Source organism: Bacillus sp. NH11B (genome assembly GCF_001884205.1).
GTDB lineage: Bacteria > Bacillota > Bacilli > Bacillales > Bacillaceae_G > Bacillus_A > Bacillus_A proteolyticus.
The window spans coordinates 115,343-171,611 of sequence record NZ_MAOG01000019.1; the positions used below are offsets into that span (position 1 = coordinate 115,343).

59 protein-coding genes, 1 pseudogene and 2 other annotated features are annotated in these 56,269 nt (G+C 36.0%); of the genes and pseudogenes, 20 read left to right on the forward strand and 40 right to left on the reverse strand.

The genetic code is table 11. The features are described 5' to 3' along the window. Window positions 1–54: 54 nt before the first annotated feature. Genes BAU27_RS04975 through BAU27_RS04995 form a run of 5 tightly spaced genes read right to left on the reverse strand, consistent with a single transcriptional unit; the run spans window position 55 to window position 4,461 of the window. On the reverse strand, window positions 55–819 hold the full coding sequence (locus BAU27_RS04975) for a glycosyltransferase family A protein (protein ID WP_071770256.1): 765 nt from the start codon (window positions 817–819) through the stop codon (window positions 55–57). A 13-nt stretch (window positions 820–832) separates the two neighbouring features. After that, window positions 833–1,756, reverse strand: coding sequence for a glycosyltransferase family 2 protein (locus tag BAU27_RS04980; RefSeq protein ID WP_071770257.1), 924 nt, complete (start codon window positions 1,754–1,756; stop codon window positions 833–835). 45 nt (window positions 1,757–1,801) lie between these two features. Next, window positions 1,802–2,713: a glycosyltransferase family 2 protein gene (locus tag BAU27_RS04985; protein WP_071770258.1), complete on the reverse strand. Its 912-nt coding sequence runs from the start codon at window positions 2,711–2,713 to the stop codon at window positions 1,802–1,804. 11 nt (window positions 2,714–2,724) lie between these two features. Then, window positions 2,725–3,297, reverse strand: a complete 573-nt coding sequence (locus tag BAU27_RS04990) for a GNAT family N-acetyltransferase (RefSeq protein ID WP_071770259.1) — start codon at window positions 3,295–3,297, stop codon at window positions 2,725–2,727. A gap of 3 nt (window positions 3,298–3,300) precedes the next feature. Next, entirely contained in the window at window positions 3,301–4,461 is a 1,161-nt protein-coding gene (locus tag BAU27_RS04995; protein ID WP_254797936.1) for a DegT/DnrJ/EryC1/StrS family aminotransferase, read from the reverse strand. Window positions 4,462–5,005: 544 nt separating this feature from the next. Between BAU27_RS04995 and BAU27_RS05000 the strand changes: the two genes are divergently transcribed. Next, on the forward strand, window positions 5,006–5,761 hold the full coding sequence (locus BAU27_RS05000; RefSeq protein ID WP_071770260.1) for a sulfotransferase family 2 domain-containing protein: 756 nt from the start codon (window positions 5,006–5,008) through the stop codon (window positions 5,759–5,761). A 637-nt stretch (window positions 5,762–6,398) separates the two neighbouring features. Here the strand turns inward: BAU27_RS05000 and BAU27_RS05005 are convergent. The 5 genes from BAU27_RS05005 to BAU27_RS05025 form a co-directional block, all read right to left on the reverse strand. Further along, complete coding sequence (locus BAU27_RS05005) at window positions 6,399–6,944, reverse strand: hypothetical protein (RefSeq protein WP_071744704.1); 546 nt, start codon at window positions 6,942–6,944, stop codon at window positions 6,399–6,401. 38 nt (window positions 6,945–6,982) lie between these two features. Further along, window positions 6,983–7,345 carry a hypothetical protein gene (locus BAU27_RS05010; protein ID WP_071744703.1) on the reverse strand — a complete coding sequence of 121 codons (363 nt, stop codon included), beginning with the start codon at window positions 7,343–7,345 and terminating at the stop codon, window positions 6,983–6,985. 134 nt (window positions 7,346–7,479) lie between these two features. Continuing rightward, complete coding sequence (locus tag BAU27_RS05015) at window positions 7,480–7,662, reverse strand: DUF3976 domain-containing protein (protein WP_001178300.1); 183 nt, start codon at window positions 7,660–7,662, stop codon at window positions 7,480–7,482. 28 nt (window positions 7,663–7,690) lie between these two features. Then, window positions 7,691–8,068, reverse strand: a complete 378-nt coding sequence (locus tag BAU27_RS05020; RefSeq protein WP_071744702.1) for a permease — start codon at window positions 8,066–8,068, stop codon at window positions 7,691–7,693. Between the two features lie 2 nt (window positions 8,069–8,070). After that, window positions 8,071–8,280: a helix-turn-helix transcriptional regulator gene (locus BAU27_RS05025; protein ID WP_071744701.1), complete on the reverse strand. Its 210-nt coding sequence runs from the start codon at window positions 8,278–8,280 to the stop codon at window positions 8,071–8,073. An 825-nt stretch (window positions 8,281–9,105) separates the two neighbouring features. On the opposite strand from BAU27_RS05025, the gene odhA reads away from it, so the two are divergent. The 6 genes from odhA (at window position 9,106) to BAU27_RS05055 (ending at window position 19,608) form a co-directional block, all read left to right on the forward strand. Beyond that, window positions 9,106–11,973, forward strand: coding sequence for a 2-oxoglutarate dehydrogenase E1 component (odhA, locus tag BAU27_RS05030; RefSeq protein ID WP_071770261.1), 2,868 nt, complete (start codon window positions 9,106–9,108; stop codon window positions 11,971–11,973). A gap of 128 nt (window positions 11,974–12,101) precedes the next feature. Then, window positions 12,102–13,358: a 2-oxoglutarate dehydrogenase complex dihydrolipoyllysine-residue succinyltransferase gene (odhB, locus tag BAU27_RS05035; RefSeq protein WP_071770262.1), complete on the forward strand. Its 1,257-nt coding sequence runs from the start codon at window positions 12,102–12,104 to the stop codon at window positions 13,356–13,358. A gap of 125 nt (window positions 13,359–13,483) precedes the next feature. After that, a complete protein-coding gene (locus BAU27_RS05040) occupies window positions 13,484–15,403 on the forward strand; it encodes a putative thiazole-containing bacteriocin maturation protein (protein WP_071770263.1) in 1,920 nt (639 codons plus the stop codon). Further along, window positions 15,400–17,349 carry a TOMM precursor leader peptide-binding protein gene (locus tag BAU27_RS05045; RefSeq protein WP_071770264.1) on the forward strand — a complete coding sequence of 650 codons (1,950 nt, stop codon included), beginning with the start codon at window positions 15,400–15,402 and terminating at the stop codon, window positions 17,347–17,349. Before BAU27_RS05040 ends, BAU27_RS05045 begins: the two co-directional genes overlap by 4 nt. A 16-nt stretch (window positions 17,350–17,365) precedes the next feature. Beyond that, window positions 17,366–18,925 carry a SagB family peptide dehydrogenase gene (locus BAU27_RS05050; protein WP_071770265.1) on the forward strand — a complete coding sequence of 520 codons (1,560 nt, stop codon included), beginning with the start codon at window positions 17,366–17,368 and terminating at the stop codon, window positions 18,923–18,925. Between the two features lie 92 nt (window positions 18,926–19,017). Continuing rightward, window positions 19,018–19,608 (forward strand): class I SAM-dependent methyltransferase, encoded by a 591-nt coding sequence (locus tag BAU27_RS05055; RefSeq protein WP_071770266.1) that lies wholly within the window; start codon window positions 19,018–19,020, stop codon window positions 19,606–19,608. Between the two features lie 31 nt (window positions 19,609–19,639). On the opposite strand, the gene BAU27_RS05060 is transcribed toward BAU27_RS05055, so the two are convergent. The 3 genes from BAU27_RS05060 to BAU27_RS05070 all read right to left on the reverse strand — a co-directional run bounded on the left by BAU27_RS05060 (window position 19,640) and on the right by BAU27_RS05070 (window position 22,275). Next, window positions 19,640–20,050: a DUF3908 family protein gene (locus BAU27_RS05060; protein WP_071770267.1), complete on the reverse strand. Its 411-nt coding sequence runs from the start codon at window positions 20,048–20,050 to the stop codon at window positions 19,640–19,642. A 301-nt stretch (window positions 20,051–20,351) separates the two neighbouring features. After that, window positions 20,352–20,840, reverse strand: coding sequence for a GNAT family N-acetyltransferase (locus tag BAU27_RS05065; protein WP_071770268.1), 489 nt, complete (start codon window positions 20,838–20,840; stop codon window positions 20,352–20,354). A gap of 100 nt (window positions 20,841–20,940) precedes the next feature. Continuing rightward, entirely contained in the window at window positions 20,941–22,275 is a 1,335-nt protein-coding gene (locus BAU27_RS05070; protein ID WP_071770269.1) for an FAD-dependent oxidoreductase, read from the reverse strand. Between the two features lie 197 nt (window positions 22,276–22,472). Here BAU27_RS05070 and BAU27_RS05075 point away from each other — a divergent pair, with 197 nt between their 5' ends. Beyond that, window positions 22,473–22,895, forward strand: a complete 423-nt coding sequence (locus BAU27_RS05075; RefSeq protein WP_071770270.1) for a hypothetical protein — start codon at window positions 22,473–22,475, stop codon at window positions 22,893–22,895. A gap of 46 nt (window positions 22,896–22,941) precedes the next feature. On the opposite strand, the gene BAU27_RS05080 is transcribed toward BAU27_RS05075, so the two are convergent. Then, window positions 22,942–24,177, reverse strand: coding sequence for a TcaA 3rd/4th domain-containing protein (locus tag BAU27_RS05080; RefSeq protein WP_071770271.1), 1,236 nt, complete (start codon window positions 24,175–24,177; stop codon window positions 22,942–22,944). A gap of 19 nt (window positions 24,178–24,196) precedes the next feature. Next, on the reverse strand, window positions 24,197–24,982 hold the full coding sequence (locus BAU27_RS05085; RefSeq protein WP_071770272.1) for a zinc ribbon domain-containing protein: 786 nt from the start codon (window positions 24,980–24,982) through the stop codon (window positions 24,197–24,199). A gap of 195 nt (window positions 24,983–25,177) precedes the next feature. Here BAU27_RS05085 and BAU27_RS05090 point away from each other — a divergent pair, with 195 nt between their 5' ends. Beyond that, entirely contained in the window at window positions 25,178–26,011 is an 834-nt protein-coding gene (locus BAU27_RS05090) for a hypothetical protein (protein WP_071744689.1), read from the forward strand. Window positions 26,012–26,025: 14 nt separating this feature from the next. Here BAU27_RS05090 and BAU27_RS05095 read toward each other — a convergent pair whose 3' ends face one another. From BAU27_RS05095 to trpE, 10 genes are all read right to left on the reverse strand, one after another. Then, entirely contained in the window at window positions 26,026–26,709 is a 684-nt protein-coding gene (locus BAU27_RS05095; RefSeq protein WP_071770273.1) for a DUF2278 family protein, read from the reverse strand. Between the two features lie 91 nt (window positions 26,710–26,800). Continuing rightward, window positions 26,801–28,300 carry an L-lactate permease gene (locus tag BAU27_RS05100; RefSeq protein WP_071770274.1) on the reverse strand — a complete coding sequence of 500 codons (1,500 nt, stop codon included), beginning with the start codon at window positions 28,298–28,300 and terminating at the stop codon, window positions 26,801–26,803. A 114-nt stretch (window positions 28,301–28,414) separates the two neighbouring features. Continuing rightward, complete coding sequence (locus BAU27_RS05105; RefSeq protein ID WP_071744686.1) at window positions 28,415–28,774, reverse strand: DUF4029 domain-containing protein; 360 nt, start codon at window positions 28,772–28,774, stop codon at window positions 28,415–28,417. Between the two features lie 74 nt (window positions 28,775–28,848). Beyond that, window positions 28,849–29,625, reverse strand: a complete 777-nt coding sequence (trpA, locus tag BAU27_RS05110; protein ID WP_071770275.1) for a tryptophan synthase subunit alpha — start codon at window positions 29,623–29,625, stop codon at window positions 28,849–28,851. Between the two features lie 3 nt (window positions 29,626–29,628). Beyond that, window positions 29,629–30,822, reverse strand: a complete 1,194-nt coding sequence (gene trpB, locus BAU27_RS05115) for a tryptophan synthase subunit beta (RefSeq protein WP_071770276.1) — start codon at window positions 30,820–30,822, stop codon at window positions 29,629–29,631. After that, window positions 30,819–31,433, reverse strand: coding sequence for a phosphoribosylanthranilate isomerase (locus tag BAU27_RS05120; RefSeq protein WP_071770277.1), 615 nt, complete (start codon window positions 31,431–31,433; stop codon window positions 30,819–30,821). Before BAU27_RS05120 ends, trpB begins: the two co-directional genes overlap by 4 nt. Then, the gene (gene trpC, locus BAU27_RS05125) at window positions 31,430–32,191 is read right to left on the reverse strand and encodes an indole-3-glycerol phosphate synthase TrpC (protein WP_071770278.1); all 762 of its coding nucleotides are present in this window, start codon (window positions 32,189–32,191) and stop codon (window positions 31,430–31,432) included. Before trpC ends, BAU27_RS05120 begins: the two co-directional genes overlap by 4 nt. Before the next feature lies 1 nt (window position 32,192). Next, on the reverse strand, window positions 32,193–33,218 hold the full coding sequence (gene trpD, locus BAU27_RS05130) for an anthranilate phosphoribosyltransferase (RefSeq protein ID WP_071770279.1): 1,026 nt from the start codon (window positions 33,216–33,218) through the stop codon (window positions 32,193–32,195). Beyond that, entirely contained in the window at window positions 33,215–33,802 is a 588-nt protein-coding gene (locus BAU27_RS05135; RefSeq protein WP_071770280.1) for an anthranilate synthase component II, read from the reverse strand. Before BAU27_RS05135 ends, trpD begins: the two co-directional genes overlap by 4 nt. After that, window positions 33,799–35,217: an anthranilate synthase component I gene (trpE, locus tag BAU27_RS05140; RefSeq protein ID WP_071770281.1), complete on the reverse strand. Its 1,419-nt coding sequence runs from the start codon at window positions 35,215–35,217 to the stop codon at window positions 33,799–33,801. Before trpE ends, BAU27_RS05135 begins: the two co-directional genes overlap by 4 nt. A 52-nt stretch (window positions 35,218–35,269) precedes the next feature. Beyond that, window positions 35,270–35,514, reverse strand: a binding site (T-box leader). Window positions 35,515–35,556: 42 nt separating this feature from the next. Beyond that, window positions 35,557–35,795: a binding site (T-box leader), on the reverse strand. A 306-nt stretch (window positions 35,796–36,101) separates the two neighbouring features. Between trpE and putP the strand changes: the two genes are divergently transcribed. Together putP and BAU27_RS05155 are read left to right on the forward strand one after the other, a co-directional pair. Then, window positions 36,102–37,580: a sodium/proline symporter PutP gene (gene putP / locus BAU27_RS05150; protein ID WP_071770282.1), complete on the forward strand. Its 1,479-nt coding sequence runs from the start codon at window positions 36,102–36,104 to the stop codon at window positions 37,578–37,580. Between the two features lie 163 nt (window positions 37,581–37,743). Then, on the forward strand, window positions 37,744–38,142 hold the full coding sequence (locus BAU27_RS05155) for an Ig-like domain-containing protein (protein ID WP_071770283.1): 399 nt from the start codon (window positions 37,744–37,746) through the stop codon (window positions 38,140–38,142). 24 nt (window positions 38,143–38,166) lie between these two features. Here the strand turns inward: BAU27_RS05155 and BAU27_RS05160 are convergent. Then, a pseudogene (locus tag BAU27_RS05160) lies at window positions 38,167–38,563 on the reverse strand (PH domain-containing protein). 87 nt (window positions 38,564–38,650) lie between these two features. On the opposite strand from BAU27_RS05160, the gene BAU27_RS05165 reads away from it, so the two are divergent. Beyond that, entirely contained in the window at window positions 38,651–39,322 is a 672-nt protein-coding gene (locus BAU27_RS05165; RefSeq protein WP_071770284.1) for a DUF4386 domain-containing protein, read from the forward strand. Here the strand turns inward: BAU27_RS05165 and BAU27_RS05170 are convergent. After that, the gene (locus tag BAU27_RS05170) at window positions 39,312–39,887 is read right to left on the reverse strand and encodes a Crp/Fnr family transcriptional regulator (RefSeq protein WP_071744674.1); all 576 of its coding nucleotides are present in this window, start codon (window positions 39,885–39,887) and stop codon (window positions 39,312–39,314) included. The genes BAU27_RS05165 and BAU27_RS05170 overlap by 11 nt on opposite strands. 180 nt (window positions 39,888–40,067) lie before the next feature. Beyond that, window positions 40,068–40,979, reverse strand: coding sequence for a DMT family transporter (locus BAU27_RS05175; protein ID WP_071744673.1), 912 nt, complete (start codon window positions 40,977–40,979; stop codon window positions 40,068–40,070). 200 nt (window positions 40,980–41,179) lie between these two features. On the opposite strand from BAU27_RS05175, the gene BAU27_RS05180 reads away from it, so the two are divergent. The 6 genes from BAU27_RS05180 (at window position 41,180) to exsF (ending at window position 46,533) form a co-directional block, all read left to right on the forward strand. Continuing rightward, entirely contained in the window at window positions 41,180–41,911 is a 732-nt protein-coding gene (locus tag BAU27_RS05180) for an alpha/beta hydrolase (RefSeq protein ID WP_001076836.1), read from the forward strand. A 93-nt stretch (window positions 41,912–42,004) separates the two neighbouring features. Then, window positions 42,005–42,523: a YjcG family protein gene (locus BAU27_RS05185; protein WP_000765866.1), complete on the forward strand. Its 519-nt coding sequence runs from the start codon at window positions 42,005–42,007 to the stop codon at window positions 42,521–42,523. Between the two features lies 1 nt (window position 42,524). Then, window positions 42,525–42,947, forward strand: coding sequence for a GNAT family N-acetyltransferase (locus BAU27_RS05190; protein ID WP_071744671.1), 423 nt, complete (start codon window positions 42,525–42,527; stop codon window positions 42,945–42,947). A gap of 235 nt (window positions 42,948–43,182) precedes the next feature. Further along, on the forward strand, window positions 43,183–45,249 hold the full coding sequence (locus BAU27_RS05195) for an ATP-dependent helicase (RefSeq protein ID WP_071770285.1): 2,067 nt from the start codon (window positions 43,183–43,185) through the stop codon (window positions 45,247–45,249). A gap of 142 nt (window positions 45,250–45,391) precedes the next feature. Next, on the forward strand, window positions 45,392–45,862 hold the full coding sequence (locus BAU27_RS05200) for a CotY/CotZ family spore coat protein (protein ID WP_071770286.1): 471 nt from the start codon (window positions 45,392–45,394) through the stop codon (window positions 45,860–45,862). A gap of 167 nt (window positions 45,863–46,029) precedes the next feature. Next, window positions 46,030–46,533: an exosporium protein ExsF gene (gene exsF / locus BAU27_RS05205; protein ID WP_071770287.1), complete on the forward strand. Its 504-nt coding sequence runs from the start codon at window positions 46,030–46,032 to the stop codon at window positions 46,531–46,533. A 77-nt stretch (window positions 46,534–46,610) separates the two neighbouring features. On the opposite strand, the gene BAU27_RS05210 is transcribed toward exsF, so the two are convergent. Together BAU27_RS05210 and BAU27_RS05215 are read right to left on the reverse strand one after the other, a co-directional pair. Then, window positions 46,611–46,796: a cytochrome C oxidase subunit III gene (locus BAU27_RS05210; RefSeq protein ID WP_071770297.1), complete on the reverse strand. Its 186-nt coding sequence runs from the start codon at window positions 46,794–46,796 to the stop codon at window positions 46,611–46,613. Between the two features lie 101 nt (window positions 46,797–46,897). After that, on the reverse strand, window positions 46,898–47,257 hold the full coding sequence (locus BAU27_RS05215) for a DUF1360 domain-containing protein (protein WP_071744666.1): 360 nt from the start codon (window positions 47,255–47,257) through the stop codon (window positions 46,898–46,900). 125 nt (window positions 47,258–47,382) lie between these two features. Here BAU27_RS05215 and exsY point away from each other — a divergent pair, with 125 nt between their 5' ends. Continuing rightward, entirely contained in the window at window positions 47,383–47,841 is a 459-nt protein-coding gene (exsY, locus tag BAU27_RS05220; RefSeq protein WP_071770288.1) for an exosporium assembly protein ExsY, read from the forward strand. Window positions 47,842–47,897: 56 nt separating this feature from the next. On the opposite strand, the gene BAU27_RS05225 is transcribed toward exsY, so the two are convergent. The 10 genes from BAU27_RS05225 to BAU27_RS05270 all read right to left on the reverse strand — a co-directional run bounded on the left by BAU27_RS05225 (window position 47,898) and on the right by BAU27_RS05270 (window position 55,927). Further along, window positions 47,898–48,431: a CotO family spore coat protein gene (locus tag BAU27_RS05225; protein ID WP_083595874.1), complete on the reverse strand. Its 534-nt coding sequence runs from the start codon at window positions 48,429–48,431 to the stop codon at window positions 47,898–47,900. Between the two features lie 141 nt (window positions 48,432–48,572). Beyond that, entirely contained in the window at window positions 48,573–49,343 is a 771-nt protein-coding gene (fabI, locus tag BAU27_RS05230) for an enoyl-ACP reductase FabI (RefSeq protein ID WP_000421885.1), read from the reverse strand. 108 nt (window positions 49,344–49,451) lie between these two features. Then, the gene (rfbD, locus tag BAU27_RS05235) at window positions 49,452–50,306 is read right to left on the reverse strand and encodes a dTDP-4-dehydrorhamnose reductase (protein WP_071770290.1); all 855 of its coding nucleotides are present in this window, start codon (window positions 50,304–50,306) and stop codon (window positions 49,452–49,454) included. A 17-nt stretch (window positions 50,307–50,323) separates the two neighbouring features. Then, the gene (rfbB, locus tag BAU27_RS05240) at window positions 50,324–51,295 is read right to left on the reverse strand and encodes a dTDP-glucose 4,6-dehydratase (protein ID WP_071770291.1); all 972 of its coding nucleotides are present in this window, start codon (window positions 51,293–51,295) and stop codon (window positions 50,324–50,326) included. A 15-nt stretch (window positions 51,296–51,310) separates the two neighbouring features. Next, a complete protein-coding gene (gene rfbC / locus BAU27_RS05245; protein WP_071770292.1) occupies window positions 51,311–51,856 on the reverse strand; it encodes a dTDP-4-dehydrorhamnose 3,5-epimerase in 546 nt (181 codons plus the stop codon). 8 nt (window positions 51,857–51,864) lie between these two features. After that, complete coding sequence (locus BAU27_RS05250; RefSeq protein ID WP_071770293.1) at window positions 51,865–52,602, reverse strand: sugar phosphate nucleotidyltransferase; 738 nt, start codon at window positions 52,600–52,602, stop codon at window positions 51,865–51,867. A 14-nt stretch (window positions 52,603–52,616) separates the two neighbouring features. After that, entirely contained in the window at window positions 52,617–53,297 is a 681-nt protein-coding gene (locus tag BAU27_RS05255; RefSeq protein ID WP_071744659.1) for a glycosyltransferase family protein, read from the reverse strand. A 13-nt stretch (window positions 53,298–53,310) separates the two neighbouring features. Then, entirely contained in the window at window positions 53,311–53,997 is a 687-nt protein-coding gene (locus BAU27_RS05260) for a glycosyltransferase family protein (protein WP_071744658.1), read from the reverse strand. Beyond that, complete coding sequence (locus tag BAU27_RS05265) at window positions 53,994–54,683, reverse strand: class I SAM-dependent methyltransferase (RefSeq protein ID WP_071770294.1); 690 nt, start codon at window positions 54,681–54,683, stop codon at window positions 53,994–53,996. Before BAU27_RS05265 ends, BAU27_RS05260 begins: the two co-directional genes overlap by 4 nt. A gap of 146 nt (window positions 54,684–54,829) precedes the next feature. After that, window positions 54,830–55,927, reverse strand: a complete 1,098-nt coding sequence (locus BAU27_RS05270) for a glycosyltransferase (RefSeq protein ID WP_071770298.1) — start codon at window positions 55,925–55,927, stop codon at window positions 54,830–54,832. Between the two features lie 165 nt (window positions 55,928–56,092). Here BAU27_RS05270 and BAU27_RS05275 point away from each other — a divergent pair. Beyond that, on the forward strand, window positions 56,093–56,269 hold a 177-nt coding region (locus BAU27_RS05275), incomplete at its 3' end, for an exosporium leader peptide-containing protein (protein ID WP_139254605.1).

Sequence of the window (56,269 nt, forward strand, 5' to 3'; positions counted from 1 at the left end):
TTATACATACATAAACAGTACCATTTTTCTTTTGGATCCTCTTTGCATCATAACCTATTTTAAATAACCTAACTGCTTTGCGAACAAAAGCAATTTCTCCCATTCATTTTCTCGTGCTATATCCACATCTGCTATAGTCTGCTCTTGGAACTCCCTTTCAAAACTCAATTCATCTGATATATATATAACCGACCCTTTTGTTAAGACGGACAACCACGTTGCTATTGTATATTCAAGAGAAAACGGTTGATCCTTAAGATACCCAAAAGGTTCACTTAATCCTTCTTTTTTTAATAAAGGAGCTGATAGTCCACCAATCCAATTTTGCCTTTGTAATATTGCATTTCCGCATTCTACGCCACTTACTTTTATATCATTTAAAAAATACTTATTCACACTTGAGTTTTGGATCAATTGTTCATTTTTATCAATTTGTAGCTGTGAAGAAGTAACTAATTGAATCGTATTCAATAAGTCAGATAAAAAATACTCCATCATCTTTTCTACCTTTGTCGGATAGAACGAGTCTTTTTCAAGTAAAAAATTAATATACTGGCCCTTTGAATCTTCTATTAAACTTTGTAGTAATTGTAAAGTTGTCATTTGGTTATCATTTTTTATATAAATTATCTTATTATAATGCAGTAAAAACTCCTTTTCTATCATTGTCTGTATTTCATTTGTTGAAGTGTTATCTCTAACAATAATTTCAACGTTATCATATGTTTGAAATAACGCACTAATCAATGCAGTTTTTAAATATGCAGTTTTTTCAGTTACAGGGATCAAAATACTAACTAATGGTGAATGTGTAAACATTCTCTTCTCTCCCCTATATAGTTTTGGATAACTCCTTAATGCGCTTTATTAAGCACATCGCATAAAATTTTAAAGTGCGTTTTTTCGCTTCATCATACTCATTAGAAAACGCCTCATAAATACATAGAATATATTTAAGACATCCTTTCGCACTTCCCATTAATTGCTTTGGATCCCCTAAAAACCCTCGGCGTGGAGCAAAAAATATCATATGAAACCAGTCATGCGCAGAATAAAATTTCATATTTATATTTTTCCCGATATTGTCTTCATGCATTCGTAAATAACTAAGTGTATCAGGGATATATAGTACACTCCCTTGAGCTGATAATGTTAACCAAGAAGCCATATCAACTGCAGAATGATACTGATGTCCATGAAATGTGCCAAATGCTCCTTGTAAATCTTTTTTCCTAAACAATGGTGTAGTAGGTTCTCCTATCCAATTACTATCTATAATCATAGAAGTTCCAGCTTCTATTCCATCTATAGTAGTAGGAGATACATATCTTTTCCTTGTAAACTCGAAATCCGGAATAAAATTTCCTTTTCCATCTATCGGTTGCCTATAAGATGTTATTAGTTTTATTTTCTGTTCATGATCTTGCAAATAATAGCGCATCATCTCACTAATTTTCTGAGGGTGAAAAAGATCATCGTCCATTAAAAAATTAACATATTCACCTCTCGCACGTAGAAAAGCAGATTGAAAATTTCGTATACCACCTAAATTTTCATTATTTTTATAGTAACGAATATGCGGGAAAGAATTTGCTAAAGGAGCCGTTATTAAATACGTTTCATCATTCGTACTATCGTCGCAAATAATAATTTCAATATTCTGATAATCCTGAGCGAGTACACTCTTTAAAGCTTCCTTAAAGTAATTTGGGCGATTATATGTTGGGATTAAAACACTAACCAATGGTAAAGGCAATATTTCACACCCCTTTCTACACTTATAAATAACATATCGTAATATTTATTTTCGGAATATTTGTCGAAAAAGGAGGGCATAATAATTTATCTCCCGATTTTGGTCCTCATTAAAATTGACCTGTCTTTTAACCAGCCATAGGAATTTATAAATGTTTTTAATAGCTTTTTTATATTCACATTCTTCCTCTAAATAAGAATATTTTTTCGCATGATATATAAGATGCATTAAATCTTGTAATGCATTTAAGATCATATGAGGAGATTTACTAATATTATTTGCATGTAAACGTAAACTACTTAATGGTTCTGGTATATATAATAACTTTCCTTTTGACAATAAATTGAGCCATGCTACTAAATCGACGCCAGAGCGATATAATCTTCCAGAAAAAACACCGAATGGTTCTGTTAAATCTTTCTTTCGGAATAAAGGGGTAGTGGGCTCTCCTATCCAATTAAACTCTGAAATTATACTGTTACCAGCTTGCTTCCCATCTAAAGCAGTAATTTGTTGAAACTTCTTTTGATTATGGATTGTATCTGGAATGCTATTCCCATTCTCATCAATAAATGACCGATACGAAGTAATTAATGTAATTTCATGTGCATAATCTTCTAAAAAATATGCTAGCATCATTTCAATCTTATTTGGAGCAAATACATCATCATCCATTAGAAAGTTTATGTATTCTCCATTGCTTTTTTCAAATGCATGAATAAAATTGTGAGCACCACCAATCGTATTCGAGTTCTTATAATAAAAAATATTCTGATATTCACCCAAGTACGGCTGTATACACTTATATGTTTCATCATTTGTACTATCATCTGTAACAATAATTTCAATATTTTTATATGTTTGCTTTATGACACTTTCCAACGCAATCTGAAAGTATTTTGGGCGATTATATGTTGGTATTAAGACACTCACTAGGGGCATTTGATTTCTCGACATGATATACTCCCTCATTCAATTTCTTTTTTTTCTCTTTTGAAGAGCATTTCAAACCCTATTAAATTTTTATTTACTTGAAAAAATTCTTCTTTCCCAACATTCATATAAAGAATATCATTCGTTCTAGTTTCCTCTTTAAAACCAATCTGATTATATATTTGAATCGCTTTTTGATTATGAGCCAATACACTTAAATGTAAAGAGTTTAGTTTTAATACCTCAAAACCATAAATACATGTCAAAATCGTGGCCTGTTTTCCAAATCCTCTACCCTTCATATTTTTTTGTGGAATCATTAACCGACCAAATTCCGCCATCTTTTTGTCTAAATCAATATGGTATAGAGCTGTTGTACCAATGGATTCCTTATGTTGCGTTTTCAGTACTATAATAAACATAATATCATCGCTTTTCTTTTGGTAACGTTTATACCACTCTTCTTGTTCTTGAGAGTCAATAGTACTATTTTGGTGGAAATATTTTCTCGTATCCTCTTGATTTCTCCATATTCTAATTTGTTCTATATCATTTTTTTGAATTTCTCTTAAGCATAAAACATTATTTTCTATTAAACTAACAGACATTCACTAATTTCCTCCCTTCATGTAATTAATAACTTGCTCACAAATATAACCAATGTCTATTTTGGTTAAATGTAAATGAAGAGGAAGAGAAATGATTTCTCCTGCCATTTTATGGGCTACTGGACAAGAATTTTCACCATAAGAATACAAAGAATATTCAGTATTATCCCGATAATGAACCCCTGGATATATATTTACCTGATTTAATGCCAGTAATAATTCATTACGATTTTTCACACGTATTATATATAAATGTCGAGAACTTTCACATCCTCTTGGAAGAGGAATTCTATTAATATAGGCACTGTGTTTAGCAAATTCTTCATCATACCACTCAGCTAATTGCCTACGATACGCATTATCTCGATCTAAATATCTCAATTGCACTAACCCTATAGCTGCCATAATAGAGTTCCCATGATATTTATAACCTAAATGGTCTACTTCATATAACCACTTGTAAGCTCCAGTGTCTCCCATACGCTCATAGGTTGTTTTATCAATCCCTAGCCATGTAAGTTTTCTAACTAAATTATCACATTCATTCTCTCGAAAACATATCATTCCTGAATCAGCTGTGGGTAAATTTTTTACCGCTTGAAATGAATAAACAACCGCGTCCGCATCCGCACCTGGAATTTTACCGTGCAGCCTTGTACCTGCCATATGTGCTGCATCAAGAATTAAACGTAAATTATATTTTTTACACAATTGGACAATCTCTTCATATTGTCCTGTACTTCCCCCAATACCTACAAACATAATCGCTCTTGTTTTATCTGTAATTTTTTTTTCTACGCTTTTAGGATCCAGGCAAAGATGATTATCCACATCTGCAAATACAATCTTCATTTTCTCATAGGCAATTGCATGATTTGTAGAAACAAAAGTTAATGGTGTAGAGATGACTTCATCATCATCTTGCCAATTATTTAATAGTTTTAATACTTTAACAGCCAAATGAAGACCCGCAGTTGCCGAATTTACAAAATGTGCATGCGAAAAACCAGTGTACTTTTTCCACGCACTTTCTAATTCTATTGTTTTATATCCAAATCCCGTCCATCCTTTTTCTAAACATTCTCGAATCTCTTCCAAACATTCTGCGACTTCAAACCGTGGCACAAATAATTGTATAGACATTTCTTCCTCCTTGTTAAACATTTTCCATCTCCCTCCTAATTGTATTTAAGGGAGAAATATTTTATGCTCCATATTATTTATTATCACTACTTTTTCATGTGTTTTAATCTAAGTTCTACAGGATTCGCCCAAAAGGAAAATAACGAAAAATAATCTACAAAACTAAATTTAATATGTAATGTTGTAAATCAAAAAACAAATGTACCTATAATAAATAGTGATTTTTCCTAAACTAACGTGAATGTTCGAGGCTACTAAATCGCTCTTCAATTTTACTACGCTCTTTTAGCAGTTATTGTCCCAAGCATGCACGTACATAAATTTCCTTTTTCTGTTACAGATGAAGAAACTCACCAAAATTAAATCAGCCCCTTTTATTTTGTATATTTTTCCCGTAATCAAACCGTTTAACAATACGTGCTATTCGAATCCCCTCTTTATCACACAGCTTTACTCAAATATTTTTCATACTTACAATTTGTGTATACTAGGTATTCACCGCCCCTCATACCTCTAATTGGTGCATATCATATTAGTATTAAATTTATATACGGGGGGTTGACTTTTGACTTCGAATAACGAATTAATTATTTTTATTCATATTGCTAAAACTGGTGGTACAACATTAAGAGATATTTTAGACACACAGTATGGTGCTCATTCATTATTTATGTATGCACATAAAACCATTGGGCCTCTTAATAATAAGGAGCAAATAATAAACCTGCTTAAAGATCATATATATAGCGCTAAAGCTATTAGTGGTCATTATAGTTTCGGTATGAAATATGATGAAATAGAGGGGCAACTATTACCTCAAATAAATCATTCAAGAAATATCACTTATATTTCTATGTTAAGAAAACCTGTGGATAGAATATTTTCTCAATACCATCATTACAAACGAAATAATTGGATAAATTCTGAATTAACGTTTGAACAATTTATTAAACATAAACTCTATGTTTGTAATCATCAAACTCTATGTTTATCTGGAACAGATATCCCAAATTTAAATATTGCGAAAAAAAACATAATAGATCATTTTGTTTTAGTCGGAATTACAGATATGTATAAAGAATCTTTGTTTTTAATGAAAAACCATTTTAATTGGAAAGATTTAAAATACAATAAATTAAATAGTTTTATAGCCCCCTCCATAATAAAATCAATACCTAATGAATTAATAATACAGATAAATAATGATAATAATTTAGATTTAGAATTATACGAATTCGCAAAGGATTTATTAAATAAAAAGATTAAATCATTAAGCGAATCCCAAAGAAACGAATTACATCATTTTTCACCCTTTATATAAAATGTAGAATATAACAAACTCATTAACACTCCAAAAAGAATGTCTAAGATAATTAACCTTTTTAGGAAAATACGAGTACAGTAAACTATCTCTAGAAAAATTTAATACACTTGTATAATTAGTCCATTTTAGAAACAATTAATTTCTTTTACACATTTGATTTACTTATATAAACAGCTTAATTGGTATGCTTTTCAAATCGCACTTCCCACAACACAAACCCTTAGTTATTAGTGAACAAAACATCTTTTCGCACTCCATCACCTTTATATTATATATCCGGTTATTAATTCCCTAGAGCTATTCTTAAAGGTTATATGTTTTTCCATACCTCTTTGACTGCTCACTATTACTTATAGAAACTAGTGATTTGAGCGAAACACTACGTACTTACTAATTACAAAAAAACGAAAAGACACTCTCTAAAGTGTCTTTTCGTTTCGAGTCACTTCCTACCAAACATCTTATCCAAAAATTTCACATTCGCAAACAATAATTCTTTTAAGTTATCGTCAGCATACAATAGTATAAAACTTACATTACAAATGTTTTTTAATATAACATTTATACGATCCATTTTCCATTCTTCTCCAAAAGATAAAGAGCCTTGTAGTATTCCTACCAGGCCCTTTATCTTTCAATCCGAATCCGTAGCACAGATTAACCACATTTTATGCTCCTTACTATCTAATACCATCCAAGTTGTATCCCACGCAATACCGTAAAACCAATCTGTCCAAGGACGGTAGCTTTCGAATGCTTTAATATCCTCATATCGATCTTGGAACATGTATTGACATAAATTAACCGCTAATTGCTTGGCGACAACTGGTCGTTCTTGAAATTCTACATATGCTCCGCCGCACAAAATTTGAGTGGCAATACTACCATCAAGCATGACTGCCTGACGCTCTTTAAAACGACACTTATATTTTTCTGATGTATGTATTTTTAACGCTTCTAAGTTATTGATTATATCTAAAGAGTTAAAGATTCTTCTGAAAAAACGCTTGTGTCCATCTTCTCCACGCGGTATTTCTTTGAAAAAATTTTCGTTATTTACTTTAAAACAGCTTATAACCGCACCGCCATTTAGGTTTTGTTCTTTGAATGTATGTATTAATTGCTCAATAGATGGGTCATTCGTTTCTATTTTTTCAAACGTTCCTACTTTCCATCTCATAACGCCACTACTCTCTATTACAAATTTGTTTCTTCATTTTATAGTACTTGTTTTAACATCAGCCTTGCTATTCTATATTCTTCACTATTAGGTTCTTTTACGAGTATCGGCCGCCTTTCATCCTCTTCTTCTAAAATCATTTCAAATATTTCTGTTTTCTCTTGTAATATGTTGGATTCCCTATTTTTAGTAGGTTGTTTGCTTGTTTCAATTTTCTTTGTCACTTCGCCAAGCTTTTGTCCGACTGCTTCTGCTTTGACAGGTTCATTCGTAACGTAGTATTCCTGGCCCTCCCATACTAACATAGGTGGCACTTGTTCTCGTTTGTTACATATTATGTAAGTAACACTAGCTATAAGTAGTAGACATACCGCTATAAAGAAGATAGCTTTTTTATTCATATACTATTCTCCTTACCTATCATTTTATTGGATTATATAATACAGAGAATAGATGGTAAATGGGTTTTATGGTAATTTTTGTTTTATTTTCAAAAAAGAAAAACCTTACAAAAGTAAGGTTCCATTTTTAAATTCTATAGTGACTGATTTATTAAAACGATCATTACGATAATCGCTATAAACATAACAACTAAACAGCCGATCATTTTATAAAAGCCTCTTTTCGTTAACGTCCCACCTTGAACGTCTTTACGAATAAATAAGAATACGGCTAAAAATAATACAAGCCCAATGCCAAAAGCATACATCATTTGCATATATTAATCTTCCTTTCTCTCTTCCATCTTAATATCTTTTTGATAAAACAACAAATGAGATAAAAACTGTACTCATCGTAAGTGCCATAAGTATGTTCAGTAGTTCAACCGCAGATAGTGTAATTACTTTTAAGTTTAAGCCAATCGAGAAAAGAAGATAGTATGCTGTTAGCGCAAAAAAGCTGAAGAACATTCCCTTGTAACGAATGAGTTTCATTCGCTCGTCTTTTTCTTTAAATTGCGGGTGCAAGTAGCTTAGGCAGAAACACATAATCATCATTGCAAGCACGGTATAAGTTGGAATTGGCGGTGCAGAATGCGTCATTATACCTGCTAATATCATAAATCCACTCATAAACAGAAAAATAATTCCCATAATAACAAAGTACTTTTGTGAATAGTTCATCTTTACTCCTCCCCTTCTTTTCCCTCATAAATGAACACATATTCTATCGTTGTTTGAAATGTTTTCGCTATTTCAAATGCTAACGGAAGTGATGGATCATATTTCCCTTTTTCAATTGAAATGATGGTTTGTCTGGAAACTCCAAGTTTCTCAGCCAATTTTTCTTGAGATAGTCCGAATTTTTTTCGGTATTCGACCATTTTATTTTCCAAGGAAATTTCTCCCTCCTTCCTTATACCGAGTATATATGTAAAGGAAACTTTACGTCAAGTATCCTTTACATATATTCCGATTATTTTTCATTCTATTTATATAGAAGAAACTTTTTCAACTTAATCCTGTCTATTTTGAAATGAAACATGGAACAATGTATATATCCTTTACTATATCTCCTCCCCACTTTTGTGAAAATTTAATATCTCCATATTTGTTTTATCCTTTTAAACTATTTCATTCTTCTCCTTATTAGATGAAATGCGCTATTGTTTTTACGTTGTTTTTCGCCATATTTATAGAAACTAACGGTTTATGAAGCATTTTTTATGTTTAGCCACTTTTTTTGTAGAAATCCTTCATTTTCCTTTCGATATTTAACACTATCGAAATAAAGTTTACGCTAAATTCATAATTTTTTATTTTTTATACTATATTCCGTTATATTGTTGTATAATATCAATGAAAGCGCTTATTATTTCAATATACATAATTCAAACTAATATTTATCGAAACATTCTAACAATTTTACTTATATTTAAATGCAACAATTATAGTTGTTAATGTAGGTATACCAAATATATCCACCCCATTTTTCTGTAAAATTACTTTATAACATGAAAGATTAACTTGGGTGATAAGTTATTGTGAATGTTTTTTTACAAAACAGATAAGTAATAGTGTTTGGTATTATGTAAATTATTGTAATAACATAAGAGTAAAGAAAACAATTACATTAATTTTTAGTTCATCAATTATTGAAAAAGAGCAAAATGCACCTTTTGTATAGGAAAAGGATTATATGCATTGGGAGGTTTAAACAAATGACGAGGAAGAATACAACGACAAACCCTTGGGCCAAGTTCCATGGTCCGAACCTTGGTTATGTTATTGAACAGTATGATCTTTACGTAACTGGAGCAGGTTCTGTTGATCCGGAATTACAAGAGCTTTTTGAAATTTTTGGAGCTCCTTCGTTTCAAGATGATGTCGTAACAGGGGACAACACAGCAACACATTTTTCTCCTCAAAACACAGGGAACATTGAAAAGATTCTTAAAGTCGTTCAAATTGTTGAACAGATTCGTTCTTTCGGGCATACGTTGGCTCACATCAATCCGATGGAAGATGCTGCAAATGGACAATCTCTTCTTGAAAAAGCAATGAACGAACTGAGCGATGCTGATTTGAAAGCGATTCCAGCTAAAACAGTATGGCAAGATGCACCAGAGGGTATTCACACTGCATTTGATGTAATTCATAGATTAAAAGACGTTTATACAAACTCTTTAGCTTATGAATTCTCACATATACAAGATAGTGAAGAACGCGTATGGTTGCATCAAATGGTGGAATCAAATTCATTGCGTCAACCATTATCAAATAAAAAACGAACTGCTCTTTTAAAACGTTTAACTGCTGTTGAAGGTTTCGAGCAATTCTTGCATAAAACATTCGTTGGTCAAAAACGTTTCTCAATAGAGGGCGTTGATATGCTTGTACCTGTACTAGATGAAATTGTTTCAGAAGGTGCTAAAGGCGGCGTTGAAGATGTCATGATTGGTATGGCTCACCGTGGTCGTCTAAGCGTACTCGCTCACGTACTAGAAAAACCATATGGTCACATGTTTGCTGAGTTCAAACATGCAAAAATAGAAGGCGCAGTGGCAAATGCTGGCTGGACTGGCGACGTGAAATACCATTTAGGTAGAGAGCAAGTCGTTGGTAATGAAGAAGTTAGCACTCGCGTTACATTAGCAAATAACCCGAGTCATCTTGAGTTCGTTAACCCTGTTGTTGAAGGTTTCGCACGTGCAGCTCAAGAGAATCGTAAAAAATCTGGTCTTCCAGAACAAGATACTTCAAAATCATTCGTAATTTTAGTTCATGGTGATGCTGCATTCCCTGGTCAAGGTGTTGTGTCTGAAACACTCAACTTAAGCAGATTAAATGCATACCAAACTGGCGGAACGATTCATGTTATCGCTAATAATGCAGTCGGCTTTACGACTGATAGCTATGATTCTCGTTCTACTAAATATTCAAGCGACCTTGCAAAAGGTTTCGATATTCCGATTGTTCACGTAAACGCTGATGATCCGGAAGCTTGTCTTGCTGCTGCTAACCTTGCGATCCAATATCGTACGTTGTTCAAAAAAGACTTCTTAATCGATTTAATCGGTTACCGCCGATATGGTCATAACGAAATGGATGATCCAGCAGTTACGCAACCACAAGTGTACAAAAAAATTAAAAATCACCCAACTGTAAGAGCAATTTATGCAGATCAATTACAAGCTGATGGTGTTCTAAATGCAGATGAGGTTGAAACAGTTACACAGTTTATACAAGAGCAATTAAAATCTGACTATGCACAAGTACCACCAGCTGATACGAGCGATGCAACAATTCACGTTAAAGTGCCAGATGTTGTTGCACAAGGCATTCAGCCAATCGATACTGGTGTTGAGATTGACTCACTTCGTGCAATTAATGCAGGCTTATTATCTTGGCCTGAAGGATTTAACGTATATCCGAAAGTGAAGAAAATTCTTGAGCGCCGTAAAGATGCTCTTGAAGAGAACGGTAAAATCGAATGGGCACTTGCTGAATCGTTAGCATTCGCTTCTATTTTGCAAGAAGGTACGCCAATTCGTTTAACTGGTCAAGATTCACAGCGTGGTACATTCGCGCACCGTCATATCGTATTACACGATACTGATACAAACGAAACATATTCACCATTACACCGTTTACCGAACATTAACGCATCATTCTCTGTTCATAACAGTCCGTTATCAGAGGCTGCTGTTGTTGGTTATGAATATGGTTATAACGTATTTGCTCCAGAAACTCTTGTTATGTGGGAAGCACAATATGGTGACTTCTCAAATACTGCGCAAGCATTATTTGATCAATATGTTTCAGCAGGAAGAGCAAAATGGGGTCAAAAATCAGGTTTAGTCCTTCTATTACCACACGGTTATGAAGGTCAAGGACCAGAGCACTCTAGTGCACGTCCAGAGCGTTTCTTACAGTTAGCTGCTGAAAACAACTGGACAGTTGCCAACTTAACGAGCGCGGCTCAATACTTCCATATCTTACGTCGTCAAGCATCTATCTTAGGAACAGAAGCTGTTCGACCATTAGTACTTATGACGCCGAAGAGCTTATTACGTCACCCACTTACGCTTTCAACTGCTAGTCAGTTAAGCGAAGGACGTTTCCAACCTGCTTTAGAGCAAGAAAACCTTGGCATGAAACCAAACAAAGTAAAACGCCTTGTTTTAAGCACAGGTAAAATGGCGATTGACTTAGCAGCAGAAATCGAGTCTGGTAAACATGAATACAACTTAGATGAAGTTCATGTCGTTCGTATTGAACAGTTGTATCCATTCCCTGCTGAGAAAGTTCAATCTATTATTAAACGCTTTAAAAACTTAGAAGAAATCATTTGGGTTCAAGAAGAACCTCGTAATATGGGGGCATGGCATTACATGGCTCCAATTCTGTTCGAACTAGCTGGAGATAAAGCGAAAACAGGTTACATTGGACGCCCAGATCGTTCTAGCCCATCTGGTGGCGATCCATTCGCTCACAAAGCTGAGCAAGAACTAATTGTTGCACACGCTTTAGATGTGAAGTACAACTTCCGTCAAGATAAACAAGAAATTGAAGTTTTCAGCAACTGAAAGTAACAACGAATTTCATTAGCTCAACTTGGGCAGAATATCTGCCCAAGTCGAGCTAATACATGGAGATTACCGAAGATTAAAGAAGAAAAACACACCGTTAGGCAAATAAGGGGAGGACATTTAAAATGATCGAAATTAAAGTACCTGAGCTTGCAGAATCTATTACAGAAGGAACTATTTCACAATGGCTTATCAACGTAGGCGACAAAGTTGAGAAAGGTGGCAGCGTTGTTGAGCTTGAAACTGATAAAGTCAATGTAGAAATCATTGCAGAAGATTCAGGTATTGTATCGAAGTTACTAGGCGAACCTGGGGATACAGTTGAAGTTGGCGCAACTATCGCAATTTTAGATGCAAACGGAGCACCAGTTGCAGTAAGTACACCTGCACCACCTGCTGAGCAACCAAAACAAGAAACTACTGAAGCACCGAAAGTAGAAGCTCCAAGTGCTGAACAAAATAAAGCGTTACAAGGTTTACCAAATACAAATCGTCCTATCGCATCACCAGCTGCTCGCAAAATGGCTCGTGAATTAGGAATCGACTTAAACGACGTACGCAGCACAGATCCACTTGGGCGTGTGAGACCACATGATGTACAAGCTCACGCTGCAGCGCCAAAAGAAGCACCAGCTGCTCCAAAACAAAGTCCGGCTCCAGTTGCAAAAACTGAATTCGAAAAACCAGTTGAGCGTGTGAAAATGTCCCGCCGCCGTCAAACAATTGCAAAACGTCTTGTAGAAGTTCAACAAACGTCTGCAATGTTAACAACATTTAACGAAGTTGATATGAGTGCGATCATGGAATTACGTAAAGAACGCAAAGATGCTTTCGAGAAAAAACATGATGTGCGTCTTGGCTTTATGTCATTCTTCACAAAAGCAGTTGTTGCAGCATTAAAACAATTCCCATTATTAAATGCTGAAATTCAAGGCGATGAGCTTATCATTAAAAAATTCTATGATATCGGTATTGCAGTAGCAGCTCCAGATGGATTAGTTGTTCCAGTTGTACGTGATGCTAACCAATTAAACTTCGCTGAAATTGAAAGCGAGATTCGTAATTTAGGTCTAAAAGCACGTGATAACAAACTTTCATTAAAAGAGCTACAAGGTGGTACATTTACAATTACAAACGGTGGTGTATTCGGTTCTCTAATGTCTACGCCAATCCTAAATAGCCCACAAGTAGGTATTCTAGGAATGCATAAAATCCAAGTACGTCCAGTTGCGATTGATAACGAGCGTATGGAAAACCGTCCGATGATGTACCTTGCACTATCTTACGATCACCGTATTGTTGATGGTAAAGAGGCAGTTAGCTTCCTTGTTGCTGTTAAAGATATGCTTGAAGATCCAAAATCATTATTATTAGAAGGTTGATAGACTATTAGTCTATTAAAGGCTGTAGAATGAATCATTCTACAGCCTTTTTTTATTGCGTTCATACGGGACAAATTGCATTACATATACTAATAATGTATGCCTAGAACGTAAGGAGGATTAAAATGAATAACCTTCCAGCTCATGCAAAACTGAAAGCAAATAAAGATACTTTCTTCCTCCCCGATTCAAACGGGGGTGTCTATTTTCGAAATAACGCCAGTTCATTCCGCATGGACGGTGATGGGATTTATAACTGGATTGAAAAATTAATGCCTATGTTTAACGGTAATTATTCTTTAGCAGAAATAACCGACGGTCTCCCTCTCCCCTATCAAAATCGTGTATTTGAAATTGGAGATATTTTATATGAAAATGGTTTCGCCCGTGATGTAAGTCAAGATGCTCCTCATGAATTAAACAGTACATTACTCGACAGGTACGCTTCTCAAATTGAATTTTTAGAAGTCGATTCACATTCAGGTGCTTTAAGATTCGAGACGTACCGTGCGGCAAATGTCCTTATAATTGGTTCTGGGGATATGCTTACTTCCTTAGTTTCTTCTTTACTAGAGTCCGGATTACCTAAATTTCATTACCTTGTCACAGATTATGCGGAAACAAATTACGACCGAATTCATGAGCTAGTAGAACGTGCATATGAACTTGATGACAATGTACTTATTCAAGAAATAGATACTACAATGGATCGTCCTTTACATGAAGTATTCGAGCCTTTCGACTGGATTTTATACGTTTCTCAAAATGGAGATATTGAAAGTTTAAGAGCAATACATGCTATTTGTAGAGATGAGGGGAAAAATTTCATACCAGCCATTTGCTTATCAAGAATCGGTTTAGCTGGCCCCGTCGTAATAGCAGATCGTGAAGAATGCTGGGAATCCGCATGGCATCGTCTACACGAAACTACTTTGCAAAATGAAAATCCGCCCGAGCCTTTCTCACCAATCACATCTGCAGTGTTAGCAAATATTATCGTTTTTGAATTGTTTAAACATGTCGCTGACGATTTACACCGGCAGTATAATCCTCAATTCTTTTTATTAAACTTAGAAACACTTGAAGGAAAGTGGCACCCTTTTATAAAGCATCTTCTCGCAACCGATGAAATCTTTACAATTGATACGGTGCAAAATCTTCAAGAAAACCTTTCCCATCGTTCTGGACAATATACTTCAACTGAACTTTTTCGTTTTTTTGATACATTAACTTCTAAAGAAGCTGGCATATTCCACATGTGGGATGAACAGGATTTGCACCAACTACCTTTATCACAATGCTATATTCAAGTTGCAGATCCATTATCAGACGGACCTACTTCTCCCCTTCCTGCTATAACTTGTGGTGGTTTAACTCATAATGAAGCACGCCGCGAAGCCGGTTTAACAGGAGTTGAAACGTATGTAGCTGAAATGATTCATCGTCTTATCCCCGAACATACTGATATCGGTATTGGTGCTGGGGAAACGATGACAGAAGGTGTATACCGTGCACTGCAAAAACATTTAAATAATAAGTTGCGGGAACGCCAATCACATATGCTAGAAGAGGTTACAGAGCTTGATTTAACCGAAATTCATGATAAACATTGTAGGTTTTACTATGATGCTCTCTCTACAATTCATGACATACCTAAAGTGGGAATGAGTGAGGAGTTACTTGGTTTTCCTGTCATTTGGATCGGTATAAATGATAGATGGTACGGTTCGGCAAATATTAATATAACATTGGCGTTAAGAAACGCTCTGCAACAAGCACTCCTTCATATTCAAAATGAAGAGATTCCTTATAAAGCTAATATTTTGCCGGAATCATCCGTTGTTTTATATAGTACGGATTCTGTTAGAGTAGCAATACAAGAAGAGGAAGAAATTCCAGGCGTACAGTCTTTACAAGTTTCCTTACAAAATTTAGCAGGAAATAATTTTTATCCATTCGTTTTCGATTTAGCCATTGAATCATTTTTAAGAGACAACTTAGACGGTGTATACGGGGTATTAATTGCAAAGGAGGACGGTCTATGACTCAAAATATATTGCTTATAGGAGATGGCCTACTTGCAGACTATGTACATGATCAATTATGCAAACAGTATTCCATCATTCGCCAACATACAATTACAGAAGAAATCCCTGAAAATATTCACCTCGCTCTCGTATTACATGACGGCTCTCCTTCTACTATTCATCATGATGCTGAGCTGACATTTCGTTCGAACCACATTCCGTGGCTTCGTGCATTTACTTCATTTGGTGAAGGTGTTATTGGTCCTTTCATTCCTCCTCTTGCAACGGGATGTACCCATTGTGCCGATGGACGACGCTTTATCGCTGGATTTGATCAAAAAGAAATGTGGGAACTACAGCGGAAATATGCGTTAAAAGCGGATAACGAGACGAGGCGTGATGTACGTGCGACTCAAAATGGGATGTTACAAATGTGTCAGCTCATTCATGCTGAAACGGAAAAAATATTAGCTCACGGACATTCTTCTTTAGAAAATGAACTCATTTTACTAAACTTACAGACCCTGCAATGTACACGGCATTCTTTCCTTCCAGACCCTCTCTGTCCTGTATGTAGTAATTTACCTGATGATACTGCGGATGCGGCAGAGATTTCTTTACAACCGAGCTTAAAAACAAGTACTGAAACATATCGCTGTCGTTCTATTCATGAGCTAAACACATTTTTAACGAGAGACTATTTAGATTACCGAACTGGTATTTTGAATGGAAAAATGCAGCATTCTTTATTGCCATTTGCTGACGTCATTATAAACATGCCGTTACTATTCGGAAATGAAGGTGTTGCAGGCCGAACTCATTCATTTGTACTGAGTGAGGCAACTGCTATTTTAGAAGGTTTAGAACGATATTGCGGTATGTCACCTCGCGGGAAAAAGACAAATGTGCATGGTAGTTTTCATGATTTAAAGGATCATGCACTGAATCCCCTCACACTCGGTGTGCATACAAATGAACATTATAATCGTGATAGTTTTCCGTTTAAACCATTTGATCCTGATTATGAACAAAACTGGGTATGGGGATATTCTTTATCACAAAAACGGCCACTTTTAGTTCCAGAATCAATCGCCTATTATAGCCTTGGTCATAGAGATGCTTTCGTGTATGAAACATCAAATGGATGTGCGATTGGTGGTAGTTTAGAAGAGGCCATTTTTCATGGCATATTAGAAATCGTAGAGCGCGATGCTTTTTTACTCACATGGTATGCAGAATTACCTCTTCCTCGTCTTGATCTTAGTTCAGCAAATGATACTGAATTACAATTAATGATTGAGCGCTTGCGTACGATTACTGGATATGAATTACACGTTTTCAACGCAACGATGGAACACGGTATTCCGAGCATTTGGGTGATTGCGAAAAACACGAGGCAAGATGGGATGAATCTCGTCTGTGCTGGTGGTGCTCATATGGAACCCATTCGAGCAATCAAAACTGCGATTCATGAAATAGCTGGCATGTTACTTATATCAGATGATGATTTGGATCAAAACAAAGAAAAATATGAAGACTGTTTACGTGATCCTTATCTCGTTACGCAAATGGGTGATCATAGTATGCTGTACGGATTGAAAGAAGCGGAAGAACGTCTTCACTTCCTTTTACGTGAAGATGCTCCGGTGCAAACGTTTCAAGAAATGAGGGCATTACAATCATTTGATATGGATTTAACATCTGATCTTCATCAACTTTTAAACAGGTTACATCAATCTGGACTTGAAGTAATCGTTGTAGATCAAACCGTTCCTCTCATAGAAAAGAACGGATTACATTGTGTAAAAGTATTAATTCCAGGCATGCTTCCAATGACATTCGGACATCATCTCACTCGGGTTACAGGACTGGATAGAGTGTATACTGTACCAATGACACTTGGATATATGGCTGAGCCTTTAACGAATGAACAACTAAATCCACATCCACACCCGTTTCCATAGTAAAGGAGGGGATTTCATGCAGCTGGATGCTTTTTTACATCATCTCCATTTCTCTATTGATGAAATTATGCCGAATCATGAGGTAGACTGGGACGACGCACCACTTCCTTATAAATTATATCGAAATTTACCAGTCATCCCTCTCTCTTTAGAAATCCCATTAACTTTGCGGAACTCTTCTACTAAACCTAACTTAGAGGAAATCGGGCATTATCTTTGGTACTCATTTGGTTTAACACAATTATGTCAACCTACTACTAGCCTAGAAAATAATAAAATAACGACTCTATTTCGAAGATTCATCCCTTCTGGGGGTGCTTTATATCCAAATGAATTATATATGTATTTAAAAATTGATCATTATCCAGACGGCATTTACCATTATGACGCCGCGCATCACCGTCTTATCTTACTTCGCGAGGGAAATTTCGATTCTTATCTTACAGAAGCACTCGGCAATCGTTGTAACATACATTCTTGTTTTGGCACAGTATTCGTATCCACTATGTTTTGGAAAAATTTCTTTAAATACAATAATTTTTCATACCGGCTTCAAGGGTTAGATAGTGGTGTTCTAATCGGGCATCTACTTGAATGTGCAAAACAATTCGGTTACACAAATGGAGTATATTTTCAGTTTCTAGACCGAGCAATGAATCATTTACTTGGACTGTCTGAAGGCGAGGAAAATGTGTATGGTGTTATTCCTCTAAGTACAGAACCGCATAAAGATTGGTTTCATAATGATTACCGTGAAAATACAACTGTTACTTCTCATGACTTGTTGCAGCAAATCCCGCCGTTAACACATGAGCATTTCGTTCGCTCAAAGCATGTAGATGAATATCCGATGATAACAAAAGTTAACGCAGCTTCTATGATTGAATCGACAGAACACTTCCAAACATTAACTCAAGAAAATCGACAGCAATACAGTGCACACGCTGTACAGCTACCTAAAGTGGAACGTTTATCCTATGATTTCTTACATCTTTGTAAAAAGCGATATTCACCTGATGCTGACTTTACTTTAACAAAATGGGATACTCGTTCACTTGCTACTTTATTACAAGAAGCGAGCCTCGCATTCCCTTATTACAACGATCTTGATGGTCAGTATGTAAATGAAAATGCGCGCGTTTCCTTATATGGATGTTTTTATAACGTAAAAGATATAGAAAACGGCGCTTATTCTTATAACAGTAAATCGCATTCCATACAGCCAATACGATATGGAGATCTTCGTTATTCCCTTCAATCAAGTATGACGTTGGATAACGTAAACCTTTTTCAAGTACCGCTTTGTCTACATGTAGTCGGAAATAAAGATTACTATACACATACATTAGGCTATAGAGGATATCGTATTCACCAAATGGAAGCTGGTATACTCGTTCATAGACTTGTTTTAGCTGCGACCGCTATGGGAATGGGTGGTCATCCTTTACTTAGTTTTGATACAAATTCATGCGATCAATTGTACGGGATTGATACTGGAAATGAAACGTCTCTCATTCAAATTCCAGTTGGGGCATATCGGGCGCGTAATTGGTTAAAAGGGTATTTGTATAATTAGAAGCACGCCGGTTGATGGCGTGCTTTTTTTAGAGGAGTTAAATTATTAAAAGCGAAATGAGTATATATTCTTACATAAAAGGAGCGTTTAAATTGGGCATTTTACAACGTTTAATCAAACAAGCGAAAAATCCTCGTGGGACAATCGGTTCCTCAATGCTTTGTATTATGAATTCTGCACATACGAGACTAACAAATTGGGCTTTACAAAAAATACATATACGTGAAGATGCAGTTATTTTAGATATTGGTTGTGGGGGTGGTAAAACAATACATACGCTTTCTAGACTAACTCCGTTTGGGAAAATATATGGAATTGATTACTCCGATCAAGCTGTGAAAAATTCTATACATACGAATATGAAAGATGTACAAACACAAAAAGTAACTGTTCAAAAAGCAAGCGTCTCTTCTATTCCACATCATGCGAATTGCTTCGATCTCATTACCGCCTTTCAAACCCACTACTTCTGGCCTGACGTTAAACACGATATAAAAGAAGTATTTCGCATATTAAAACCGAATGGATCCTTTTTATTAGTGGCCGAAACTTTCAAAGTTCAATATCATATGGATGAATTTAAAACGACAGAATCATTAGTAAATCTCTTTTATAAAACAGGGTTTACAAGTGTGAAATATTATGAAGAAAGAGGTTGCCTTTGTGTAATAGGAAATAAGTAAAAAAGCAGGCCCTTCAAGGCCTGCTTTTTTACTAAATTAATTTAAAGATACTCTTAATTTGTCTTGCAAATAACCAGTTTTTCGTACCGTAGTTATCATTTAAGCTATCTAAATCAATTGATTTTCCGTTAGCAAACTTTAATTCTAACGTTGTATTTTTGTCATTTGTTTTCAAGCTACTATTTGTAATATCATCGTACTTTAACTTTTCAATTTCAACATATTCTTCTTTCTCTTGTCCGATAACGACATGGTCTTGGAAGAAGAAAAATACTTCTACTTTCTTACCGAAACAAAATACATTTTTCGTATAAATTAATGTCGCATTATCAAGTCCAACACATACTTCTTTCATCTCTTCCACAACGTGTCCAAAGTCTTCTTCTTGTCTTGCGTTTGATTCAGCAATCCATTCTTCGATTGTTTTCATGTTAATTGCCATACTGCGCCCCCTGGTTCGTTCATTGCTTTGTTTAAAAAATAAATACTATATGACAATATAAGCGATAAGTACTATGTTTTCAAGGTCGAACGGTATATTCAAAATAAAGCGAAACTTTAATCAGTGGGGGTTTTGTTCATCCTCCACTGATTATTAGCCCTCACCAATCAGGCGTTTACGGGCAGCCCGACTCCCACCTAACTTCTTTGCTCCAGCTGAATTTTGGGGTGGGAGTCTTACTGCCCACAAATAGCGGGATAAAGTTGAATTTCAAAGTAATATACTAGGGGCACCTATTTTATTATATTTTAAACGTTTGAACGAGACATTCTTCATCATCAATTATTTGTTTTCGTGCATCAAATTCAATGTTTAGCTCCCTATATACTTTCTTCCAAAACGTAACAGCTGGTACATTTTTTATAAGTTCAATAACAAAATATTTACCCCTTTTCTCTTCTAATAAACTTTCAATCGCCTTTTTTCCGATTCCTTTTCCTTTGTATTGATTCAATATGAAAATGTCATTAATACCGAAGTCGTTTTCCTTCTTCAAAAATGGACGTTCCAGTAATAATAAGAATCCTACAATACTCTGATCAACTTTTATAAAATACGGATTGATTCCGTCATTTTCCCAAAACATGTGCAAATCTTCGTATTCAAAAAATCCGTTCGCTCCAATCGTTATGTTAGTAGTAAACTTAGACAGGTCATGAAGATATAATGCGTACAAATTACGTAATATTTCCCGTTCTGATTCTTGAACTTTTTGAAGTGCTACAATCATTTTTAATGATCCCCTTCCCTATATGTAACTATTTCCCAATCCTCTTTATTCGACAAAAATGATCCTTCCCCTTCACAAAAAAATAGCACTTAAAAAAGTGCTATTCCGCTCGCCTTGCTGCTTGTTGAATTGGATCCCAAACGCTATTATATGGTGGTGCGTAACTTAAGTCGACATCTTCTAAATCGTGAATGCTCATTTTATTGAAAAGTGCCATCGCGATCACATCAATACGTTTATCTACACCTTCTTCTCCAATTACTTGCCCGCCCAGTAATTGTTTCGTATCGGAATGATATAGTAATTTCAAATAAAGCGGTTTGGCATTTGGATAATACCCTGCCATATTTGTTGAATCTATCTTCACTGTTTTATACGGAATGTTTAATCCGCTCGCTTCTTTTTCATTTAAGCCCGTTCTCGCTAAGGTAAGATCCATAAATTTAATAATTCCCGTGCCGAGAGTACCTTTAAATGCTCTTCGTTTATCAACCATATTGAGTCCGGCAAGTCGCCCTTGTTTATTTGCAGTCGTTCCAATTGGAATATGATCCTGAATCTCTTTTATAACGTGATAATGCGTTGCACAATCTCCTGCTGCATATACATCTTTTACGTTCGTTTGCATATAAGCATTTACTTCAATTGCACCCTTATAATTCTTACGTATATTCGTTCCTTCAAGAAAATCAGTATTCGGCTGTACACCGACAGATACTAAAACGAGATCGGCCTTATACGTACCTTTATCTGTTTCAATTTTTTCTACTCTCTCTTTTCCTTTAAACGCTTTTACATTTTCATTTGTTAAAATTTCAATATTATGTTTGTCTGCTTCTTTATGTATATATTCCGCCATATCCGCATCATAAATCGTGCCAATATGGTCATTTCGCTCAATCATTCTTACTTTCTTGCCAAGTTCTACAAATGTTTCTGCCATTTCTAGACCAATTGCACCGCCGCCAATAATGGTTACATCTTCAACTTTATTCGTTTCTAGCGTTTTTAATATGCGCTCTGCATCTGGAATTGTTTTTAAAAGATGAACACCTTGTAAATCTTTCCCCTCCCAATTCGGCATTACAGGACGTACACCAGTCGCGATTAATAATCGGTCATATGAAAATTCAAAGACATCTTTCGTCTTCGTATGCACTGCGTACACAATTTTGTTATCCGTATCCACTTTCGTTACTTCATGACGCACTTTCGCATCTATTCCATACTTATCACGAAACGTCTTCACATTGCGAGCAATTAATTTTTCAGTTGAAGCAATAGCACCGCTAATTACATAAGGTAGTCCGCACTGAGCGTATGAATAGATTTCACCTTTTTCCAAAGTAACAACCTTTGCAGTTTCATCGTTTCTAACAATTTGCATTGCTGCACTCATACCAGCTGCATCTCCGCCAATAATGACATAGTTCACTTTATCACTCCTTTTTTTACATACTCTTTACGATTTCCATATTTTATAGAAATAACACCCACTTCTATTGTAAAGAATGTGCATTTCATCTACAAATTTGCTGCACAAACCTATACCTTACTAGGTAACCGTCGTGTCTTATAAACAAGAAATTTAATATGCTATAACAGTAACTATTGAAAGTAGGTGAAACATACATGTGCGCCGGCCTTCTCGTCCAGCTTCCAGAGGAACCGATAGAACCGAGACCCGCCCTCCCGCTTGAACAAGAGTTTACCGTTAGTGTAACTTTATACAGTGCACGTGCTTGGTTATCTGATAATGACACTTTCTCACAAACTATTTGGAAATCGACTCGCTTTGCTTCTGCATCACACGCTCGCAAATCCATCTTCCCAGTTGGTACTGTTAAAATTGTGAACTTTTCTGATGATACAATAACGGTTACTATATCATCAGAATCAGATGATGCTCTCAAAATAGTCGTTCCCCCTCGTTCTGAAGCTGCTTTAACATCTAATTCTTTATCTGATGTCCAAGCAAGTACATCAGGAAGAGCAAGTAAAGTCACATTCCTCTTTCACATCTTTTTCTCAAGGGATCCTGGTCCAGCTAAATAACCGTAGAAAAGGTACAGTAATATACACTGTACCTTTTTCACGTACTCTATTCTCTTGATTTAATCAGTTCAACATTATAAGATTCCACACTCGTTAACGTTCCCGTAAAATACGGATTCTCTCTATACCAAGACTGTTTTGAAAAATATGCTTGCATATCTTTCGTTTGAAAAATATGTCCATGCCTTGCGTATATTTCATTTCTAGCAATTTTCAACTGTTCTTTCGATAAATATGTTAAGTCCGCACTCGTTAATTTTCGAATATCACTATCAGGGAAGATGAAACCATTATATACATAATGAGTAGTAGGCGGCGGAGTAACATTGTAAACAACTGTTTTTTCTACACTTTTCTTTTGAAATGGAAGATTATAAGCCGACAGTGCCGTTACAGTTTCTACCTTGGTCGTTTCCCTTCCGTTTTCTCCATTTCGTTCTAAATAAATCGCCGCACTTCCATCAGTCGCTACCGGTCCCCACGTAATTTCTTCTCCCGCTAGCGCTGTAACTGGCTTTTGATTCACGTACAATGTTGCACCAGGCGCATTCGTTTGAACTGTAATATATTGCCCTTGCAACGTTAAATCTACCGTTACATTATTTTGACTTTGTTTTATAAGTACAACCTTTTCCTCTCGTGATAGTTTTACATAGTCATTTTTATATTCCGCTTGAAACACTTGAGTCCCTGGAAGAAACGGTCCATATTGCTTCTCAAACTTTTTATCATTTGTCTTATCAATTTCTTTTCCGTTCATTTTTAATAATGTACCTTTTTCATTTGAAAGCAGAGTCGTATAATACGTCTTCGCTTTCAATTTATACCGATCAAATATAAAGAAATACTTTCCGTCTTTCGTTAAAGAAAAATCTGCTCTTTCTATTCCATCTCCTTGTTTTTCACCTTGCCTCAAATATTCTTTCAATTCATTCACGTAAGATGGATTTTCTTTTATATATGAAAATAGAGGCGTTAAACTCTCTCTCGTGACAATAACGGCTGGATCATCTGCCGTTATGATCTCAGCTAATTTCTCCCCGTCCCTCTCTTGTAAAATAGTAATCATTCGGTCTACTTGTGCCGTCTGCTTATAATACGATGATCCATACAAATACAATCCAACAATTGCTATAATCAGTATTACTAAAAGTGTAATACCAACTTTTGTACCTCCGCTCATGTTCTTCTTTACTACAGGACTTCCCCTCTTCGTCCCGCAGTTTTGACAAAATTGCACACCATCTTCAAACGGAATTCCGCACTTTGTACATACATTCATCCATTCAACCACCTTTTCCTTAGAAGCCCGTAAATCCTCCAGTAATAGTTTGAATTATCGTATTAATGTAAGACCAAAGTACAATCCACGTTGCGATTCCGATTAAAACATTTGCGATAAGAAGAGTGTAAACAGGATCTAATCCACCGCTATCTAGTTTTAATATAGCTACGATGATACTAATTGACATATACGTTGTAGCCACCCCTAATAATATCGGTAGAAAGAAGATCAATAGGAAACTAAACAGAAAAGAAAGAACTAATATAGCAATAGCCGGAGTCGCTATCGTTCCCCATATACCGAATACTTCAAGAAACGAAAAAGAAGATTTCATCATCTTACCACTTACAAAAATAATAAATCCGACAAATAACGTTAAAATTAATAAAAAGAAAAAGATTTTTACAGATTCTCCAAAGAAAGTAGGAGTAGTTATATCTGGTACTAACGTTCTCGTAACAGCTGCCGTTGCACTCATCATTCTATAAAAAATACATGCTCCTAAAAAACAAATAAGAACAAGACTTACAATTCCATTTCGCACTTCAATATTGCCATTTTTCATAATCGCTGTCGGTGCTTTTAAAGCATGTGTAAAAAACTGAAAATAGCCACTCGCAAATCGTTTCGCTTGCTCTACCGTTTCATTCGGGCGAGTTTCCTTTACTTGTGCTACGCGCGCTTGTCGCTCCCCTTCTTCCTGTGCACCACTTGCCACCACTTCTTCCGTTAACGAATGTCCACAATTCCCGCAAAACTTTGCTTCCGCTGCATTTTCTGTATGACACGCCGGACATTTCATTCTCTCATCCCTCCTTAAGCATATACCTTATAGGGTGTTACAAATTCAATATATGACTTTGTACATAAAACATGACTACAAGAAAAAGAATATGAAATCCTTCTTTTAAACGAAACTATGTGTGCTAGTAATATAGAAAAATAATGTTATTATGAAACAGAGCAAATAACATTTTTAAAAGATTGGATGAAGACAGTGGAATTTGTAAACTCGATTTTTCAAACACTCCTTACAAGCGTGATCCAATTATTCTCTTTAATTGGTGTCATCATTGTAATTGGATTTATATTAGGTTATTTAGAATCTCTCACACGAATGTATTGGTCGAGAGCTTTTGGTAGGAAAGGCTTCCTTTTAACTGCGTGGATTGGTGTCCCTATTCATGAACTTGGACATGCAATTATGTGTATACTATTTCGTCATAAAATTGTAGCAACGCAGTTCTTCCCGACAGATACAAGTCAAGGAGCTTTAGGTTACGTACAACATCAATACAATCAAAAAAGTATATATCAACGAATCGGTAATTTCTTTATCGGTATCGGCCCTATTATTTCTGGTATTACTACCTTAATACTTTTAATGCGCTATTTCGTACCAGGGTCATATTCTTTATTTAATACGACTCTCGAAACAACTGTTGCATCGGCTTCTATTAACTTAGACATGATCCAAAACATGCTACTATCGACGTTTGTATTATTGAAAAGCTTATTTACAATAAGCAATTTATTGAATCCTTCATTTTGGTTATTTTTATTTATCGCCATTTGTATTTCCGCACATATCGCTTTAAGTAAACCAGATATAAAAGGATCAATAGACGGTGTCATCGTCATGTTTATCATTTTATTTTTATTCAATATAATAGCAGGACTTTTTCAGTATGATAGTAACCAACTAATCGGCAAAATGATGAAATATAATATGTATCTCATTGCATTTTCTAGTGTGGCACTGCTTTTCTCTAGTATTTCTACACTTGTGAGTTTTGGGTTTTATAAGATGAGAAGAGGGCGTTCGTTGTGAACGCCCTCTTCTTATTAGTTATTTTTCTTATAACTATAATTCTCAACCGGAACACGAGCATGCCCTTCTTCATCTGTACACCATGATTGCGACTGAAAGGCAAGGAAAATACCTACCCACTCTTCCCTCTTCTCAAAATGAATAAGTAGTCCACCGTCTTGCCATATGCCGTCATCACCTTGCCATTTCTCTACATTTCCTTGATTCATATGAATATCATGTACACCATTTCCAGGTGTAAAATGGAAATACGAATCCGGAACCTTTTCTTCTGGTCCCCATCTTTCGCCAAACGCGTAAATAATTGCTTTTTCCTCTATCGCTCGTTTTATATAATGTTCTATTTTCTCATTCAAATCATTATCAGATCCCGTTTTTTCAGCAGGTAAAGGAATCATTTGCTTCGAATCAAATAAATTACCTCTTACATAATCTAAAGCGACTTTTGGTTCATTGTTTTTCACTTCCGTAAAACCAAACGGTAATGTCGGTAATATATGAATCGCCTCTGACCTAATATTATTACTCGCAAAATATAAAACTTCTGACGGATAACTTTGCGACTTTACGTTAATTGCAATACGATAGTCTACTCCTGCCTCGCCTTGTAAATGAACTTGATAATGAGGTGTTTTCCCTTTTCCAGTCTTTGATTGTATAACTGTACCTTTTAATACACCATAGTTTTTTAAGGGCATACCTTTCATCTCCTATTCATTTAGTAGAAGCTTTTCATATTTAAAACATTATCCAATTATAAAAAAAATCCTCCTACGTTAGGAGGATTTTTCACTTTATCAACACATACCAAATAATTACCTCCACCACTACAAGCAACACCGCACCAAAGATCATTAATGTCGTTTTCTTTAATAGTTCATTTTCACGATGAGGTATATCACATAAATAAGCACCGAGTGTAATACGTGATGGACAAGCAATCGTCGCTACTGATGATGCGGTGTTTTGAAGCGTTGTGACGTATTGCCACGGGAGTGCTACATTTTGTGCTGTTTGCATTTGTAGTTTTATAAACATTGCATTTGATCCTGCGTTACTACCGGTTAAAAAACCGCCAATTCCTCCAATGAAAGGAGCAACGAAAACGAAAAACGTACCAAATGTTTCACCAGCTGTCTTTGCGAGTAATGAATGCATGCCAGATGCACCCATTAGCTCTGAAATCGCAATGAACATCGTTGTTGTAATAGCGAAAGGAATCCATTGTTTTATTGTTTGCGAGAGTGATTGTTTAATAATATGAGATGGAATGCGGAAGAAAATGATTGTAAACAAACAAGTCATGGCGAGCCAAAACCCTGGCGAATATAGTAGCTCTAGTTTGTAAGAATATGATTTTAAATCGAGAACTGCATATGACCTGAGCAGATCGTGTAATACAGGAACGAGGCGAGAAAGTAAAATACAAACTGTTAAAAAGATATAAGGGCTAATAATTTTTAGAATCGATACTTCTCTCTCCGTAGCCGCCGCATGCTCTGTTAGAAGTTTTTGTTCATCTTTTCCTTTTAATTTAATGATTAAAAAACCAAATGTAATGGTAACGATAGAACTTAATATTCCCGCTAGTTCAACACTTACGTATGCGTTAGAAAGATAGATTCCGAGAGAAAATAATAGAAAGAAACCAACGCCTTCCTTCCACTTTTCTATAACTGCCTGAAAACCACCGACAACGTATAAAGAAAGGAAGATAAAGTATGCAAAAATCGGGATACTTAATAATGCTGTATTTGTGCCAAGAGTTGTGAGCGGCATGTTAATAAGCTGCGAACCGATAATCGTACCCGTTGCCATCGCGCCCCATGAACTAGCCAGCAAACCGATAAACGAGAGCAGTACAGCTTGAAATGGTTTATAGCCTAACGAAAGAAAGATCGGCGCTGCGACCATAAAACCAATACCGAATCCACTTACTGATTCAATTAGTGGGCAAATACCAAAACACATAAGAAGCATTTGTAATAAGCGGTCATGTGTGACTTGTTCCAAAAATCGTGCTACTTGATCGATGTATCCCATTTTGTTCATGAGGTGAAATAAAAAAATACCGAAAAACAAAACGTATCCGACAATAAAACAAATTAACCAACCTTTAATCGTAGCGTGCACAGTTTCACTTATCCCTAATTGAAACGTTGGCGAGAGTAAAACGATTCCAACAGAAACGGCATAAGAGATTAATGAGGCTCTTAATGACGTTTGTTTAAACAAAAATAAACAAATGAAAATCATCATAATCGGGATAAGTGCCAACAATATGGCCATGTTATCATCTCTTTTCGTAAAAAATGCAATTTTTAACTATTATATAACAGATATTGTTATTTTTAATTAATTTTATAACAGATTAAAAAAGAGCCAAACAGCTCTTTTTTTGAATCACTCCCATGTTCTTTTATCCTGAAAAACCGTCTGCTGTCCGATTATTTTTTCTAACACAACAAACACAATATAAGCACATATTACTTGCAGTACAATATTCCCAAATTTCATTAATGCAAATGAATAAATCCCCCGAAATAACTCGTTTAATAACACAATCGAAACGATACTAAATAGTTCTATACTAATCGAAAATATACATACTTCTAAAATAGATTGCTCTTGTATTCGATTTAATTGGGAAAAGATGAATACATATCCTAAAAACAGAGCCATCAACTCTATTTTCGTCATGCTAATGAGCCAAGCGTATAATGGTACAGTTAAAAGAAGATATAATAGTTTACGTCTTAGCATGCCTTCTCACCCTCTAAATTATATGTATTTTCTGTATATTTTAACATTTATTACGTAAAACAAAAAGAAGAGACTTATGCCTCTTCTTTTTGTTTTACTGCCTGTATTAACTCACATATTTCCTCTTGTTTTTCATTTTCTAACAACTCAATAACCTTACTTCCAACGACAACACCGTCGCATATTGTAATCATTTCTTCTATTTGCTCTCGTGTTGAAATACCGAATCCTGCGACTACTGGTAAGTGGACGTGTGATTTTACTTTTTCTAAGTAACTATGAATCTCATCTTTAAAGTTTTGACGTACTCCCGTTACGCCCGCTACTGTAACGGCGTAGACGAATCCTTCTGATTCACTCGTAATTTTTTCGATTCGCTCAATTGGGCTCGTTACAGTAACGAGCGGAATTAAAGCTATATTCGCCTCGCGTAGAAGCGGTGCAATGATGTCTTGTTCTTCATAAGGTAAGTCCGGAACGATAATGCCATCCACACCTGCTTCAAGACAACTCTCAATGAAACGTTCCTTTCCGAATGCGAGTACTGGATTTAAATATGTCATGAGTACAAATGGAATTTTTACTTCTTTCCTTACTTCTGCTAACGCTTGAAAAATACCTTTTAATGTTACACCGCTATCTAGCGCTCGTTTCCCTGCTCTTTGAATCGTTGGGCCGTCTGCGACTGGATCTGAAAACGGGATACCAATTTCAACAATGCTTGCTCCTGCTTCATCAAGAAAACGAATTCTTTCTTTTAGTTTTTCAAGGCCACCATCTCCGCCCATTACGTACGGAATAAATGCTTTTTTGCCATTTTCAAACGCTGCTTTAATTTTTTCTACTCCCATTTTTTACACCTCTTCCATATAACGTTTTATACTCTCTACATCTTTATCACCGCGGCCGGATAAACAAATAACAAGTCCTTCGTCTTGCTTCATTTGTGGCGCTAGCTTTAAAGCGTATGCAACAGCATGTGAACTCTCTAATGCCGGGATAATACCTTCTTTTTTCGTTAATAATTGAAATGCTTCTAACGCTTCTTCATCTGTAATGGAATGATAAGAAACGCGGCCAATATCTTTTAGCAAGCTATGTTCTGGTCCAACCCCTGGGTAATCTAGTCCGGCTGAAATAGAGTGTGCTTCTTGAATTTGTCCTTCTTCATTTTGTAGAAGGTACATCATCGATCCGTGTAAAACACCGACACTTCCTTTCGTTAAAGTGGCTGCGTGCTTTTCTGTGTGAACACCTTTTCCAGCTGCTTCAACACCGTAAAGAGCAACTTCTTCATCGTGTACGAACGGATAAAACATTCCCATTGCGTTACTACCACCGCCAATACAAGCAACGACTGCTTCTGGTAATTTCCCTTCTAATGCTTCGTATTGTTTTTTCGTTTCTTTCCCAATTACACTTTGGAAATCACGGACAATTTGCGGGAATGGATGTGGTCCAAGAACTGATCCCATAATGTAGTGTGTATCGTGCACGTGTGAAACCCAGTAGCGAAGCGCCTCGTTTACCGCATCTTTTAATGTGCCGCTACCTGCCGCTACACTTTCTACTTTCGCTCCGAGTAATTCCATTCGAAACACATTTAATTTTTGACGTCTCACATCTTCTTCTCCCATAAAGATGACGCATTCTAATCCGAGTAGGGCACATACAGTAGCGGTTGCCACCCCGTGTTGTCCTGCTCCTGTTTCAGCGACAACTTTTTTCTTGCCCATTCGTACTGCAAGAAGTGCCTGACCAATTGTATTATTAATTTTATGAGCTCCTGTATGATTCAAATCTTCACGTTTTAAATAAATTTTTGCACCGCCGCAATACTTCGTCATATTTTCAGCGAAATAAAGCGGTGTTTCTCTTCCGACGTACGTTTTTAAATAATGATTTAATTCCTTTTGAAACGCTTCATCCTGCATCGCTTTTTTATATGCTTCTTCTAGTTCTAATACAGATTGCATTAACGTTTCTGGAACGTATCGCCCTCCGTATATACCGTAGTGACCTTTTTCATCTGGATATGCGTAATTCATTTGGAACACTCCTTCGCTTTTATAATAAATTGTTTTATTTTCTTTAGATCTTTCTTTCCTTCTGTTTCTACTCCGCTACTCACATCGACCATATATGGCTGAACGGTTTGAATGGCTTCTTCTATATTAATGATGTTTAATCCGCCAGCTAATATCGTTTTCTCTCGCAATGCTTTTGGCATATGCGCGAGTAACTCCCATGAGAATGTCTTTCCATTTCCTCCATGGAACTTTTCTTTCGGGCTATCAAATAACATATAATCTGTTTCGTATTTTTTCGCACGTTCCATATCTTGCTCTAAAGCTACTCCTACCGCTTTTATAGACGGAATTTTCAATCTTTCGATGTAATGATTGTCTTCATCCCCATGTAGTTGCACATGCGTTAACCCACACTCATCTGCAATTTTCTGGATCACTTCTACTGATTCATTTACGAAAACACCGACCTTGAAAACGTGGGCTGGAATTTCCTCAATAATTTCTTTCGCTTGCTCTGGAGTAATTTTTCGTTTACTTTCTGCAAAAACAAATCCGAGTGCATCTGCTCCGTATTCACAAGTACGTTTTGCTGTTTCAACATCAGTGATGCCGCAAATTTTCACTTTCATATGTTCACCTTACAGTCTTCGAAAAAATTACTTATAGAAGATGATGTCATAAGCGCTTCTCCAACTAACACACCTTTTGCACCAGCTCGTTTAACGCGAGTAATATCTTCTTTTGAATGAATACCACTTTCACTAATCCAAAGCACTTTCTCCTCATTCAGTCGTTTTCCGAGCTTTTCAGTTTGGCTTAAATCTACTTCAAATGTTTTTAAATTACGGTTATTAATTCCAATAACGTGCGGATTTAATCGGGTTGCAATTTCTAATTCCTGTTCATCATGAACTTCAACAATCGCTTCTAATCCTTTTTCTAGTACGTAGTTATAAAGCTCTTTTAATTTCTCTTTTGACAATGCTGCAACGATTAATAAAATAAGATCTGCACCAGCTTCATAAGCTCTATCAATTTGAATCTTATCAATTATAAAATCTTTACATAAAAGCGGAATGTTACTTTCTGCTCTTGCCGTTTGTAAGTCATAAAACGATCCTTTAAAAAATTGACTGTCTGTTAAAACGGAAACTGCTCCTGCGCCGCATTCTTCATAAGTTTTCACTTGTTCTGGTACATCAACGTGTACATTTATATCTCCTTTTGATGGTGATGCTCGCTTTACTTCTGCAATGACAGTAAATTGTTCTAAAGCTTTTACGAGTGAGTATGTTTTTCTTTTTTCATTCCCTGGTGTATATGTTTCATATAACTCCGCAACTTCTTTTTTCTTCTGCTCTACAATTTTGTCTAAAATCGTCCCCACCTTAATTCACCCTTTCTAATTTTTCGTTGCTTGCTGTAATTAATAAGTTTAGTTTGGCTAATGCTTTTCCAGAGTCAATGCTATGCGTCGCTAGTTTAATTCCCTCTTCAATCGTTTCCGTTTTTCCGTTTGCGAAAAGAGCAAGCCCTGCATTTAATAAAACCGTATCGCGGTATACACTTTTTTCTCCGTTCAATACTCCGAGCGTAATCTTTGCATTTTCTTTTGAATTCCCGCCTCTAATTTCTTCATTTTTCACTCTTGAAAAACCGTAGTTTTCTGGTGCAATACTCATTTCAATTATTTCATTGTCTTTTAAAATAGCGACGCAGTTTTCTCCTTGTAATGATGCTTCATCTAAAAATCCACTTCCGTTTACAACGAGCGCTTGTTTTCTGCCAAGTTTCTGCAATACTTCCGCTACCGGTAATAACATATCTCGTTTATAAATACCGACAAATTGTGTTTCTAAATTAACGGGATTCGTCAACGGCCCAATTAAGTTAAAGATCGTCGGAACGTTTAATTCTTTTCTTATTTTCATAATGCGTCTTAATGCTGGATGCATCGCTGGTGCGAATAAGAAGGCAATACCTACATTTTCTAATAAATAGTCAATCTCACCAGGCGTACAGCTAATGTTTACACCGAGTTCTTCTAATAAATCAGCACTTCCTGTTTTACTAGAAACAGCGCGGTTTCCATGTTTCGCAACCTTTACGCCAGCTCCGGCAAGTACAAATGCCGATGTTGTACTAATATTGAATGTTTGCGCACCGTCACCACCCGTTCCGCAATTGTCCATCGCTCCCTTTATATGATTTGAAAACGGTAATGCCTTTTCGCGAAGAGCACGAACAAGACCGAATATTTCTTCTGCTGTCTCGCCTTTCGCTTTCAGCAATACTAAGAAAGCTGCAACTTCACTTTCCAATATGTTGTCACTTAATAAAAGGAGCCCTGCTTCATACATTTCTTCCTCTGTTAAATGTTGTCCCTCTACTAATTTTCGAAGATAACTGTTCATACTCTCTCCTCCTCTTTCACTTGTGCTAAAAAGGCACGTATTAATTTTCCGCCTTCTTCTGTTGCAATTGATTCTGGGTGAAACTGTAATCCGAAGAGCGGATAATAGTTATGACGAACTGCCATGATTTCTCCGTCATCCATCGCCGTCGCGAGTATGTCAAAGCATTGTGGTAAACTATTTTGCGCTGCGACGAGTGAATGGTAACGCATTGCCGTTAGCGGCTGCGTAACGTACGAAAAGATTGACGTTCCATTATGTTTCACACGTGATGTTTTTCCGTGTTTAATGCGCTCTGCTCTAACAATTTCTCCTCCAAATGCGGATATGATTGCTTGATGGCCAAGGCAAATTCCTAAGATGGGAACGTTCTTATAAAAGTGACGAATAACATCGATACAAATTCCAGCATCTTCTGGTTTCCCAGGTCCCGGTGAAAGCACAATTCCTTTCGGCTTCATCTCCTCTAATTGTTCAATTGTTATTTGATCATTTCTTACGACGACGATGTTTTCTTCGTACTCGCCTAATAGTTGATACAAGTTATATGTGAAGGAATCATAGTTATCAATCAGTACAATCATTTCATAACCTCCAAAAGCGCTCTCGCTTTATTTAATGTTTCCTCATATTCAGCAACTGGATCTGAATCGTAGACGATACCCGCTCCTGCCTGAACGTACGCTTTCTCATCTTTCACAACCATCGTTCGAATTGCTAGCGCCATATCAAGGTTTCCTGAGAATGAAATATATCCAACTGCTCCGGCATATACATTTCTTTTTTCATGCTCTAATGTATTGATAATTTCCATCGCCCTTATTTTCGGGGCTCCTGACACTGTGCCAGCTGGTAAACAATACGCTAGTGCATCAAATCCACTCATTCGTTTTCGCAATGTTCCGTAAACTTCAGATACAATGTGCATAACGTGAGAGTATTTCTCTACTTTCATATATTTATCTATCGTCACAGAGCCAATTTCACTTACTCTGCCAATGTCATTTCGACCTAGGTCCACAAGCATCATATGCTCTGCTCGCTCTTTCTCATTTCCTAACAGTTCTTTTTCGATTTCCTCATCTTCCTGCTTCGTTTTCCCTCTCGGCCTCGTACCCGCAATTGGGTTTGTCATCACCTTATCGTCTCTTACTGATAGTAAACTTTCTGGCGAAGAACCGAGTACAACATAATCTTGAAGATCGATATAAAACATATATGGCGACGGGTTTGCAATGCGAAGTTTTCGGTATAATGCAAATGGATCACCTTTACACTCACTTTTCAAACGCTGGGATAATACGACTTGGAATATGTCTCCGGCTCGTATATGCTCTTTCGCCGCTTCTACCATTTCGCAAAACTCTTTTTCCGTTATGGAAGAAGTGAATGATAATGTTGATTGTATTTCATTTACTTCTTCTTCTTCTCCCTTTAGCACTTCCTCTTTGTATACTTGCAACCTTTCGTATACCTCTTCATAAGAAGCCGAATCATCTTCCCTGCATACATATACAAACGGCAACTTTTGGCGTAAATGATCGTAAACGATAAACTCACGATATAGTAAAAGGTGTACTTCTGGAATATTTAATGGATCGTGTAAATCTGCTCCAATGTTTTCATATTGCCGAATGACGTCATAACCAATATAACCAACTGCTCCTCCGCAAAATGGGAATGGGCTCTCTACTTGCGATGGTGCGATTGCCTCTTCTAACACTTGCAGTACGTTACCTTGCAACTTTTCTGTTTGCCCATACACTGTTCGTTCGACTTCCATACCAACGCTTTTCACTTCTCCATACGGATTACAACCTAGGTAAGAATAGCGCCCTTTATCTTGATGAAGCTGTGAGCTTTCTAATAAAAATTTCTTATTCCCTTTCATACGTCTATATAAAGAAATTGGCGTAATGCTATCTCCTTCTTCTTCAGCGATTACTAAAAATGTTTTTCCTTGCTCTTTTTGCTTCATAAATTCCTCTTTTGTCATCATGCCTTTCACCTCACTCTGAAAAATAAAAAAAGTCCCCTACATATCGAAATATGTAGAGGACGATAAATTTACCGTGGTACCACCTCATGTTGGACGCAAAAGCATCCCGCTTTATTCAGGTACAAAATATATACCTTATCCTTGTAACGGCGGAACCCGGGTTGCCTACTGAAAATAATTGTTCAGCATACCTCTCGTAAGCCCATTCCGTATATGGCACCGCACCGGGCTCCCACCTATCCCCGGCTCTCTGTAACGTCTCCAATATACGTACTCTTCTTACTTAAACGATTTCATTTATTTAATTTTTTGTACACAAAAAGGGAGTACTCATCCTATAGAAAGGACGGGTACTCCCGTGGTGCCACCTTAATTCGTTACGAATGTAACGCACTTTGCCGTATCAAAAAATAATACGTGTCTCTTATATCGATGAGATCATGTCGCCAAAGCCTACTTCTTTCGTTTCGGTTTGGAAGCTCCGAAGCCCATTCCACATCAATTCCATACTGATTCGCACCAACCATCAGCTCTCTGACATGTTCATCATGTGTACTCTTCTTCATCAACGCTTGCATTTTTTTAAGTTGCACTCATTATATTCCTCGCATTTCTAATAAGTCAATACTTTTTCCGAAAAAAATATTTTTTCTTCATTCAATATTATATTGACAAAACAACCGGTTTTTATGTAAATATAATAAATACTCTATTAAAATTACGGTTTTTTGTCAGAAAATCATATATTACAAAAGCGAAACATTGTCAAAAAACGCTTACATTTCAGAAAATTCATATTTCTGAATGGATTTTTCTGAATAATCATGATAGATTATAAATATGCATAACGCATCAAAAGACATGACAAAAGGAAGGGGAACTACATGAGTACGCAGATGTTAACTTTAACTTCTATCTCTATTTACATGCTCGGGATGTTAGTAATCGGCTATTTCGCCTACAAACGAACGTCCAACTTAACAGATTATATGCTTGGCGGGCGTACACTAGGCCCCGCAGTAACAGCATTAAGTGCTGGAGCATCAGATATGAGCGGTTGGCTTTTAATGGGCTTACCCGGTGCAATGTTTAGCGTTGGATTAAGTAGTAGTTGGATTGCAATCGGCCTAACATTAGGCGCATACGCAAACTGGCTATATGTCGCTCCTCGCTTACGTACCTACTCTGAAATTGCAAACAACTCTATTACTATTCCAGAATTTTTGGAACACCGTTTCCACGACAAATCTCACATGCTACGCTTAGTATCCGGACTTGTTATTATGATTTTCTTTACTTTCTATGTAGCTTCAGGATTAGTTTCAGGCGCTGTATTATTTGAAAATTCATTTGGTATGAACTATCATGTTGGATTATTCATTGTAGCAGGCGTTGTTGTAGCTTACACATTATTTGGTGGTTTCTTAGCAGTAAGTTGGACAGACTTCGTGCAAGGAATCATTATGGTTGTTGCTCTTATTCTTGTTCCTATCGTAACAATTATGAATTCACACGGACTTGGACCTGCATTTGATACAATTCGATCGGTAGATCCAACACGTTTAGATATTTTTAAAGGTGCCTCTACTTTAGGAATGATTTCTTTATTCGCATGGGGCCTTGGTTATGTTGGACAACCTCATATTATCGTACGCTTTATGGCAATTTCGTCTGTAAAAGAAATTAAAAGCGCACGAAGAATTGGTATGAGCTGGATGATTTTCTCTGTTGTCGGAGCTATGTTTACTGGTCTTATTGGTATTGCTTACTATTCACAACAAGAGTTGACATTATCTAATCCAGAAACAATTTTCCTTGAACTAGGAAAAATTTTATTCCACCCACTTATTACTGGATTTTTATTAGCAGCTATTTTAGCAGCGATTATGAGTACAATCTCATCTCAGCTTCTTGTTACCTCTAGTGCTATAACAGAAGATTTATATCGTACATTCTTTAAACGCTCTGCTTCTGATAAAGAGCTTGTATTTGTCGGTCGTATGGCTGTACTTGTTATCGCCTTAGTTGGGTGCGCATTAGCGTTTAAACAAAATGATACGATTTTAGCTCTTGTTGGATACGCTTGGGCTGGATTTGGTTCTTCATTCGGACCTGCTATTTTATTAAGCTTATATTGGAAACGCATGACAAAATGGGGTGCGCTTGCTGGTATGATTTCAGGTGCCGCTACAGTAATTATTTGGACTCAATTCAAATTCTTAAAAGATTTCTTATATGAAATGATTCCTGGTTTCGCTATTAGTTTACTAGTAATCATAATTGTTAGTTTACTAACTCAACCTTCAAAAGAAGTTGAAGAGCAATTTGAGAATTTCGAAAAACAACATAGTCATAATCTATAAAAAGAAAGCTCTGCTGTTAGCATAACAGTAGAGCCTTCTTTTTATTACAGTTCGACAATCTTCTTTTCAAATTTAACAAATTCTTTATGTTTCGTTAAATTTAACATAACACTACTCCTTTATAGTATTAGTATCAGCACATATACAGAAAGGGGACTCCAACATGTTAGCAGCTTTCCAGCGACAACATATAAGAAAATTTTCACCTATCACAAATACTTCTACTTCTTGTTTAAACATACAACCTAATCCACCAAAAATTTCTATTGCTCCTTCTGTTATTTCAGTCATCGGTGTTCATATGGAAAAAAATAAGTTGAAAGTAAGAACTGGACAAAGCACTGAGTTATCAGCTTCCGTTTTGCCAGTGCAAGCAACGAATAAAGAACTTATTTGGACAAATATGAATGCTGATGTCATCACAATGTATCCAAAAGGTGATACGGTAACGATTACTGGAAAATGTGCAGGAAGAGCAGTCGTAATTGTTACAACTGCTGAGGGAAAATTTCGTGACCTATGCGTCATTCATGTACAACCTTATATGACAAATCCAAAGTAAAAGAGTGGCCACGAAGCCACTCTTTTACTTGATTTCAATGTGTGGATTTTTACTTTTAACAAGATTGATGAATTGCTCTTTATCTTTAGGAGAAATAATTTCTGTTTGATGTGCACCGTAAACAATTTCAAGTCGATCAAATGATAGTGCATGGGTTGCAATTGGATTTTTCGTATTTGAAATTTGTTTTATATCTCGTATAAATATGCGCTTTTTAACGAAACCTGATCTAATAGTAATTATTTCTTCTCCGACGATGTATTTTGTTGAAAACCAACTCCAAATAAATAATATAGCTAATGGAATTGTAAAGAATAAAAGAAAATATTCTCTCCCTGCAAATATGGGAGCAAAACACGCTCCAATGATAACGAAAAAAAATCGGATATAACCATACATCTTTTTTTGATGGAAATTCCACTAAACTTTCTCACTCTTGATTTAAGTCAATGAATCTTCTCCTCTTCCCTATTACAATGAAAACAACATTAGAATAGGAGGATATATTATGACTGAACGAAAGTACGCCTTATTTGCTGGCTCTTCTCTTCTTGTGATGGCATTCATTGCATTTTTTTCTTACGGTTTTGTTCATGGAAATCTCATTGTACAAGAAAACGCGAGTACCACATTCCATAATATCCAAACTTCAAATTCACTTTTCAAAGCAGAAATTTTCGGCTGGATTATCATTTTTATTACTGATATTGTCGCCGCGTGGGCTCTTTATTTCTTTCTAAAACCGATTCACACTAGCCTCTCATTACTAGCTACCTTGCTTCGTCTTATGTATACAACGATACTTGGAATCGCTATATTCAATCTAATATTAGTATTACTACTCTCAAAAAATACGATTGCGAATCCAGAAACATATACGATATTGTTTCTCAATGCATTCGAATACATTTGGTCTGTAGGGTTAATCATTTTCGGCTTACATCTTTTCGTTTTAGGATATGTAACTTTTCTATCTAAACAAATACCGAAATTTATTAGTGTATTACTATTCATCGCTGCTATCGGTTATATCGTAATTCACGTCATGAATACAATGTTTTCACAATATGATGCGATGATTTCCATTCTTAACGTTGTCTTTCAACTACCGATGATCGCAGGTGAACTAGGATTTAGTATATGGCTATTGATTAGAGGTGGGAAAAACTCTACTGTTTGAGTCGTTTCTTAATTCTACTTAATGATTCTGGCGTAATACCTAGATAACTTGCCAATTGATATTGAGGAACACGATTGATTAAATGAGGTCGTTTTTGTAACAATGATTTGTAGCGCTCTTCTGGTGTCGATGCAATAAATAATGTAAGTTCTTCTTGTACCTCACCAAAATTGTATTCAATCATTTGACGTGTCATTTCTTCTAACTGTGAATATTTCTTATACATGTCCTTTTCACAATACAGGTCGCCAACTACAACTAGGCAGTCTTCTAGACACGTTAATGTATGTGGGGATGATTTATCTTGTTTATGATGATTGAAATTTGCAATTGCTTGTTCTTCTGTATAAAAATTTGATGTAACTTCTTTTCCGGCTTCATCTATACAATGTTGCCTCACGCATCCTTTTAATACAAAGTAACATTTAGACGGAACATCTCCTTGTCTTAGGAGTACTGTTCCTTTTTTATATTCTTCAATTTGTAATTCTTCCACGATTATACGCTGCTGCTCTTCACTTAATGTTGTAAGCTTTGTCATGTATTTCATTAAAATATCTTTCATTTGGTCTCTCCTTCCCCTTCAATATTTGTATGGGCAACGTATGATGTAACTCCACTTTATATTATCTTTTTTCATGCTATATGGCGGGAATTCCCCCTATTGATCTGTTTTATTTTCTGCATGGAACAAAAAAAGAGAAGTTACCAATAACTTCTCTTTTCGTATATTAGAATACACTCATTATAATTCCTGTGTATAAGCCGGTTCGTTCACCACATTTTTTGATGTTCTTTTTTGTTGCTGTAGTAAGAAAACAGATACACCAAACAATACGAGCATGCTGCCGATAATTTGCATTGCGTTTAATTTTTCCCCAAGTAAGAAGAACGCTAGTATAGATGCCCCAACTGGTTCTCCTAAAATACTCATTGAAATTGTTGTTGCATTTACGTAGTTTAATAACCAGTTATTAATGACATGTGACACTGTCGGCACAATCGCAAGTAAAAGAAAAACGGTCCAGTCCCACTTCGTATAACCTGTAAAAGGTACTTGCAGCACTATATTATAAATCCCCATAAAAATCCCTGCGAATGCAAAAACTGTAAAGCTGTAAATCCAGTGTGATACTTTCTTTACTGTTGTTTGCCCGATAAATAAATAACCGACAACTGCTATCACACTTAAAAAGGATAATATATCCCCATAAATCGCTTGTTCACTTAGCCCTAAATCTCCCCAGCCAATACACATTACACCTAGTATCGCAATTCCCATTGTCGCAATAGCTGAGTATGTTGTTCTTTCTTTAAATAAGAAAAAACCTCCAACTAAAGATACGATCGGTTGAAGTGCTAAAATAATCGTCGAACTAGCAACTGTTGTATGCTTTAAAGATTCAAACCATAATAGAAAATGAAGTGCTAAAAAGAATCCAGATCCAATTAAAAATCCCCAATCTTTTATTTGAATCTTATGGAACTCTTCCCGCTTGTTCCAAACGATTGGCAGCATAATAAGTACGATAATCCATAATCGGTACATACTTAAAATAGAAGATGGTGCTGAGGACATCTTTACAAAAACTGCTGCGAATGAAATTGCTATAATAGAAATTGCTAATGGTAGCGCGATTGATTTTTCTTGTTTCAAACTCTGTCTCCCCTCTCACCTGTAAAAAATCCCACTTCATTATATCCGTTTTCTTTCATAACTTAAATACTAATTTTTTAGATTCTTCGTACCATTATGGTAAAATAGAAATTGAGGCACCTATTAGTGACTATTTCTTTCCTTTTCACTACAAGCGTCGCTCTTACAATCATAGTAAATTTTTATTTAGGGGGATATACATGAATCAAACAATAGGGAGAATTGAAGAAATTTCATTTTTTAGTACATCACTTCAAGAGGAACTTACACTTCTTGTTTATTTACCAGTAAATTACACACCTCTCCATAAGCATACGGTTGTTATTGCACAAGATGGTAGAGATTATTTTCAGCTTGGTAAAGCGCACCGTGTAATTGAGCGTCTTCGTGAAACTGAAGAAATCGACCGCACAATTATTGTCGGTATTCCATATAAAAATGTACACGATCGTAAGGAAAAATATTTCCCAAATGATGTAAAGAATGCTGCTTACATTCGTTTCCTTGCTCACGAGCTTGCTCCATATATTGATGAAAATTATCCAACGTATCAAATGGGTAAAGGACGCGTTTTAATTGGAGATTCTCTTGGCGGTACAGTTTCTTTCATGACTGCACTTATGTATCCGCATACATTCGGTAAAGTCGTTATGCAATCACCATTTGTTGATGAAACAGTCATGAACTTAGCAAAAGACTTCAAAGATCCACAGGCGTTAGAACTTTATCACGTCATTGGGACAGAAGAAACAGCTGTAAAGCGCACAGACGGACAAGTATCTGATTTCGTAGAACCAAATCGCGAGTTAAATAAACTTCTTACAGATAGAAATTTCATCACGCATTATGAAGAGTTTGAAGGGAATCACACTTGGAAGTATTGGCAAGCTGATTTACCGAAAGCTTTCTCTCATATTCTATCAATGAAATAATAGAGAGCGGTATTCAGAATAATTTGATATAATAGATAAAGAGATTTATTTTTCTCAAAATCTAACTAGACTTACAAAGGGAGGAATTGGAACATGAAATTAGGCATTGTAATTTTTCCATCTAAAATGATTCAAGATAAAGCGAACGGATTGCGTAAACGTTATGATCCGCACTACGCATTAGTTCCGCCACATATTACATTGAAAACACCCTTTGAGACGCAAGATGATCAACTAGAATCGATTGTAAACGAGTTACATACAATCGCAAGTAAAACGAACCCTTTCACCCTTCATGTTGGAAAAGTCGGTTCATTCGCACCTGTTAATAATGTCCTTTATTTTAAAGTAGAAAAAACACCTGAACTAACTTTCTTAAATGAAGAAATGCATAATGGTTTCTTTACACAAGAGCGTGAATACTCTTTCGTACCTCATTTAACAATCGGTCAAGACTTATCAGATGCAGAGCATGCTGACGTATTAGGTCGATTACGTATGAAAGATTTCTATTATGAACAACCAATCGATCGTTTCCACCTTCTATACCAATTAGAAAATGGAACGTGGACTGTACATGAAACATTCCACCTTGGAAAGGAGAACAACTAATTTGCACGCACAAATCGTACAAACAGATGAGCAGCTAAGTGATGCATTCTCTGTGCGTAAACAAGTTTTTGTGGAAGAGCAACGTGTTTCTTCTGAAGAAGAATATGATGAATTTGAAGATACTTCGGCGCACGTTGTTGTATATGACAATGACATTCCAGTCGGTGCAGGTCGCTTTCGCATTGTTGATGGAGTTGGGAAAATGGAACGCATTTGTGTACTAGCTTCCCATCGTAAAAAAGGAATTGGCAAAATCATTATGGATGCACTTGAAGCATACGCAAAGGAAGAGTCTTTACCGAAATTGAAACTTCATGCCCAAACACATGCTGAAGTTTTCTATAAAAAGCTAGGGTACGTAACAGCTTCTGATATGTTTATGGAAGCCAATATCCCGCACGTCGTAATGATAAAAGAATTATAAAGTGAAACTTTAATCAGTGGGGGTTTTGTTCATCCCCCACTGATTATCGGCCTTCACCAATCGGGCGTTTACGGGCAGTTGATCTCCCACCTGAATTTTGAGTTTGGAGTTTTGCTGCCCGCAAATAGCGGGATAAATTTGTAGCAGGAGGTAACCCCTCCTGTTTTTTACATTGCTATTTTCTTTTTCTTCCGCTAAAGTTAAATGTTGATGCTATAGTTTTGAAGGTGAATATATGACACAAGAAAAATTTTCACAAAAATCGTTAACACATGCTGGCATTCCGCAAGCGACATATCATATTCCGAAAACGTCTACCCATTTAATTATGGAGGAAGATGCAGATGCAGCGTACTTCCGTGCTTTAGAACAGCAAGGTATTTATTTGAATGAAAAACAATTAGAAGCAGTGCAAACGACAGAAGGACCTGTTCTTACACTAGCTGGCGCTGGAAGTGGTAAAACATCTGTTTTAACAACTCGCGTTGGTTATTTAGTTAATGTAAAACATGTTCATCCGCGAAATATTTTACTGCTTACGTTTACACAAAAAGCAGCTGAAGAAATCCGAAGTCGTGTAGCAAACTTGCCTGGTATGAATCATGCTGCAAGTAGCTATGTTGTTGCTGGTACATTCCACTCTGTCTTTTTAAAATTGCTTCGTAGTCAAGGATATAATCAGCAAATTTTAGCAAATGAAAAACATAAACAAATTATGATAAAGAAAATTTTGAAAGAATTGCGCTTAAAAGACGATTATGATGCTGAAACGATACTCGCTATGATTTCACTTGAGAAAAACAAATTGAATCGTCCGAAAGATGTAAAAGCGAAGACACCGGTTGAACAAGAATTCAAAGAAGTATACGAACGTTTTGAAGAGGTAAAACAACGATACAATTATATCGATTTTGACGACATCTTATTAGAAACGTATTATATGTTAGAAAATAATGCTCCTTTGCTTACTCAATTGCAACAACGTTTTCACTACATTGAAGTAGATGAGTTCCAAGATACATCGTATGCACAATATGAAATTGTAAAATTATTAGCCACGCCAAGAAATAATTTATTTATCGCAGGTGATGACGATCAAGCGATTTACGGCTGGCGAGGAGCAAGTCACCAAATTATTTTATCTTTTCCAAAAGAATTTGATAATACAACGATTATTGCGCTTAATACGAATTATCGATCCAATCCATTTATCGTCGGACTTGGAAATGAAGTTATCAAGTTAAATCAAGAACGTTTTGATAAAGAGCTATATTCTGTTCGTGATGAAGGTGTACAACCATTTTACGCACGACCAGCTACAACTCTTGATGAAGCAAATCAAATTTTGCAGCTCATTCAAGAGAAGGTAGATAGCGGTGAGCGAAACTATAAAGATTTTTGTTTACTGTATCGCACACATTCTGTAAGCCGTTCGTTACTTGATCAGCTTACAATTCATAAAATCCCGTTTATTAAACACGGTGCGAGTCAATCATTTTACGAGCACTCTTTAATTAAGCCTGTATTAGATCATTTACGACTCGTGCTAGAACCGTTTCGCCTAGAATCTCTTTCTAACATATTGCCGACGATGTATATCGGCCGTGATGAATGTATTTCATTTATTGAACGGGAGCAATGGAAATATGGTGAAGGGCGTTTCCCTTCTCTTCTTCATTTCTTATTATTAAATCCTAGCTTGAAACCTTTTCAAGTGAAAAAGGTAAATGAGCGCATCGATTTTATTAAATTTATAAAAGAATTAGAACCGAAAAAGGCATTAAAAGAAATTATTCATGGTAAAGGAAAATATTTAGAGTACTTACAAAGTAACGATCGTTCTTCCTTTACGATGCATAAAGACATACAAGAAGAAATGTTAGAAGAATTAATGGAGTCTGCAACTCGTTTCACCGATATTCCAGCTTACTTACAATTTATTGACGAGGCGATTCAAGGTCAAAAAGAAATGGAAGCATTAAAAACAATGCCGCAAAAAGATGCCGTATCACTTATGTCAATTCATAACGCGAAAGGCCTTGAGTTTCCATGCGTCTTTTTACTTGGTGCCAGTGATGGTATATTGCCGCACACTTCTTCTTTAAAAGATGCAAATGACCGTGTGACGGATACTTCTGAAGCATTAGAAGAAGAAAGACGATTACTCTATGTCGCCATTACACGCGCTAAAGAAGAGCTTTATATTTCCTCCCCGCAATTTTTTAGAGGAAAGAAACTAGATATATCTCGTTTTTTATATACTACGCGAAAAGATTTACCTGAAAAGACATCCATTAAATAAGGGTGTCTTTTTGCATATCACGTTATGTACATCCCCTCTATATAAATTCCCTGTTTCTATCCTGAGAATTAACGTAATATCAATCATATCCCGTTCATATTGTAATAGTGTATGTCAGAACTCACGATAAGGAGTGAACATAATGAGCTGCAATTGTAATGAAGATCATCATCACCATGATTGTGATTTCAACTGTGTATCTAATGTCGTTCGTTTTATACATGAACTACAAGAATGTGCAACTACAACATGCGGATCTGGTTGCGAAGTCCCCTTTTTAGGAGCACATAACACTGCATCAGTAGCAAATACACGCCCTTTTATTTTATACACAAAAGATGGAACACCTTTTGAAGCATTTGCACCATCAGGAAGTCTTGTTAGCTGTAGATCTCCAATTTTTCGCGTTGAAAGCATTGATGATGATGATTGTGCTGTGCTACGTGCATTAGCGGTAGTGCTAGGTGATGGTTCCTCTGTACCACCTGGTGACGATCCAGTTTGTGCGTTTTTAAATGTTCCAAATTCCAAATTAATATCGACCCCTGCTTGTCTGACAGTTGATTTAAGTTGTTTCTGCGCTATTCAATGCTTACGTGATGTTACGATTTAAAACTAAATAACGATTTAAGCATGGATTGGGTGGCAGAAAACTCTGCCACCCAATCCATGCTTAAAAGGTATTATTATGTTTTTTTCATAAAATTGGGAACTTGTCTAGAACATAGAACCTGTCCTTTTCATTAACTGAAAGTAGAAACAGATAAAGGAGTGAAAAACATGTTCTCTTCTGATTGCGAATTTACTAAAATCGATTGCGAGGCAAAACCAGCTAGTACACTACCTGCCTTCGGTTTTGCTTTCAACGCTTCTGCACCTCAGTTTGCTTCATTATTCACACCATTACTTTTACCTAGCGTCAGCCCAAACCCGAATATTACTGTTCCTGTTATAAATAATACAGTAAGTGTCGGAGATGGCATTCGAATTCAAGTAGCTGGTATTTATCAAATCAGTTACACATTAACAATTAGTCTTGATAACGTTCCTACCGCACCAGAAGCTGGTCGTTTCTTCTTATCATTAGGTACACCGGCTAACATTATTCCTGGATCAGGTACAGCGGTTCGTTCTAACGTTATCGGTACTGGTGAAGTAGACGTATCCAGTGGTGTTATTCTTATTAACTTAAACCCTGGTGACTTAATTCAAATTGTACCAGTTGAGTTAATTGGAACTGTAGATATCCGTGCTGCTGCATTAACAGTTTCACAAATCAGCTAGTAAAAAGCGGTATTTCTGTATTAGAAATACCGCTTTTCATATGTATAATAAAAAACACTCACAGTAACATGAGTGTTTCATTCTTCATATTGTTTTATTATGTTCTTTTTTTTTCCACAATTACATCCCTTTTTTTTCACAAACCCTTGTTGCTGCAATTGTTCTTGATATGCTTGTTGTTGTGCTTGGTGTTGTTGCTGTATATTATACCACTGCTGCAGGTCATATAAATTTTGCCTTGGATTATTGCTCACAGCAAACATCTCCTCTACTGTCAATTCTGTCTATTCACTATATGAACAACTCCTTATTTCCGTTCCCTCATTCTTTTAAACTCCGCTTTTTCTCGTATTATAAAAATATATTATTCTCCCATAAAATATCCTGTTACGGTTTCAATGATCGCTGCTGCACCTGCAATAGCTAATAATGCAAGTAACGGCTCTGCAACGATAGGAATCCACTTATATAAAACTAATAAAAAAGCACTAACCCATACACCTGTACACCAATAACAGCTTAATAATTCGCCAATCCATTTTCTTAATCCTTTACCTTTTACTTTTGTAAACGTTGATACACTTCCATCAGGCTCTGTAATCTCTAATTCATCAATAAACGGTCTTCGCAAAAAGGCTGTAATTTTATCATAAACAATTAAACGAGTAAGCCTAAAAGCAGCTAATGCGAAAATAAAAAATAAAAGCCAACTTGTAAACAGCATGTTTCCACCTTCCCTTATCTTCTTTCGCCTATTTAAAAAAAAAGGTCTTGAGATTGTGACCAAATCTCCTCGACTCCAATATCTTATTAATGTAAATACAAACAAGAAGATAAGGAGTGACATTAATGAGTTGTAACGAAAATAAACACCATAGCTCTTCACATTGTGTGGTTGACGTTGTAAAATTCATCAATGAACTACAAGATTGTTCTACTACAACGTGTGGATCTGGTTGTGAAATCCCATTTTTAGGAGCACACAATACTGCATCAGTAGCAAATACACGCCCTTTTATTTTATACACAAAAGCTGGAGAACCTTTTGAAGCTTTTGCACCATCAGGAAGTCTTTCTAGCTGTAGATCTCCAATTTTACGTGTTGAGAGCGTAGATGATGATAGCTGCGCTGTACTACGTGTATTAACTGTAGTATTAGGTGATGGTTCTTCTGTACCACCTGGTGACGATCCAATTTGTACGTTTTTAAATGTTCCAAATGCGAGATTAAAATCGACATCTACTTGCCTTACTGTTGATTTAAGCTGTTTCTGTGCTATTCAGTGCTTACGCGACGTTTCTATCTAAATAAGTAAAACAAAAAACTATTGGGGTGGTAGAATCCTTCTACCACCTTTACATATTTATAAACCGGCCATATCAATTGATTTTATATCTTCTATAGATAACCTAATATCTCTCATACTATTTGGCGGCATAATTGATACGACCCCCTTTCGATACGATATTATCGATCCGACATATGAGACCGTCACTGTTTTTATTCTGCACCTTACTTTTGGAATATAATGAGGGCGGTTTAATAAAAAGTAAATTTTTTCTTCATTATTCATATCCTTAAATGATTTATTATATGGGACTGTTCTCACTGGCTCTTGCTGTTCTTGCTGCTCTTGTACTTGCTCCGCTTCTTCTATTTTTTCTTCTACTTGCTGCTCTTCTTGTTGTTGTTCTATTACCTCTTCCACAGCACTACTTACAACATTTTCGTTTCTATTACTTTCCTCTTTTTGATCCTCATTTTCAAAGTTTGTTAAGATAATTCTTTTTATTTTCGGTGCAGCAAGTTCTAAATTTACTTGCGTAATATATAACAACGGTTTTCCAACTGTTGAACTTTTATTTTTATTCTTCACACTCGTCCCTCCCACTTCCATACGTAGCTGAATAAATCGTGTACTATTATAGTTATATTCATAACGTGGTAAGAACTTTCGTTAAAAATCGTTCTTTCCAAGAACAAATAAAAAGGACAATCTCAACATTTAGAGATTGTCCTTTAAAAATTAATATTATATTTATCCTAAAATATGATATCCTGAATCAACGTGAATGTTTTCTCCTGTTACGCCGCGTGCTAAATCACTGAATAAGAATACCGCTGTATCGCCAACTTCTTCTGGAGTTGTTGTACGACGCAGTGGTGCACGCTCTTCGATTTCTCTTAAGATTGAGTTGAAATCGCCTACGCCCTTCGCAGATAACGTACGAATTGGTCCTGCAGAAATAGCGTTAACGCGAATGCCATGTTGACCTAAATCGTTCGCTAAATATTTCACGCTCGCTTCTAATGAAGCTTTCGCAACACCCATAACGTTATAGTTTTTCACAACGCGCTCGCCACCAAGGTATGTTAAAGTTAAAATATTTCCGCCTTCTGTCATTACTTTCTTCGCTTCTCTTGCTACAGCTGTTAAAGAGAATGCACTAATATTTTGTGCAAGTAAAAATCCATCGCGAGAAGTATCTACAAATTCACCTTTTAAATCGTCACGATTTGCAAAAGCAATACAGTGTGCAACACCGTGAATTGTACCAACTTCTTGCTTAATCGTTTCAAAGCAAGCTGTCAGTTCTTCATCATTCGTTACATCACAAGGTAATACAAGTGATTCTTGTCCTTCTAATGTGTCCGCTAATTCACGAACGTTTCTTTCTAAACGTTCTCCTGCATATGTGAAGATTAATTTTGCACCTGCATTATGCAAAGAGCGAGCAATTCCCCATGCAATACTTCTTTGGTTCGCAACGCCCATAACAACAAATGTTTTCCCTTGTAATAGTTCCATGATATATCCTCCCAGAAATACTTATACTTGTTATTAGTACCTGATACTATGATTATAGTACCATAAAACCGCTTAAAGGCAAACAAAAAAGTCATTAACATAAATTTGTTAATGACTTTTTGTTTCTATAAAAAAACGCTCTAATCCTTCTTCCCAAGAAGGCATTTGTGCAAAACCATTTAACCTGAGCATACTATGTTGAAAGATAGAATATTTTGGCCTTGCAGCCGCCGATCCAAATTCTTCGGTTGAAACAGGTAATACATTCACTTTCATATTTGCATACAAAAATATTCTTTGAGCAAATTCAAACCAAGAACATGAGCCTCTATTTGATACATGATACGTACCGTATAAAGAAGTATGAATGAGCTTATTAATAATCATATTTAAATCTGCCACATACGTAGGAGAACCGATTTGATCCGCTACAACAGATAGTTCTTCTCTTTCCTTACCTAATCGCATCATTGTCTTCACAAAATTATTTCCATACTTACCATATAGCCACGATGTACGAACGATAAAATATTTATTATGTAACTCTTTGACGAACTGCTCCCCCGCATACTTAGAAGCTCCGTATATATTTATCGGCGCTGGACTATAAAATTCATCGTATCCATCCGGTCTGTCGCCCTGGAATACATAATCGGTACTAATATAAACTAACTTTGCTCCTACTAATTGTGAAGCAACCGCTATATTTCGAGCTCCTATTGCATTGATTAAATAAGCAAGATCCTGTTCTTTCTCAGCATGATCAACCTCCGTATACGCTGCACAATGAATAATTATATGTGGATTTATTTCTTGTACCACTTGCTGAACTCGGGATATATTTGTTACATCTAGTAACTTTTTATCAAATGGATATATGTCATATTCTTCAGGATTTAACTCTTCTTGCAGTTGCTTTCCTAATTGACCATTTGCTCCTGTTATGATAACTCGCTCTTTCATTTACATGCCCCTTACTGTTACTGTTCTTTTAGTGGCTTCCACCATTCCTTATTCTTTTCATACCAATGCACCGTCTCTTGTAATCCTTGTTCGAACGTATACTTCGGTTCCCAATCAAATTCGTTCTTCATTTTCTCTGCATCAATCGCATAACGGCGATCGTGCCCTAAACGGTCCCTAACATATTCAATGTCTTTTTTTGTTTTTCCTAAGAGAGTAATAATTTGTTCCACAACTTCTACATTCGTTTTTTCGTTATTTCCACCTATGTTATATACTTCTCCTACACGTCCCTTATGCAAAACAATATCAATCGCACGACAATGATCTGTTACATGTAACCAGTCTCTTATATTTAAGCCATCACCATATAACGGTAGTTTTTTCCCTTCCAGTGCATTCGTAACCATTAATGGAATTAACTTTTCAGGATATTGGTACGGTCCATAATTATTGGAACAACGCGTTACTATAACTGGCAATTGATATGTTTTATAATAAGATAAAGCTATCACATCTGAGCTCGCCTTACTTGAAGAATACGGACTATTTGGAGCTAAGGGGGTTTCCTCAGTAAACTTTCCTGTTTTCCCTAAAGAACCGTATACTTCATCTGTTGATACTTGCACGAACTTAATATGCGGATACTTTTTCACTAATTCTAATAAAGTGACTGTCCCGATTACATTCGTATCGTAAAAGGGAATCGGATTTTCAATACTACGGTCCACATGTGATTCAGCTGCAAAATTAACAATTACTTGCACATCACGCTCTTTAATAACATGCTCCAGCAGCTCTCCATTTTGAATTTTCCCTTTTACAAAAGAGTAATTAGGATGCTCTTGAATAGACTTTACATTATTCAAATTCCCGCTATATGTTAATGCATCGAAATTAATGATTTTATATGTTTCATAGCTTTGCAGCATGTAATGAACAAAATTACTTCCAATAAATCCAGCTCCACCTGTTATTAATATATTCATAAACAACTCTCCTACTTAAAAACTATCTTCATATTCCTGAAGTGATGGTAATATTCGATCCTTATCAGATAAAATAGGATCTGTTACCGGCCATGGAATTGCTAATTCTTTATCCTCCCAAAGTAATCCCGAGTCATGCTGTGCACTATAATACTCATCTACTTTATACATAACAATAGTATGTGGAACAAGCGTACAAAACCCGTGCGCAAATCCTTTTGGCACCAATAATTGCCGGTGGTTATCCGCACTTAAAATATACCCTTTCCACTGTTTAAATGTTGGTGATTCTTTTCGTAAGTCTACGATAACATCATAAATTGCCCCTTGCATAACTTGAATGAGTTTCGTTTGTGCTTTCGGATTTTTTTGAAAGTGTAATCCCCGAATCGTTCCCGACCTAACCGAATAAGACACGTTATCCTGTACAAATGAATACGTAATCCCTAATGTTTCTAGCACCTTCTGATTATAACTTTCTGTAAAAAATCCTCGATCATCTCCAAATAACCTCGGTTCTAACAATTTCGCATCGGTAAAATTTGTTTCTATAACTCTCATATTTTCACCTATTCTCCGTTAAACTGTTTTCCAAGGTTTATATCTCGGGCTAACGTATTCGCCCTTTGAAGAGAAGCATGAGTTCCCGCATCCGTCCACCAGCCGCTCATTTCGTTATAAGTAAGTATCCCTCGTTTTAAATACCAATTATTTATATCTGTAATTTCAAGTTCTCCCCTTGCGGAAGGTTTTAATTCTTTTATAAAAGCAAAAACTTTCGAATCATACAAATAAATTCCCGTAACAGCATAGGAGCTTTTCGGCTTTTTCGGCTTTTCTTCAATTTCAATTATTTTTTTGTTTTGAATATGCGCTACGCCAAATCGTTCAGGATCTTCTACAGATTGAAGCAGTACTTTTGCACCTTCTTTTTGCTTTGTAAACTCTTCAACATATGGACGAATATTATCTGAAAAAATATTATCTCCTAATATAACTACCATGCGATCGTTCCCAATAAAATCCTCACAAAGCCCTAACGCTTGTGCAATTCCGCCCGCTTTATCTTGCACACGATACGTAAAGGACACACCAAATTCGTGACCACTTCCTAAGAAACTAACAACATCTCCCATATGTTCTTTGCCTGTAATAATCATAATATCTGTAATCTCACATTGTTTCATCTTATATACCGCATGATAAATCATTGGATACCGCCCAACAGGAAGCAAATGTTTATTTGTTACTTTCGTTATTGGATATAGTCTCGATCCAGTACCACCTGCTAAAATAATTCCTTTCACCCTGCATCTCTCCCTTACGATGGAGATAATATATCTTTATAATGTTCTACAAACACTTTCCGGTACTTCTCGTATATATCCGCATCAAATTCATCTCCGTTGTAATGAATACACCATAGATTTGCTTGATTAGGGATACCTACTAAATAACCAGCCTTTTGAAACTCTAAAGACTGTGACACATCATAAAAGTGGAATCCTTGAAACAAATCTTCGCGCCACGGAATATCAAACTGCGTTGCCATTAGCAAACCATCAATTGCCTGAACTGACATAAATGACTTATTTCCATAATACTCCTGGTCTAAATTTAATAATTGATAATTCTGTCTTCTGTACTCAATCACTTTCCCTACTAAATTTTTTCCTTCCCACCATATCCCATTACTCGGTAAAAATTGCGCACCAGCTACTCCAATTAAACCAAGCTTTTCATTATCTTTAAAAAGAGAAATGAGTGTATAAAACATCTCCCGATTAATAAGATAAGTATCTTGATGTATATATACTTTATACTTCGCCGGATATGAAAGTACTCGGTTGTACGCACTTGCCATACTTTTTGCATCTCGTATCGGAAAAATTTGCACAACATAACCAGGGGGAACAAAAATATTTCTTATTTGTCTCTCGCATTGCTTGAAAAGCTCTTCATTATTTATACAAACAACGACTAATATTGTATGATCTTTCATTTTTGTAGCCCCTTTATTCTTCCTTATTTACATCTGACATATAGTGCTCCACAAATACTTTCCTATGCTTTTCATAGTTCGTCATATTCACATCGAAATGATAATGAATACACCACGCATCACGTTGTACAGGTACACCGATTGTATATCCTGCTTTTTTAAATTCAAATGATTGAGATACATCATAGAAATCAAACCCGTCAAATAAGTCTTCTCGCCATGGAATATCGTATTGTGTCGCCATCAATAAACCGTCAATACATTCAACAGGGATAAACGTTTTTGATTCATGAAATGGTTGCTCTAAACCTGCCATATAAAACAAATCGTTCATATAACCAATGACTTTTCCAACAATCCCACGCCCTTCATTCCATACGCCAGTTGGAGGAACATATTGCGCTCCTACCATCCCAATCATCCCAAGGTGTTCATGTTCCTCAAATAATTGAATTAATCCATATAAAAAAGCTCCATTTATAATAAAAACATCTTGGTGCAAATACACTTTATACTTCGCCGGATGTGAAATGGCTTGATTGTATCCGCTCGTCATACTTTTTGCATTTCGAATCGGCATAAATTGTACAAGATACCCAGGAGGTACTGCCAATTGCAATATATGTCGCACACATTGTGCATACAATTTCCGATCATTTATACACGTAACAAATAATATTGTTTTTTCGGCAGTACTCATACTTGTGATTTTTCTGCTTCAATAATATATTGAAACACAACCGTCTCAGCCATGAAGCCACTTCCAAGACGATATTTTTTACAAATTCCATATAACTCTTCAATAAGTGGCTCATACTTTTTATGGTCAATATATACACGATCTACTTTATTAATAGAATATCCTGCTTTTAAAAACATTCTTAGCATTTCATTAAAAGTAAAGAAGCGTACGTGCTTTTTATCTAGTAAGCCATATTCTGTATACGTCCAATTTCCAGAAAGTAAGGGAGCTAATACTGAAATGTGAGCAACATTTGGTATACTAGCTAAAATTACACCATTTTGTTTTATATATGGTTTTACTTTTTCTATTACAGCCCACGGATCGAATAAATGCTCTAATACATCCCCAAATATGACGCAATCAAATTGCTCCTCCTCATATGGCATATCCATTGTCTCTATATCACCTAAAACAACATGATCCAGCTTTTCTTTTGCTTTTTCCGCTGCTTCTGGAAATGCCTCAATACCTGATACACGTGTGCCATTTTCTTTTATAACCGCTCCTAATGCACCACTAGAGCAACCAATATCAAGAACTTCTTTCCATTCCTTTTTTATGTGCTTTAATACATTCGGATTCGCTGCATTATAATAATAATCGGATTTTTTTTCATATAAAGAACTTTTTTCGCGATTCATTTCACACACTCCTTATGCAAATTGAATTTGAAATATACATCTTACAAAAGATGTCACCTCTACCGATTTCATTACTAATACTCTAATATATAGCCAATCTATCATCATTAGAATAATAACAAGGTATTTCCTAAAAACAGCCTACATTACACTTTATATTGTTTATCAAAAATACCTCGAAAATATTTGCGGTTATATTCGATTGCAGCATTATTCGGAACGTAAGAAGCTGCTAATTCATTGTAATAATAAGCTTTGTCTTGCTCTCCTAACTTGCTATAGCAAATACACATTTGCAAATATGGAAGCCATGTGTAGCTGGCTGGACTGTGAAATGGACTATCCGCTGCTAGTGGTACTTCCGTTGCTAGTTTAAACCAAAAGTTCGCCTCATTATATTTTTGTTGTTCCATGTATATATATCCTATTCTTGTACAATTCTCTCCTCTAGGGATATCGTACCGAAACGACTTTACACAAGATTCAATTGCCTTCTCCCACATTCCGAGCTTTGCATAACAATCCCCTAACTTACCGCACGCATAAATTTTCTCTTCATACCATCCTTCGTCTTGATTTAGAAATGTTTCATAGAGAAGAACCGCATCGTTAAATTTTTCGTTATCCATAGACTCATTCGCGTAATAAAACAAATCTCTTGTACTCAATTCTTCTCCTACTGCTACAGTATTTTGAAAAATCTTCAAATTACGATCCGTCACTTCCTTTTCCTTTTTATGTGTAACAGCAACGTTACTATTATAGATTTCACCGGAAACAGCTAAATACTCATGTACCTTACCAAACCATTGAAACTGTTTTTCACGCTTTACAAGTCGATATCTTTTTGTGCAATAAAGGGGTTTCCCGTTAGAATCCATTACAAGATGATACGGCATCGAAACAGCATCTACTTTAGAATCTAATTCCCTTTTTAAAAGTTTCAATGCTTCTTGAGCATCCTCTAATAATACGTCATCTGCATCTAGCCACAATATATATTCTTGCGTCGCTTTTGAAAAAGAAAAATTTCTAGCTGCCGCAAAATCATCAATCCATTGGAAATCATATATATTAGGAGTGTATTTCTCTACAATTTCTTTCGTTTGATCAACAGAACCTGTATCAACTACTACAATTTCATCAACAATTTTTCCAATCGCATCCAAACATCGAGCTATTGTCTTTTCCTCATCCCGAACTATCATACATAAACTAATTGTAATGCCTTGCTTGTTCAATATAATCACCTTCTTCCAACTCAATCATATGTTATACAAATACAAAACTTTCCACTTTTTTATATTGTTCAAGCCATTTTAGAATTCTTTTCAATAATTCAAATGTCTGTGTCATTTTCTTACGACTTTGCATCTACTATATAATGAAAGCTTTATGGAGGTGAATTTATGTCAAATAATAATTATTCAGATGGCTTAAATCCCGATGAATTATTATCCGCTAGTGCATTTGATCCTAATCTTGTAGGACCGACTTTACCGCCAATACCGCCGTTTACCCTTCCTACAGGGCCGACTGGTGCCACTGGACCAACTGGGCCGACCGGACCGACTGGGCCAGCTGGT

What these genes read in the sequence shown, in the direction of transcription:
- BAU27_RS04975 (WP_071770256.1), bottom strand. Translation starts at nt 819, where the DNA reads ATGTTTACACATTCACCATTAGTTAGTATTTTGATCCCTGTAACTGAA.
- BAU27_RS04985 (WP_071770258.1), bottom strand. Translation starts at nt 2,713, where the DNA reads ATGTCGAGAAATCAAATGCCCCTAGTGAGTGTCTTAATACCAACATAT.
- BAU27_RS04990 (WP_071770259.1), bottom strand. Translation starts at nt 3,297, where the DNA reads ATGTCTGTTAGTTTAATAGAAAATAATGTTTTATGCTTAAGAGAAATT.
- BAU27_RS04995 (WP_254797936.1), bottom strand. Translation starts at nt 4,461, where the DNA reads ATGTTTAACAAGGAGGAAGAAATGTCTATACAATTATTTGTGCCACGG.
- BAU27_RS05005 (WP_071744704.1), bottom strand. Translation starts at nt 6,944, where the DNA reads ATGAGATGGAAAGTAGGAACGTTTGAAAAAATAGAAACGAATGACCCA.
- BAU27_RS05010 (WP_071744703.1), bottom strand. Translation starts at nt 7,345, where the DNA reads ATGAATAAAAAAGCTATCTTCTTTATAGCGGTATGTCTACTACTTATA.
- BAU27_RS05015 (WP_001178300.1), bottom strand. Translation starts at nt 7,662, where the DNA reads ATGCAAATGATGTATGCTTTTGGCATTGGGCTTGTATTATTTTTAGCC.
- BAU27_RS05020 (WP_071744702.1), bottom strand. Translation starts at nt 8,068, where the DNA reads ATGAACTATTCACAAAAGTACTTTGTTATTATGGGAATTATTTTTCTG.
- odhA (WP_071770261.1), top strand. Translation starts at nt 9,106, where the DNA reads ATGACGAGGAAGAATACAACGACAAACCCTTGGGCCAAGTTCCATGGT.
- odhB (WP_071770262.1), top strand. Translation starts at nt 12,102, where the DNA reads ATGATCGAAATTAAAGTACCTGAGCTTGCAGAATCTATTACAGAAGGA.
- BAU27_RS05040 (WP_071770263.1), top strand. Translation starts at nt 13,484, where the DNA reads ATGAATAACCTTCCAGCTCATGCAAAACTGAAAGCAAATAAAGATACT.
- BAU27_RS05045 (WP_071770264.1), top strand. Translation starts at nt 15,400, where the DNA reads ATGACTCAAAATATATTGCTTATAGGAGATGGCCTACTTGCAGACTAT.
- BAU27_RS05050 (WP_071770265.1), top strand. Translation starts at nt 17,366, where the DNA reads ATGCAGCTGGATGCTTTTTTACATCATCTCCATTTCTCTATTGATGAA.
- BAU27_RS05060 (WP_071770267.1), bottom strand. Translation starts at nt 20,050, where the DNA reads ATGGCAATTAACATGAAAACAATCGAAGAATGGATTGCTGAATCAAAC.
- BAU27_RS05065 (WP_071770268.1), bottom strand. Translation starts at nt 20,840, where the DNA reads ATGATTGTAGCACTTCAAAAAGTTCAAGAATCAGAACGGGAAATATTA.
- BAU27_RS05075 (WP_071770270.1), top strand. Translation starts at nt 22,473, where the DNA reads ATGTGCGCCGGCCTTCTCGTCCAGCTTCCAGAGGAACCGATAGAACCG.
- BAU27_RS05080 (WP_071770271.1), bottom strand. Translation starts at nt 24,177, where the DNA reads ATGAATGTATGTACAAAGTGCGGAATTCCGTTTGAAGATGGTGTGCAA.
- BAU27_RS05085 (WP_071770272.1), bottom strand. Translation starts at nt 24,982, where the DNA reads ATGAAATGTCCGGCGTGTCATACAGAAAATGCAGCGGAAGCAAAGTTT.
- BAU27_RS05095 (WP_071770273.1), bottom strand. Translation starts at nt 26,709, where the DNA reads ATGCCCTTAAAAAACTATGGTGTATTAAAAGGTACAGTTATACAATCA.
- BAU27_RS05100 (WP_071770274.1), bottom strand. Translation starts at nt 28,300, where the DNA reads ATGGCCATATTGTTGGCACTTATCCCGATTATGATGATTTTCATTTGT.
- BAU27_RS05105 (WP_071744686.1), bottom strand. Translation starts at nt 28,774, where the DNA reads ATGCTAAGACGTAAACTATTATATCTTCTTTTAACTGTACCATTATAC.
- trpA (WP_071770275.1), bottom strand. Translation starts at nt 29,625, where the DNA reads ATGGGAGTAGAAAAAATTAAAGCAGCGTTTGAAAATGGCAAAAAAGCA.
- trpB (WP_071770276.1), bottom strand. Translation starts at nt 30,822, where the DNA reads ATGAATTACGCATATCCAGATGAAAAAGGTCACTACGGTATATACGGA.
- BAU27_RS05120 (WP_071770277.1), bottom strand. Translation starts at nt 31,433, where the DNA reads ATGAAAGTGAAAATTTGCGGCATCACTGATGTTGAAACAGCAAAACGT.
- trpD (WP_071770279.1), bottom strand. Translation starts at nt 33,218, where the DNA reads ATGAACAGTTATCTTCGAAAATTAGTAGAGGGACAACATTTAACAGAG.
- BAU27_RS05135 (WP_071770280.1), bottom strand. Translation starts at nt 33,802, where the DNA reads ATGATTGTACTGATTGATAACTATGATTCCTTCACATATAACTTGTAT.
- trpE (WP_071770281.1), bottom strand. Translation starts at nt 35,217, where the DNA reads ATGATGACAAAAGAGGAATTTATGAAGCAAAAAGAGCAAGGAAAAACA.
- putP (WP_071770282.1), top strand. Translation starts at nt 36,102, where the DNA reads ATGAGTACGCAGATGTTAACTTTAACTTCTATCTCTATTTACATGCTC.
- BAU27_RS05155 (WP_071770283.1), top strand. Translation starts at nt 37,744, where the DNA reads ATGTTAGCAGCTTTCCAGCGACAACATATAAGAAAATTTTCACCTATC.
- BAU27_RS05165 (WP_071770284.1), top strand. Translation starts at nt 38,651, where the DNA reads ATGACTGAACGAAAGTACGCCTTATTTGCTGGCTCTTCTCTTCTTGTG.
- BAU27_RS05170 (WP_071744674.1), bottom strand. Translation starts at nt 39,887, where the DNA reads ATGAAAGATATTTTAATGAAATACATGACAAAGCTTACAACATTAAGT.
- BAU27_RS05180 (WP_001076836.1), top strand. Translation starts at nt 41,180, where the DNA reads ATGAATCAAACAATAGGGAGAATTGAAGAAATTTCATTTTTTAGTACA.
- BAU27_RS05185 (WP_000765866.1), top strand. Translation starts at nt 42,005, where the DNA reads ATGAAATTAGGCATTGTAATTTTTCCATCTAAAATGATTCAAGATAAA.
- BAU27_RS05195 (WP_071770285.1), top strand. Translation starts at nt 43,183, where the DNA reads ATGACACAAGAAAAATTTTCACAAAAATCGTTAACACATGCTGGCATT.
- BAU27_RS05200 (WP_071770286.1), top strand. Translation starts at nt 45,392, where the DNA reads ATGAGCTGCAATTGTAATGAAGATCATCATCACCATGATTGTGATTTC.
- exsF (WP_071770287.1), top strand. Translation starts at nt 46,030, where the DNA reads ATGTTCTCTTCTGATTGCGAATTTACTAAAATCGATTGCGAGGCAAAA.
- BAU27_RS05210 (WP_071770297.1), bottom strand. Translation starts at nt 46,796, where the DNA reads ATGTTTGCTGTGAGCAATAATCCAAGGCAAAATTTATATGACCTGCAG.
- BAU27_RS05215 (WP_071744666.1), bottom strand. Translation starts at nt 47,257, where the DNA reads ATGCTGTTTACAAGTTGGCTTTTATTTTTTATTTTCGCATTAGCTGCT.
- exsY (WP_071770288.1), top strand. Translation starts at nt 47,383, where the DNA reads ATGAGTTGTAACGAAAATAAACACCATAGCTCTTCACATTGTGTGGTT.
- BAU27_RS05225 (WP_083595874.1), bottom strand. Translation starts at nt 48,431, where the DNA reads ATGGAAGTGGGAGGGACGAGTGTGAAGAATAAAAATAAAAGTTCAACA.
- fabI (WP_000421885.1), bottom strand. Translation starts at nt 49,343, where the DNA reads ATGGAACTATTACAAGGGAAAACATTTGTTGTTATGGGCGTTGCGAAC.
- rfbD (WP_071770290.1), bottom strand. Translation starts at nt 50,306, where the DNA reads ATGAAAGAGCGAGTTATCATAACAGGAGCAAATGGTCAATTAGGAAAG.
- rfbB (WP_071770291.1), bottom strand. Translation starts at nt 51,295, where the DNA reads ATGAATATATTAATAACAGGTGGAGCTGGATTTATTGGAAGTAATTTT.
- rfbC (WP_071770292.1), bottom strand. Translation starts at nt 51,856, where the DNA reads ATGAGAGTTATAGAAACAAATTTTACCGATGCGAAATTGTTAGAACCG.
- BAU27_RS05255 (WP_071744659.1), bottom strand. Translation starts at nt 53,297, where the DNA reads ATGAAAGATCATACAATATTAGTCGTTGTTTGTATAAATAATGAAGAG.
- BAU27_RS05260 (WP_071744658.1), bottom strand. Translation starts at nt 53,997, where the DNA reads ATGAGTACTGCCGAAAAAACAATATTATTTGTTACGTGTATAAATGAT.
- BAU27_RS05265 (WP_071770294.1), bottom strand. Translation starts at nt 54,683, where the DNA reads ATGAATCGCGAAAAAAGTTCTTTATATGAAAAAAAATCCGATTATTAT.